The following is a 43,203-nucleotide window of genomic DNA, read 5'->3' on the forward strand; positions in this document are numbered from 1 at the left end:
CTCATCGGAAATGGTGCGTGGTCGGCCAGAGCGCGGTTCATCGTTCAACCCCAACAGCCCCAACTTAGAGAAACGCTGTCGCCATCGTGACACCACATCCTTACTGGTACCCAAGCGCTGAGCGATGTCATTTCCTGACTCGCCTGCGGCACAGGCGAGGATTATCTCCGCGCGCAATCGAGCGTCCTGAGCGCCTTTACGGAGCTTGATGCGGCGTAGCAGCTCTGACTTTTCAGTTTCGGAAAGGATAATGACGGTTGCTGGTCGACCCATGTCGATGCCCTTGGATAGTGAGCTTCTACAGAGCCTAGCTCAGATTTTCAGCGGTACTTCTGAAACACCACACTAGGTCTTTTCCTACAATATTTCGGGTATGCAATCGGATTGGATCCTGTTGCCCCTTCGGAGTGTTACGGATGCATCACTGGAAGCCTGAGCATCTTCATCATTTTGTCAGCGAGCGATCCCCACGGAAGCTGTTCGACATCGCTGTGCACCTGGTGCAGGACCTGGGCATGCAACACCTCGGGCTGAACATCCGCATCCAAATCGCCACCCAGTCGCCCCGGGTGTACCTCTACAGCAACTACCCCGCCGAGTGGATCGAGTGCTATCAGCGCGATGAGTTCTACAAGCAAGACCCTGCCGCACGCGTAAGCCATTGCCAGACCACGCCCGTGCTCTGGACTGACGAGCTGTACCGTGAAGCCCCGCACTTTCGCGAAGTAGCCTGCGAACATGGCCTGCGTCATGGCTGGACGCAGTCGCTGCACGACCTGCAACACAACGAGAGCCAGGTGAGCGTCGCCAGGCCGGCGGGCAGGATAGCGATTGACGAACTCTATGAAAAAGGCGGCAGCGTGCAGTGGCTGTGCCACACCCTGCACGCCGTACTGTGCGAGCACCACCTGAACGCCCTCTGCCCACCCCAGCCAAAAATGAGCGAACGGGAACTGGAAGTGCTGAAATGGTCGGCCGCCGGCAAGACCGCCGCTGACGTCGCCTGCATCCTGTCACTGTCGCAAAGCACGGTGAACTTCCACATCCGCAGCGTGATCACCAAGACCAATGCCGCCAACAAGGCCGGCGCCATCGCTATTGCCGCCCTGCGTGGGTGGATCTGACAGCCATTTCTGCGACCATCGGCAAAGCCCTGTAGAATTGCGCGGCAAAGCCCGTGGCGATCCGCAACGGGCAGATTCGTACCCGAGCCAGACGCCATGCCTTTGTTGACCACCCCCTACGCCGAACTCGACCTGATCCGCCAGCCGGACCAGGCCAACGACCCGCTGCAGGCCTTCGATGCCGCCGACGAGTACCTGCTCGCGCAACTGCATGAGCAGGCGCCTGACGCGAACTGCCGGGTACTGGTGCTCAATGACAGCTTCGGCGCCCTGGCCGCCAGCCTCGCCGGGCAGCTTGCGGTGGTCAGCAGCGGTGACTCGCACCTGGCGCACCTGGCCCTGGAAAAAAACCTCGCCCGCAACGGCAAGCCGTTCGACAGCGTTCCGTTCGTGCCGGCCAGTGAGCCGTGGCAGGGCCCGTTCGACCGGGTACTGGTGCGCGTGCCCAAGACCCTGGCCTTGCTCGAAGAACAACTCATCCGCCTGCAGGGCCACCTGGCGCCCGGCGCGCAGGTGATCGCCGGGGCGATGATCAAGCACTTGCCACGCGCGGCGGGTGACCTGATGGAAAAGTACATCGGCCCGGTACAGGCCTCGCTGGCGCAAAAAAAGGCCCGCCTGCTGACGGCCACCGTTGCCGAGCGCCCGACTGCGCGCTCGCCCTACCCTAGCCGCTATCAGCTCGAATCGCCGGCGCTGGAACTGGTCAACCACGCCAATGTGTTCTGCCGCGATGGCCTGGATATCGGCACCCGTGCGTTTCTCCCGCACCTGCCGCGCAACCTGGGCGCTGCCCGTGTCGCGGACCTGGGCTGCGGCAACGGCGTGTTGGCGATTGCCAGCGCCCTGGACAACCCTGAGGCCCATTACACGCTGGTCGACGAATCGTACATGGCGGTGCAATCGGCACGCGAAAACTGGCAGGCAGCGCTGGGCGAGCGCCCGGCACTGATGCTGGCGGCCGATGGCTTGGCGGGGGTGGAAAAACAATCGCTGGACGTGGTGCTGTGCAACCCGCCGTTCCACCAGCAGCAAGTGGTCGGCGACTTCCTGGCCTGGCGCATGTTCCAGCAGGCCCGCGAGGCATTGGTGGTGGGGGGTGCGCTGTACATCGTCGGTAACCGCCACCTGGGTTACCACAGCAAGCTGGCGCGGCTGTTCCGCGGGGTTGAACAAGTGGCAGCGACGCCGAAGTTCGTGATTCTCAAAGCCCGCAAGTAACAATCTGCGACTGCCTAAATCCAGGCATGCGCAACCCAGGTAGGAGCAGCCTTGTGCTGCGAAGAGGCCGGTGACAGCAGCGAAAATCTATGTGCTGCCACTGGCCTCTTCGCAGCACAAGGCTGCTCCTACAAGGAAGGGCTAAACCCTTTTGATCAATGGGTGGTGAGGCCAGCTGCCCCCATGAACAGGCGCATCACATAGGCCGCCACACCCAGGGCCGCCACACTCATTGCCCAGATCAGCACCAGCCAACCCAGGCGCTGCCACAGTGGCTTCTTCTCTTCCAAGCCATGCTTGCCGGTCATCATGCGCGCCTCCTAGTGATAGCCGTCTTCATGGGTCACCTTGCCGCGGAACACGTAGTAGCTCCAGAAGGTGTACCCCAGGATGAACGGCAGGATGAACAACGTACCCACAAGCATGAACCCTTGGCTCTGCGGCGGCGCTGCGGCATCCCAGATCGAGATCGACGGCGGGATGATGTTTGGCCACACACTGATGCCCAGGCCGCTGTAGCCAAGGAAGATCAGCACCAAAGTCAGCAGGAACGGCGTGTAGTTGGCATTGCGCGCGACCGCCTTGAGCAACCCGTAGAAGGTCACCAGCACCAGGATCGGCACCGGCATGAACCAGATCAGGTTAGGCATGCTGAACCAGCGGTCGGCGATTTGCGGGTAGGCGATCGGCGTCCACAGGCTGACGATACCGATCACCACCAGCAGCACCAGCGCCAGCGGCTTGGCCAGGTCATGCATCTGCAATTGCAGCGGCCCTTCGGTCTTCATGATCAGCCAGGTGCAGCCCAGCAGGGTGTAGGCGACGATCAGGCCCAACCCGCTGAACACGCTGAACGGGGTCAGCCAGTCGAGGGTGCCACCAGCATAGTGGCGGTCGACCACCTTGAAGCCCTCGATGAACGCGCCCAGCGCAACGCCCTGGAAGAAGGTCGCGATCAACGAACCCCAAATGAACGCCTTGTCCCAGATGTGCCGCTTGTCATCCTTGGCCTTGAAACGGAACTCGAAGGCCACGCCGCGGAAGATCAAGCCGATCAGCATGAGGATCAGCGGCAGGTACAAGGCCTCGAGCACCACCGAATAGGCCATCGGGAAGGCCCCGAACAGCCCGGCGCCGCCCAGCACCAGCCAGGTCTCGTTGCCGTCCCACACGGGGGCGACGGTGTTCATCATCACATCACGGTCACGCTCGCCCTTGACGAAGGGGAAGAGCATGCCGATGCCCAGGTCGAAACCATCCATCACCACGTACATCATGACGCCGAAGATGATGATCACGGCCCAGATCAGCGGAAGGTCGATACCCATGGCTCAGTTCCCCTTGCTCAGGCTGACGGTGTTGGCCTCATGGCCATCATCGGCGGCGGACAGCGGCCGCGCCGGCGTGCGTTTCTGGCCTGGGCCACCTGGGTTGGGTTCATCACCCTCGCCCGTCTTCGGCCCTTTGCGCACCAGGCGCATCATGTAGCCGAGGCCGGTGCCGAACAGGGCGAAGTACACCACCACGAACGCCACCAGGGTAAAGCCGAGCTGAACGTAGCTGTGGTTGGAGACCCCTTCAGAGGTGCGCATCAGGCCATACACCACCCACGGCTGGCGGCCGATTTCGGTGGTGAACCAGCCGGCCAGGATGGCGATCAGGCCGGAAGGCCCCATCCACAGGGTCAGGTACAGGAACGGCCTGGAGCTGTAGAGCGTGCCGCGCTTGCGCAGCCACAGGCTCCACAGGCCCACGAAGATCATCAGGAAGCCAAGCCCGACCATGACCCGGAACGACCAGAACACGATGGTCGAGTTGGGCCGGTCCGCTGCCGGGAATTCCTTCATCGCGGGCACTTGCTTGTCCAGGCTGTGGGTCAGGATCAGGCTGCCGAGGGCTGGGATCTCGACCTTGAAGCGCGTGGTCTCGGCTTTCATGTCGGGGATGCCGAACAGGATCAACGGGGTCGGTTCGCCCGGCACGTTCTCCCAATGGCCCTCGATGGCGGCAATTTTGACCGGCTGGTGCTTGAGCGTGTTGAGCCCGTGGAAGTCACCGATCACCGCTTGGATCGGCGCAACGATCAGCGCCATCCACATGGCCATCGACAGCATCTTGCGCACGGCCGGGTTGTCACGCCCGCGCAGCAAGTGCCAGGCCGCCGAGGCGCCAACGAAGAAGGCTGTGGCAACGAACGCGGCCGTGGCCATGTGCATCAGCCGGTAGGGGAACGAGGGGTTGAAGATCACCGCCAGCCAGTCCACCGGTACCACGCGGCCATCGATGATCTCGTGGCCTTGCGGGGTCTGCATCCAGCTGTTGGAGGCCAGGATCCAGAAGGTCGAGACCAGCGTGCCGAGCGCCACCATGACTGTGGCGAAGAAGTGCAGGCCGCGGCCGACACGGTTCCAGCCAAACAGCATGACGCCCAGGAAGCCTGCCTCGAGGAAGAACGCCGTCAGCACCTCATAGGTGAGCAAGGGGCCAGTGACGGCGCCGGCGAAATCGGAGAAGCGGCTCCAGTTGGTGCCGAACTGATAGGCCATGACCAGGCCAGAAACCACGCCCATGCCGAAGTTGACGGCGAAGATTTTCGACCAGAAGTGGTAGAGGTCACGGTAGACCTGGTTGTGGGTCCGCAGCCAAAGGCCTTCGAGGACCGCCAGATAGCTCGCCAAGCCAATGGTGATGGCCGGGAACAGGATGTGAAAGGACACGGTAAATGCAAACTGGATTCGGGCGAGATCTAGGGCCTCTAAACCGAACATAGTGCTTCCTCTTCAGATAATCCGGCGTTCGGGCTTGTGGCCCTGGCGCCTACTGCCCCCACGGTATCGAGTGCGGCGAGTTGGAATTGTTCTGTGCAATCGCAGGGATTCCGGCCCAAAGGCCACATCGTCGGCTGATCGTTGCATTTACAACGATTGATCCAGGTCAACGACTGACTGGAAGCATAGTCCTGAATGGCCAGGCGGGCCGTGTGGTTGATTGCCGCGTGACCCGTTGCCCCACCCTCTTTCATAAACCGTGAAAAAGTGCCGATTACGGCAAACAGTAACTGCTTGTTACAAACAGATGATAATCTGCCGCCCCCTCTACTGCGCCGAGGCCACAGGTTTCCGATGTCCGATTCCGCACCGCAGTTGTTGCGTCATCATCGCCCCTTCATCGCCTTCTGGCTGGCCCGTGTGTTCACCGCCAGCGGCTTCCAGATGCTCACCGTGGCCATCGGTTGGCACCTCTACCAGCTCACCGGCAATGTGCTCGACCTGGGCCTGGTCGGCCTGGTCGAATTCGCCCCGCGCGTGCTGTTCATGCTGCACACCGGGCATGTTGCCGACCGCTATGACCGGCGCAAGGTCGCCGCCCTGTGCCAGAGCCTGCAGGGGTTGATTGCCCTGGCGCTGGCGGTGGGCAGCGCCACCGACAACGTCAGCCGCGAGCTGATTTTCGCCCTGGCCTTCCTGCTGGGCGCGACACGTTCGTTCGAGATGCCGGCCACCCAAGCCCTGCTGCCCAACGTCGTGCCGCCGGGGTTGTTCCCCCGGGCAGTGGCAGCCTCGGCCTCGGCGACCCAGGCCGCCACCATCGTCGCCCCGGCGGTGGGCGGCTTGCTGTATGCCTTTGGCAGCATCTGGGTGTACGGGCCGACCGTAGGGCTGTACGCCATCGCCTGCGTGCTGACCTTGAGCCTGGACGCGCGCCAGCAAGTGGCCCAACGCGGCCGTGCCAGCCTGGAGTCGCTATTGGCCGGTATTCGCTTTATCCGCAGCCGGCCAGACATCCTCGGGGCCATTTCGCTCGACCTGTTCGCCGTGCTGCTGGGCGGCGCGACCGCGCTGTTGCCGGTGTTCGCCAAGGACATCCTGCTCACCGGCCCCTGGGGCCTGGGCCTGCTGCGCTCGGCACCGGCGGTGGGCGCGTTGCTGATGTCGCTGTGGCTGGCGCGCTTCCCGTTCGAGCGCAAGGTCGGGCGCACCATGTTCACAGCGGTGGGCGTATTTGGCGTGGCGACCATCGCGTTTGGCCTGTCGACGTCGTTCTGGTTCTCGCTGGCGGTGCTGGTGGTGCTGGGTGCGGCGGACATGATCAGCATGGTCATTCGCAGTTCGTTCGTGCAGCTGGAGACGCCAGATGAAATGCGCGGGCGGGTGAGTGCCGTCAACGGCTTGTTCATCGGTGCCTCGAACCAGCTCGGCGAGTTCGAATCGGGGGTCACGGCGCACTGGTTTGGCACAGTGCCGGCGGTGGTGCTCGGTGGCGTGGGCACGCTGGTGGTGACCGGGGTGTGGATAAAACTGTTCCCAACGTTGGCCAAACGCGATCGGTTGCACAGCGGCTGATCACCGGCCCAGGCCCTGCGCGTAGCCTTGTAGGAGCAGCCTTGTGCTGCGAAGAGGCCCTTACTGCCATAAAGAATCGTCTGTCAGACCGGCCTCTTCGCAGCACAAGGCTGCTCCTACACGGTTTTCAGCACAGGCGTTGAGGGTGGCGTGGGTTTGCAAAAATCCCATTCCCCAATGGCCATAGGCCCCCGCCATGCATGCTGGTATGATGCGCGGCTTTTTTCCGCCCCAGATAAAACCACGGCAACCGGTACGGTCTGTGCTTTGCTGATGGGGTCGATACAAATCACGGCGCCGGGGGCGCCTTGGGGAGCGGGCATGCTGGAAAGGCTGTTTCAACTAAAAGCACACAACACCAATGTGCGCACCGAGATTCTTGCGGGCGTCACCACCTTCCTGGCCATGGCCTACATCCTGTTCGTCAACCCGAGCATCCTCGGCGAGACCGGCATGGACAAAGGTGCGATCTTCGTCGCCACCTGCCTGGCCGCGGCCATCGGCTCGACGACCATGGGCCTGATCGCCAACTACCCGATCGCCCTGGCGCCGGGCATGGGCCTGAACGCCTTCTTCACCTACACCGTGGTCCTGCACATGGGCCACACCTGGCAGGTCGCGCTGGGCGCGGTGTTCCTGTCGGCGGTGATGTTCTTCCTGCTGTCGATCTTCCGCATTCGCGAATGGATCGTGAACAGCATCCCACTGCCGCTGCGCTCGGCCATTGCTGCCGGTATCGGCTTGTTCCTGGCACTGATTGCCCTGCATAACGCCGGCATCGTCGTCGATAACCCGGCCACCCTGGTAGGCCTGGGCGACCTCAAGCAGCCGGCGCCGATCCTCGCCACCCTGGGCTTCTTCCTGATCGTCGGCCTCGAATCGCTGAAGGTTCGCGGCGCGGTGCTGATCGGCATTCTGGCCGTGACCATCGCCGCGATCGCGATGGGCGTGACGCCGTTCGCCGGCGTCGTGTCCATACCGCCATCGCTGGCACCGACCTTCCTCCAGCTGGACATCGCCGGTGCCTTGGATGTGGGCCTGGTCAGCGTCATCTTCGCCTTCCTGTTCGTCGACCTGTTCGACAACTCCGGCACCCTGATCGGCGTGGCCAAACGCGCCGGCCTGATGGGCAAGGACGGCCACATGCCGAAGATGGGCCGCGCCCTGATCGCCGACAGCACCGCCGCCATGGCCGGCTCGCTGCTGGGCACCTCGACCACCACCAGCTACATCGAATCGGCTGCCGGCGTGAGCGCGGGCGGGCGCACCGGCCTGACCGCCATCGTGGTGGCCGTGCTGTTCCTGCTGGCGCTGTTCTTCGCACCGCTGGCCGGTAGCGTACCGGCCTTCGCCACGGCGCCAGCGCTGCTGTTCGTCGCCGTGCTGATGGCCTCGGGCCTGGCAGAAATAAACTGGGACGACGTCACCGAAGCCGCACCTGTGGTGGTAACCGCCCTGGCCATGCCGCTGACCTACTCGATCGCTAACGGCATCGCCTTCGGCTTCATTTCCTGGACCGCCGTCAAGCTGATCTCCGGTCGCCACCGCGACCTGAACCCGGCCCTGGTAATCCTTTCCATCCTGTTCGTCATCAAGCTGGGCTGGTTCAACGCATGAGTGCTGCTTTCGACCCCTCCTCCTACGCCACCCAGCTGGACGCCAAGGTTGCCCGGCTGCGCGAGCTGCTGGCGCCATTCGGCGCGCCAGAACCGGCTGTTTTCGATTCGCCGCGCGAGCACTATCGCCTGCGCGCCGAGTTCCGCCTGTGGCGCGAGGACGGCCAGCGCCACTACGCGATGTTCGCCCCGGGCGAGAAGCACAAGGCGATCCTGATCGACGACTTCCCCATCGCCAGCGAGCGCATCAACGACTTGATGCCGCGCCTGAAGGCGGCCTGGCAGGCCAGCGAGGCACTGAGCAATCGCCTGTTCCAGGTGGAGTTCCTCACCACACTGGCCGGCGATGCGATGGTCACGATGTGCTACCACCGCCCGCTGGACGAGGCCTGGGAAGTGGCCGCACGGCAGCTGGCCGACGAACTGGGGGTAAGCCTGATCGGCCGGTCCAAGGGCAAGCGCCTGGTGATCGGCCGTGATTACGCGGTAGAGAAACTGGACGTGGCGGGCCGTGTGTTCAGCTATCGCCAGCCGGAAGGCGCGTTCACCCAGCCTAACGGCGCGGTGAACCAGAAGATGCTGAGCTGGGCGTTCGACGCCATGGGCGAGCGCGAGGATGACCTGCTGGAGCTGTATTGCGGCAACGGCAACTTCACCCTGCCACTGGCCACCCGTGCGCGCCAAGTGCTGGCCACCGAGATCAGCAAGACCTCGGTCAATGCTGCGCTGAGCAACCTTGATGAGAACGGTGTGGATAACGTGCGCTTGGTGCGGCTGTCGGCTGAAGAGCTGACCCAGGCGCTGAATGACGTGCGCCCGTTCCGTCGGTTGGAAGGGATCGACCTGAAAAGTTACGCGTTCGGTACCGTGTTCGTCGACCCGCCGCGTGCGGGGATGGACCCGGATACCTGCGAGCTGACCCGGCGCTTCGAGCGGATTTTGTACATCTCGTGCAATCCGGAAACGCTGGCGGCGAACATCGAGCAGTTGCAGGACACACACCGCATCGAGCGTTGTGCGTTGTTTGACCAGTTCCCGTATACCCATCACATGGAAAGTGGGGTTTTGCTGGTTCGGCGTTGATTGTTAGACATTGGGGCTGCTTTGCAGCCCATCGCAGGCAAGCCAGCTCCTACAGGTACAGCGTCAACCTCTTGACTGGCGCTGTACCTGTAGGAGCTGGCTTGCCTGCGATGGGCCGCGAAGCGGCCCCCAATAACTCAGAAGTCGAAGAACACCGTCTCCCCTTCCCCCTGAATACGGATATCGAAACGGTACGCCGTTTTCCCATCCACTTCGCAACGCTTGGCAATCAACGTCTCACGGCGCTGCGGCTGCTCGATCAGGTTCAGCACCGGGCACTTGGCGTTGGCTTCGGCTTCATCATCAAAATACAAGCGCGTGTGCAGGTGGATGTTGATGCCACGGGCAAACAGGCTGATGTTGATGTGCGGCGCCATCGGCACGCCGGCCGCGTTCTTCACCACACCCGGCTTCACCGTTTGCACGGTCCACTCACCGGCATCGAAAGTGGTAGCGGTGCGGCCGAAGCTGTTGAAGGCGTTTTCCAGGTTGTATGCATCCTGGTACTGGCCGGCGGCATCGGCCTGCCACAGCTCCAGGAACGAATCGCGCACCAAGTGCCCGTTACCGTCATAGACCTGGCCGATCAACAGGATGTGTTCACCCGGCGCCTCTGGCTTGGCCAGGCGGTTCCAGATTTCCTGGTTGCGGGTCGGGTTGCCGGCCGCTTCCAGGGCCAGGCCGATATGCACGTAGGGGCCGGCAGTCTGCGAAGGGGTTTCCGGCAGCAGTTCGATTGGCATGGCGGGGTCCTCAGCAGTTTTCGAAGTGGGTCTTGCGCTGGCCGCGCAGCACGATGTCAAAGCGGTATGCCAGGCAGTCCATCGGGTTGGCGTTGCTCATGTCGAGCTTGGCGATCAACTGCTGCACGGCTTCTGGGTTGGCGATCGACTTGACGATCGGGCACATCGGGATCAGCGGGTCACCCTCGAAGTACAGCTGGGTGATCAGCTTGGTCGCAATCGATGGGCCGCTGATGCCGAAGTGGATGTGCGCCGGGCGCCAGTCGTTCGGGCCGTTGCGCCATGGGTACGGGCCCGGCTTGATGGTGCGGAAGCTGTAGTAGCCGTCGCGGTCGGTCAGGCAACGGCCGACGCCACCGAAGTTAGGGTCCAGCGGTGCCAGGTAGCGGTCGTTCTTGTGGCGGTAGCGGCCACCAGCGTTGGCCTGCCACATTTCCACCAGGGTATTGGGCACAGGCTTGCCGTATTGGTCGACCACGCGGCCGGCAACGATGATGCGCTCACCAATCGGCAGGCCACCGTTGTTGAAGTTCAGCAGCAGGTCATGGTCGTGGGCGCCGAAACCCAGGTGGGTGAAGTCCGGGCCGGTGGTTTCGCTGATCGACTGCGGGATGCTGACCAATGCCTGGCGCGGCGAGCGGGCAATGGAGGTCTTGTAGTCGGGGGTCAGGGCTTTAGGGTGCCAGTTGCGATCACGGATCACGAAGCGGCTGGTGTCCTGGGCGGGCATGCCGTTTTCCTCTCTTGGAATTATCTGGACGCCTTGCAGGGCAGGCGGACTTACAGTTTCAGATAAGCCGCGCGGGATGAATACTGAAATCAGCCCTCACATACATAACCATATGGTTATGGGTTAACACCTTTGTCTGACACCCTCCCCGTTGGTGAACTAATCTTTGTCTTCTTGTTTCACGCTCCGGAGAGCATTCATGGAATGGCGAAAAGGCCGACGCAGCGACAACGTGGTCGATGCCCGAGGTGAAGGTGGCGGTGGTGGCGGCATGCGCTTCGGCGGCGGCAAGGGCCTCGGGCTGGGGGCCATCCTGCTTATCGTGGGCATTGGCTGGCTGACCGGGCAAGACCCGCTGCAGATACTCGGCCAGCTCACCGGGCAGATGACCCAGCAGCAGCAGGCGCCCAGTGGCGCAGGCGGCAAGGCGCCGCCAGCCAATGACCAGCAGGCCGACTTCGTCGCCTCGGTGCTGGGTGACACGGAAGACACCTGGAAAGCGCTGTTCTCCCAGGCGGGCAAGCAGTACCGCGACCCCAAACTGGTGCTGTTCAGTGGCCAGGTCAACTCGGCCTGCGGCTTCGCTTCGGCAGCCGTCGGCCCGTTCTATTGCCCGGCCGACCAGCGGGTGTACCTGGACATGTCGTTCTTCCGCGAGATGGAAACCCGTTTCGCCGCCGCGGGTGACTTTGCCCAGGCCTACGTCATCGCCCACGAGATCGGCCACCACGTGCAGACCCTGCTCGGCGTGTCGGCCAAGGTCGATGCCGCCCGCCGCAATGGCCAGCGCATGGAAGGCGACAACGGCTTGCTGGTGCGCCAGGAGCTGCAGGCCGACTGCCTGGCAGGGGTGTGGGCCTACCAAGCGCAAAAACGCCTGAACTGGCTGGAGCCGGGTGACGTCGAGGAAGCGCTGAACGCGGCCAATGCCATCGGTGATGACCGCCTGCAGCAGAAAGGCCAGGGCCGCGTGGTGCCCGACTCCTTCACCCACGGCACCTCGGCGCAGCGTGTGCGCTGGTTCAAGGCGGGGTTTGCCGAGGGCGAAGTGAACAGCTGCGATACCTTCAGTGCCCGTAACCTCTGACACGCCTGGGGCTGCCTGGCAGCCCCAGCCTCACCCTAACGACAAGTTACAAATCTGCTGAAAAAGCGTTTCAGCTTCCCTGATCATTGCCGATAACCCCTGCACGAATCAGCGGGCATCCAGAACAACAACGCCTTGCGATCGACGATCAAGAGAGCGAAAACAACTTCTGGAGTGCGTGCATGAACAGCTGGTTTGCCAACATCAGCGTCAACCTCAAACTCGGCCTGGGCTTCGGCCTGGTGCTGATCCTCACCGGCCTGCTGGCCCTGACCGGCTGGACCAGCCTGGGCAGCCTGATCGACCGCAGCAACTGGATGAGCGATATCAGTCAGCTCAACAAGGACCTGACTGACCTGCGCATCGCGCGCCTGCAGTACATGATTGCCAATGGCGATGATGCGGCGGCGGCCAACACGCTGAACAAGCTCGATGCCTTCAGTAACCAGCAACAACGCCTGGTCAGCACGTTCAAGAGCCCGGACAACGTCAAGCTGCTGCACGAACTGGGGCAGACCATCAGCCAGTACAAGGTCTCGCTGGCCACCATGCGCACGGGCTACAACGCCACCCGAGCCGCGCGTGATGCCATGAATGCATCGGGCGCCAAGGCCGACCAGGCCATGGACGCCCTTAGCCAGGAAGTCATGGCACGCCCCGAAACCGACAGCGTGCGCCTGGCCCAGTACCAGCTGATCAGCAAGGCCCGCCAGCAACTGCTGCAGGTACGCATCGACGTGCGCGGCTACATGGCCGATAACAGCGCGACCAATGAACAGGCCGCCCTGCGCCAGCTCGAAGCGGCGCTGGCCGAGGCCGACAACCTCAAGCGCCGGCTGCCGGCCGCCGACGCGCGTCTGCAGCAGTTCGAACAGTCAGTGCTGGCCTACCGTGACGCCGTGCGCCAGTTCCGTGATGCGCTGGCCAGCATTACCAGCGCGCGCGCTGAAATGACTGCCCAAGGCGCCGACATCGTCAAGACCAGCGACGCGCTGTACAAAATCCAGCTGGAGCGCCGCGACATCGAGAGTGCGCAGGCCCGTAGCCTGCAGGCCATCGCGACCTTGCTAGCGTTGCTGGTCGGCGTACTGGCCGCGGTGCTCATTACCCGGCAGATCACCCGCCCGCTGCAGGAAACCTTGCAAGCGGTGGAGCGCATCGCTGGCGGCGACCTGACGCACGACCTGCGCGTCACCCGCCGTGATGAACTGGGCGTATTGCAACAGGGCATCGCCCGCATGGGCACCACCCTGCGCGAGCTGATCAGCGGCATCCGCGACGGCGTCACCCAGATCGCCAGCGCTGCCGAAGAGCTGTCGGCGGTCACCGAGCAAACCAGCGCGGGGGCCAACAGCCAGAAAGTCGAGACCGACCAAGTCGCCACTGCTATGCACGAAATGGCGGCCACGGTTCAGGAAGTGGCGCGCAACGCCGAGCAGGCCTCACATGCCGCCACCGGTGCCGACGACGAAGCCCGCGCGGGTGATCAGGTGGTCGGTGAGGCGATCAGCCAAATCGAACGCCTGGCCGAAGAAATGCACCGCTCCACCGAGGCCATGAACCTGCTGCAACAAGAAAGCCAGAAGATCGGCAGCGTGATGGACGTGATCAAGTCGGTAGCCGACCAGACCAACCTGCTGGCACTCAACGCCGCGATCGAAGCGGCCCGTGCCGGCGAGGCGGGCCGTGGCTTTGCCGTGGTCGCTGACGAGGTGCGTGGGTTGGCCCAGCGCACGCAGAAGTCCACCGAAGAGATCGAAGAGCTGATTGCCAGCCTGCAGCACGGCACCCAGCAAGTGGCGACGGCCATGCAGGGTAGCCGGACCCTGACCGACAGCAGTGTCGAACTGGCGCGCAAGGCCGGCGCCTCGCTGGAAAGCATCACCGGCACGGTGTCGAGCATTCAGTCGATGAACCAGCAGATTGCGGCGGCGGCGGAAGAGCAGAGCGCGGTGGCCGAAGAAATCAGCCGGAGCATTCTGAACGTGCGGGATGTGTCCGAGCAGACGGCAGCGGCCAATAACGAGACGGCGGCGTCCAGCGTTGAGCTGGCGCGGTTGGGCGGGCAGTTGCAGATGCTGGTGAGCCAGTTCCGCGTTTGATTCAACCACGGCGGGCGCACACTCCGTGCGCCAAACCCAGGTAGGAGCAGCCTTGTGCTGCGAAGAGGCCAGTGGCAGCACCGAAGATTTACTGGGCTGCCACTGGCCTCTTCGCAGCACAAGGCTGCTCCTACACAAGTGCGGTCGTTATTTGACGATCATCCCCACCCCACGCCCACGCGGATCGGACGCCGTTTCCAGCTTGTCCCCGTTCACCCGGATCGCCTGGATATCGCCCATCTCCCAGCCCTGGTCCTCCAGCACATACCCCATTTTCTTCAAGTCATCCGCCACCGCGCCGGTCAGCGGTGCATAGCTGTCGAAGTAGATAGTGTCTTTAGGCAGCAACTGATGGTGCACACGCTGCGCCGCTACCGCCTTTTCCAGCGGCATGTCGTAGTCGTACAGGTTGTTCATCACCTGGAAGATCGAGGTGAAGATGCGCGAGCCACCTGGCGTACCGATCACCAGCTCAACCTTGCCATCGCGGGTCATCAGGCTCGGGCTCATGGATGACAGCATGCGCTTGCCCGGCTCGATGGCGTTGGCATCCCCGCCCACCACACCAAAGGCATTAGCCGCACCCGGCTTGGCGCTGAAGTCGTCCATCTCGTCGTTGAGCAGGAAGCCGGCGCCCTTGACCACCACGCCACTGCCGTAGTCGAGGTTGAGGGTGTAGGTGTTGCTGACCGCGTTGCCCTGTTTGTCGACGATGGAGAAGTGCGTGGTCTGGTGCGGCTCCAGCCCCGGCTTGACGTCATCGGTGACCGAAATGGCCTTGGGGTTGACCTGCGCGGCGCGCTTGGCCAGGTAATCCTTGGCAATCAACTGATCGACCGGCACCTTGGTGAAGGCCGGGTCGCCCAGGTAGTCGGCACGGTCGGCAAACACGCGCTTCTCGATCTCGGCAAGCAGGTGAATGTACTGCGCCGAGTTGTGCGCCACGCCCTTGAAGTCTGCCGCGCGGTCTTCCTTGATGCCCAGCAACTGGGCCAGGGCGACGCCGCCGGAGCTTGGCGGCGGCGCGGTGTAGACCACATTACCGCGCCAGCTCAAGGCCATCGGCTCACGCCAGACCGCCTTGTAGTCCTTGAGGTCTTGCTTGGTGATCAGGCCTTTGTCAGCCTGCATCTGCGCCACCAGCAGGTCGGCGGTCTTGCCCTGGTAGAACTCGCTTACGCCCTTGTCGGCAATGCGCTCGAGGGTCTGGGCCATTTCTGGCTGTTTGAACAGTTCGCCGACCTTCATGTTGCCGAAGTAGTCGTTGAAGTTGGTCGCCGTCTTGAACAGGCCTTGGGCATCGTTGCGGTACTGGTACTGTTTTTCGGCAATCTTGAAACCGTTTTTGGCATAGCCGATGGCCGGCGTCAGCAGCTCGCTCCACGGCAACTTGCCGAACTTCTGGTGCGCCTCCCACAGGCCCATCACCGTGCCGGGTACACCCGCTGCCCGCACACCGACCAGGCTGAGGTTCTCGATCACCTCGCCTTTGTCGTCCAGGTACATGTTGCGGCTGGCTGCCTTGGGCGCCACTTCGCGGTAGTCGAGGAAGTAGGGCTTGCCGTCGACGAACAGGGTCATGAAACCACCGCCGCCGATGTTGCCGGCTTCTGGGTAGGTCACCGCCAGGGTGAATGCCGTGGCCACGGCGGCGTCCACGGCGTTGCCGCCTTTTTTCAGGATATCGGCAGCAACCTGTGCACCATATTGATCGGGCGCAGCCACCGCGCCACCTTCCAGGGCGGCTGCATAGGCCGAGGAACAGGTCAGGATCGCGGCTCCGAGGGCCATGGTCGGGAACAGGACAATACGCATGACACTTCCTTGGTGTTGTTTTTGTTGATCACTCAGTAAGGCCGAAGCGTGTCGACTGTGCAATCCAACGTAGGAAGTTTCGCCGCCTTTGGGCAGGATGTGTCGCGTTCAGGCAACTCAGCAGGCGTACATCGCCAGCTTGCGCTGGATAAAATCGAGGAAGCACTGGATGCGCAGCGCCAACTGAGTGTTGCGGTAGTACACCGCATGGATCGGCTGGCGATAGCCGTTGTTGGCGTCACCCAGCAGCACCTGCAGGCGGCCGCTGCGGATGTCTTCGTGGGTCATGAAATGCGACAGGCTGACGATGCCCTCCCCGGCCAGCGCCAGCTGCCGCAGGGTTTCGCCGCTGGAGGCGATCAGCGCGGGGCGGATCGCCCAGCGGTCGCCCTGGGCATGGCGCAAGGGCCAGTGGTTGAGCGACTCGGGCTGGCTGAAGCCGAGCAAGCAGTGGTTGGCCAAGTCTTCGACGCGCTGCGGGGTGCCGTGGCGTTCCAGGTAGGCGGGGCTGGCCAGCACCTGCACCGGGCTGCACCCCAGGTTGCGGGCGTGCAGGCTGGAGTCGGCCAGCTCGCCGATACGGATCGCCACATCGGTGCTCTGTTCGAGCAGGTCGATGATCAGGTCGTCGGTGTTGAGTTCCAGCTCGATGCCGGGATACTGGCGGCGGAACTCGCCGATCCAGGGCAGGATGGCGTGCAGCATGAACGGCGCGGCGGCGTTGATGCGCAGGCGCCCGGTAGCAGTCTGGTGGTTCATCGACAGGCGCTCTTCCATCGCGTCCATCTGTTCCAGGATCAGCCGCGAGCGCTCAAGAAAGAAGCGGCCTTCTTCGGTCAGGTCCATGCGCCGGGTGGTGCGGTTGACCAGGGTGGTGCCAAGCTTGGCCTCCAGGCGCGACAAGGTGCGGCTGACGGCTGACGGGGTCTGGCCCACCTGCTCGGCAGCAGCAGAGATCGAACCGCAGTCGATCACAGCGACGAATACCTGGAGTTCTTCGGATCGGGTTTTCACGCGCTTGGCCTTGGCTGGAGTGTGCCGTGATTCATAGCGGGTCGGTGGGGTCTGTGCAAGGGGGGCCGCTGCGCGGCCCAATCGCTGGCAAGCCAGCTCCCACAGGGTTCGCGTTGTCGTCGAACCCACTGTGGGAGCCGGCTTGCCGGCGATTGGGCTGCGCAGCAGCCCCTTTCACAGGCAACTTACACAGATTTGCCAAACACCTTGTCCAGGTGCGCTTCATACGCTGCCAACGCCGCTGGCACATCCGGGCGTTTCATCACATCCACCGCCAGGAAGGTGGGCAAGCCGGTCATGCCAAGGAACTGGTTAGCCTTGTGGAACGGGAAATACACGGCGTCCACACCCTTGCCCTCGAAGAAATCGCTGGGGTCGTCAAACGCCTGCTGCGGGGCGTTCCAGGTCAGTGACAACATGTACTGCTTGCCTTGAATCAGGCCACCGCTGCCGTACTTCTGCGAGGCATCCGAACGGGTACGGCCGTCGTTGGCGTACAGGCTGCCATGGCCTTCGGTGAAGACGTCATCGATGTACTTCTTCACCGTCCACGGTGCGCCCATCCACCAACCGGGCATCTGGTAGATCACCACGTCGGCCCAGAGAAACTTCTCGACCTCTTCCCGCACATCGTAGCCGCCATCGATGAAGGTCTGCCGCACGTCGAAACCGGCACGGTCCAGGTGCGCGAGGGCCGCTTCGTGCAGGGTCGCGTTAAGGCGGCCATCGGAGTGAGCGAACTGTTTACCACCGTTGAGCAGAAGGATGTTTTTCATGCTGGCCTCGATTTGGCGATGTCGATCCGAGGCCGTGCTGCCTGGATCGAGTCAAATTGGATGACCGGCAGATTAGAGACTCAGCGGCAGGGGAAACAGCGGCCATGAGTCAAAATACAATTGCCTTCAAATCACGAATGGCCAACCAATTATTGCCTTAGAATCGGTTCATCATTCACCAGCGAGTAGCGATCCATGAGCGAGCAGTACGCTTTTATCCTCAAAGCCAAGACCCGCCCGGAAATGGCCGAAGCCTTCGAAACCCTGTTCCGCGCCTATGTCGAACCCAGCCGCCAGGAACCGGGCTGCATCGAGTACCACATGCTGCGCGACAAGGCCGACCCGAGCCTGTTCGTGTTCTACGAAGTGTGGGCGGACAAAGCTGCACTGGATGTGCACTCGGCCCTGCCGCACATGGTCGCGTTCTTCGAAAAGCGCATGGACTACCTGGAGCGCGAGTTCGATATCCAGTTGATCGACATGCTCAGCCCCTCGTCTGCTAACCGTTGATCAGCAGATGGCCGCCGAGCATGGCCAAGCCAATGAAGAAGCAGCGTTTGAACAGCGCGGCACTGATGCGCTGACGCAACCACTGCCCCGCCAGCATGCCCACCAGTGCTGGCGCCAGCATCAGCAATGAAGCACCTAGCGCCTGGCCGCCCAAGGCATCTTGCCCAGCCAGGCCCAAGGCCAGCGCCAGGGTCGAGACCGTGAACGACAGGCCCAAGGCCTGGATCATCTCGTCGCGGTTCAGGCCAAGGCTTTGCAGGTACGGCACTGCCGGCATCACGAATACCCCGGTAGCGGCCGTGACTACGCCCGTCACCAACCCGCACAGCGGCCCCAGCCACCCTTCCCGCGCTTGCGCCACGCGCAACCCTGGGCCCATCAGCCCATACACCGCATACACCAGCAACGCGGCGCCCAGCGCATGCGCGGCCCACGCGCCACTGTTGATGCCCAGCCATGCGCTGCCAACCAGGGTGCCGACAAAGATCATCACCAGCATCGGCCCCAGGCGACGCAGCAGCACCCGCAGATGACCACCGGCAGCCAGCTGCCAGAGGTTGGTGAGTGTCGACGGCACGATGAGTAAAGCGGCAGCCTGCGCAGGCGGCATAGCCAGGCCCAGCAGGCCCATGGCGATGGTCGGCAAGCCGAGGCCGATGACGCCTTTGACGGTGCCGGCCAGCAGAAAGGTGATGACCACCAGCAGTGTCAGTGCCGGGCCAATGTGTTGATAGAACGCGATCAAGGTATTCATAGGGCCATGATGGCGTGCGCCAGGCTGGCTGAAAATCTGCCATATACTCAGCCTGACTATTGCCAGGACAGAGGCACATGCATTTCGACCTGATCGACCTCGCGCTTTTCCGGCACACCCTGGAATGCGGCAACATCACTGCCGGCGCCCGGCGCAGCCATCTGTCGCTGCCGGCTGCCAGTGCGCGCATCCGCGCGATGGAAGCGTCCCTGGGCACGCAATTGCTAGCGCGCAATCGCCGCGGCGTACAACCGACGCCTGCCGGGCAGGCGCTGTTGCAGCATGCCCGCCTGATCGCGCAGCAAGTGGAGCGCCTGCAATTCGACCTGGGCCAGTACGCCCAGGGGCTGCAGGGCCAGGTGCGGCTGTTGTGCAACACTGCGGCGCTGACCGAGTACCTGCCCGAATTGCTGGCCAGTTATCTGGCACAGAACCCCGGCATCAGTGTCGATGTCCAAGAGCTGCCAAGCTTGCACATCGTGCAGTCGATTACCCAAGGCATCGCCGACCTGGGGATCATTTCGACTGCGGCGCCCAGCGAGCATTTGCAGACCCTGCCCTTTCGCGATGACCCACTAGTGTTGGTGACCCCCCTTGCGCATCCGCTGGCGTTACACCCTGCGCCAAGCTTCATCGACAGCCTGGCCCATGGTCATGTCGGGCTGGGAGCAGACAGCGCATTGGCCTTGTACCTGGAGGAACAGGCCCTGCGTGAAGGCTTGCGGATGCGCGTACGGGTACGAGCCGATGGCTTCGATGGGGTGCTGCGCATGGTCGCGGGGGGCGCCGGGGTCGGCGTTGTGCCCTTGGCTTCGGTGCAACGCTGGCAAGGGCTGTTGCCGCTGCACTGGGGGGCGCTTCGCGAGGACTGGGCCAACCGCCAATTGATGGTTTGCGCGCGGGACTTTGCAGCGTTGCCAGGGTATGCGGCGGGTTTGGTCAAGCGCTTGGTTGGCGGAACAACACCCTTACACCCCGTTCAGATGTGAGCCATCTCTCACCAACCCGCTTGCGGCCACTGGGGCTCTTTGCCCACAATCACGCTGCACCACGAAAAGGAGTTCCAAGTGCCCTCGATCTACCAGCTCAAACCCCGCTTCCAGGCCTTGCTCCGGCCCGGCGTCAAGCGCCTCTACGACCGTGGCGTCACCGCCAACCAGGTCACCGTCGCCGCCGCCTTGGTCTCGGTCCTGCTGGGCCTGCTGCTGGCCGGGTTCAGCCACATCACCTGGCTGTTCATCCTGATCCCGCTGTGGATGTTGCTGCGCATGGCGCTCAACGCCGTGGACGGCATGCTTGCGCGGGAATTCGGCCAGCAATCCAGGCTCGGTGCCTACCTCAACGAACTGTGCGACGTGATCGCTGACGCCGCGCTGTACCTGCCTTTCGCCCTGCTGGCTGGCGTGTGGCCCAGCCTGGTGGTGCTGGTGGTGCTGAGTGCGACGTTTAGCGAATACGCCGGCGTCATGGGCCCGCTGGCAGGCGCCTCGCGCCGCTACGACGGGCCGATGGGCAAGAGCGACCGGGCATTCGCCTTTGGCGTACTGGGCACCGGCGTTGCGTTCGGCCTGCTCAACGCCACCTGGCTCAACGGCCTCTTGCTGGTCATCTTCGCGCTCTCGCTCTATACCCTCTACAACCGGGTTCGCCAAGGGCTGGTTGAAGCCCGCTGAGCCCATCGCCGCCGGACAAGGATTCTCGCCATGCGCCAAGCGCAATCGCTGCATTTCTCTACCCATGATGGTGTCGAGTTGCACTACCGTCATTGGCCCGCGACACGCAATGAACACCAGCCGCGCCGCGCCGTGGTGATGTTCCACCGTGGCCACGAACACGGCGGGCGCATGGCCCACCTGGCCGACGAACTGGACATGCCGGGCTACGATTTCTTCGCCTGGGATGCCCGCGGCCACGGCCAGTCGCCGGGCGCCCGCGGCGACAGCCCAGGGTTTGCCACCAGCGTGCGCGACGTGCAGACCTTCATCGAGCATCTGCAGACCGTGCACGGCATCGCCGAGCACGACATAGTGGTGCTGGCGCAAAGCGTCGGCGCCGTGCTGATCGCCACCTGGGCCCACGACTACGCGCCCAAGGTACGCTGCCTGGTGCTGGCCTCGCCGGCGTTCAAGGTCAAGCTGTACGTGCCCTTCGCACGGCCCGGCCTGAAGCTGCTCAAGGCCGTGCGCGGCAACTTCTTCGTCAACAGTTACGTCAAGCCGCGCCTGCTTACCCATGACCCCGAGCGGGTCATGTCGTACGTGGCCGACCCGCTGATCAGCCGGCCGATTTCGGTGACCATGCTACTGGGCCTGTACGAAGCCGCCGACCGTGTGGTGACTGACGCCCAGGCTATTCAGGTACCGACGCAGTTGCTGGTCTCTGGTGCAGACCTTGTGGTCGAGCGCAAACCGCAGGAGCGCTTTTTCGAGCGCCTGGGCAGTGCACGTAAAGAAATGCACATCCTCCCGGGCTTTTTCCATGACACCCTCGGTGAACGCGACCGCGCCCATGCGCTGAAGCGCATCGAGCGCTTCGTCGCACATTGCTTCGACAGCCCTGTTACCGCGCCTTCGCTGCTCGATGCCGACAAGGTCGGCGCCAGCTGCGCCGAAGCCGAAAGCCTGGCCGCGCCCTTGCCACGCAATTCGCCCCGCGACCTCTACTGGCGCGCCACCCGTGCAAGCCTGCGCCTGGGCAAAGGGCTGGCCGAGGGCGTGAAGCTGGGGTTTGACACCGGCTTCGACTCTGGCAGCACCCTCGACTACGTCTACCGCAACCAGCCGACGGGCAAAGGCAAGCTGGGCCGCATGGTCGACCAGAACTACCTCAACGCCATCGGCTGGCGCGGCATTCGTCAGCGCAAACTGCACGTCGAAGAACTGCTGCGCGAGGCCATTGCCCGCCTGCGCGCCGAGCAGCGGCCGGTGCATATCGTCGACATCGCCGCCGGCCACGGCCGTTACATCCTCGAAGCCTTGGAGGAACTCGAACAACGGCCGGACTCCATCCTGCTGCGCGACTACAGCGAGCTGAACGTGCAACAAGGCAGCGCATTGATCGCCGAAAAAGGCCTGGCCGAGATTGCCCGCTTCGTCCAAGGCGATGCCTTCGACCGCGCCAGCCTCGCGGCGCTGCAGCCTGGGCCTACGCTGGCCGTGGTGTCTGGCCTGTACGAACTGTTCCCCAGCAACGCGTTGGTGAGCAATTCCCTGGCCGGCCTTGCCGATGCCGTCGAAGCAGGCGGTTACCTGGTCTACACAGGCCAACCTTGGCACCCTCAACTGGAGATGATCGCGCGTGCCCTGACCAGCCATCGCGGCGGCGAGGCGTGGGTGATGCGCCGGCGCAGCCAGGCAGAGATGGACCAACTGGTAGAGGCGGCGGGCTTCCGCAAGCTGGCCCAGCGCATCGACGAATGGGGCATCTTCAGCGTCAGCCTGGCGCAACGGGTGCGTGAATGAACCCAACGCGTGAGCCCGGGCTGATTCGGCGGGGCGTGTTCTGGCTGTTGCTGCTGGGGCCGTTCTTCTTCCTCAGCTATGGGCTGGTGAACACCCACACCGCCAGCCGCAGTGATGTCGGCAGCCTGGTGTTCGGCTGGGAGCACGGCATGCCGCTGTGGCCCTGGACGATCATCCCGTACTGGTCGATCGACCTGCTGTACGGGTTGTCATTCCTGCTGCCACGCACGCGCCAGGAGATGGACCGGCATGCCCTGGCGCTGCTCACGGCACAGGTGATCAGCGTCAGTTGCTTCCTGCTCTGGCCGCTGCGGTTCACCTTCGAACGGCCAGAAATGGCTGGGCTGTTCGGCTGGCTGTTCGATGTGCTGATGGGCTTCGACAAGCCTTACAATCAGGCGCCTTCGCTGCACATCGCGTTGCTGGTGATCATCTGGACGATGTTCGCCCGGCACGTGCACCGCCAGCCCTGGCGCTGGGTGGTGCATGGCTGGATGGCGTTGATCGGCGTGTCGGTGCTGACCACCTGGCAGCATCACTTCATCGACGTGCCCACCGGCGCATTGGCAGGGTTTGTCTGCTTATGGCTATGGCCGTGGCAAGGTCGCCTGCCATGGCAGCAGGCCCGCCTTGCGCACGATGGCAAATGCCAGCGGCTGGCGCTGTGTTATGGCGTTGGGGCCTTGCTGTGCGCGGGGCTGGCGTACGCGGTGGGCGGTGCCGGGTTGTGGCTGTCATGGCCAGCCGTGGCGCTGTTGTGGGTGGCACTGAACTACGGCTTGTTCGGCGCGGGTGGTTTTCAGAAGGGCGCCGATGGGCGCTTGTCCAGCGCCGCGACCTGGCTGCTGCTGCCCTATCTGATCGGGGCGTGGATCAATTCCAGGGTATGGACACGGCGCCATCCGCAGGCGGATGAGGTGTGTGACGGGGTATCCTGGGGCGGATTCCTGGCCGTGGTGAGGGCGCGCAGTTCGCTGCCATCGTCGACCTTTGCGCCGAGCTGCCGTGCCGCACTGGGGCCGCTCTCACCGCTCAGAACTACCGCTCGCTTCCCACCCTGGACCTGATCGTGCCCGACAGCAACCTGTTGCACGAAGCTGCAAACGCTATCGAGCAGTTACGCCAGCAAGGCCCTCTGCTGGTCTGTTGCGCTCTGGGATATTCGCGCAGCGCCAGCGCCGTGGCGGCCTGGCTGGTACTCACGGGGCGCTGCGCCGATGCTGACCAAGCTGAACAGCGGATACGCAGCGCACGCGCTGGCGTGGTCTTGCACGCGGCCCATCGACAGGCCCTGCAACAACTTGGCGCACAGCGATGAACCTGCAACTGACTGCCAGCCTACTGGCCCGGGGCCCCCAGCTGGAGCGCCTGTCGGACGGCATCACGCTGCTCGCCCTGGGCGTTGGCCTGGCGCCCTTGCTGGGCGCCGCGCTGCCGCCACTGGGCAGCCTGCTGTGCGCGCTGCTGCTGGCGCTCGGCGTGCTGCACAAGTACTGGGCCATCCGCGTGGCCCTGGACGCCGAACTGTTCGCCCACCTTGGCGCCAGCCAAGACCTACCTGCAGACACGCAAGCGCTGGACCGTGCCTTGTTCGACCTCAACCTGAAACCGCACGCCAAGGATAGCCGCGACTGGCCCGCTCGCAGCCAAGCCGCATTAGCCCTGCTGCGCCGCCAAGCCATGTGCCTGGGCCTACAACTGTTGCTGGCCTTGGCTACCCTGCTGACACTGCCCTTTACCGGATGACCACCGCCCCATGCTTGCGACCTTGACCGCTTTCGTCATCACTTCGGCCGCCCGGCTGATCACTGGCGCCCGTGCGTTATGGCTCGGCTGCACACCGCAGCCGGTGCAACGCCTGTACTTCGCCAACCACAGCAGCCACGGCGACTTCGTGCTGCTCTGGGCCTCGCTGCCAGAACCTTTGCGCAGGCGCACCCGCCCGGTGGCCGGGGCCGACTACTGGGCGAAGCCCGGTATTCGCGACTTTCTCATCCGCAAGGTGTTCAACGGCGTCTTGATCGACCGCCAGCGCGCAGAAGGCCAAGGCAGCCCCCTGCAGCCGATTCTTGAGGCCGTGGCCCAGGGCGATTCGTTAATCTTCTTCCCGGAAGGCACCCGCAACCTGGGCGACGAGCCGCTCATGCCATTCAGAAGCGGCCTTTACCATTTGGCTGCGGCCAACCCCGACGTCGAGCTGGTGCCGGTGTGGATCGCCAACCTCAACCGGGTCATGCCCAAGGGCCGCGCCCTGCCATTGCCGCTGCTGTGCACGCTGAGCTTTGGCGAACCTCTCCACCTGCTGGCTGATGAAAACAAGCAGGCCTTTCTCGAGCGGGCCAGCCAGGCCCTGCTGAACCTGGCGCCGAAGGATGCCTGACATGGACGACAATACCCTTTCGCTGTTCGCCGGCATCGGCGCCCTGCTGCTGCTCGCCAGCGTGATCGGCCGCCTGCTCAAGTGGCGTGCCGGCCCCGCGCCGCATGCGGTGATCGACAACCTCAACGCCCGCATCAACGCCTGGTGGGTGATGGTGCTGGTGATCGGCATCGCCTTCCTGTTCGGCAAGTACGGCGTGATCGTGCTGTTCTACGGCGTGTCGTTCTATGCGCTGCGCGAGTTCATGACCCTCACCCCCACCCGGCGCAGCGACTACCCGGCGTTGGTGGCGGCGTTCTATGTGGCGCTGCCGGTGCAGTACGTGCTGATCGCCATGGACTGGTATGGCTTGTTCAGTATTTTCATCCCGGTTTATCTGTTTTTGCTGCTGCCGATCCTTGCCAGTTTCGGCGGCGACACCACGCGCTTTCTCGAGCGCGCATCAAAGGTGCAATGGGGGCTGATGATCGCGGTGTATTGCGTGTCTTCGGTGCCCGCGCTGATGACCCTCGACATCCCCGGGTTCGAGGGCCGCAACCTGCTGCTGATCGCCTGGCTGATCCTCGTGGTGCAAATCAGCGACGTGCTGCAATACGTGTGCGGCAAGCTGTTCGGCAAACGCAAGGTGGCGCCCAACCTATCTCCCTCGAAAACCCTCGAAGGCCTCGTCGGTGGCGTGGCACTGGCCACACTGATCGGCGCCCTGCTGTGCTGGATTACCCCGTTCAACTTCTGGCAGGCGGCACTGATGGCCCTGACCGTGAACGCCATGGGCTTCTTCGGCGGGCTGGTCATGTCGGCGATCAAGCGTGACCGCGGGGTGAAAGACTGGGGGCACATGATCGAAGGCCACGGCGGCATGCTCGACCGGATGGACTCGGTGTGCTTTGCGGCGCCGGTGTTTTTCCACTTTGTGCGGTATTGGTGGGCTTGAGAAAGATGCGCCTCTTAGCAGGTAAACCTGCCCCCACAGGTGCAACGCCAATCCCTGTGGGAGCGGGTTTACCCGCGAAGAGGCCGGCCCAACCGACACATAGCTCAGCCTTCTAACCCCTGCGCCGCATCATCCAGCAATGCTTTGGCCATACCACTCAGGTAGTGCGCCGCCCACATCAAGCTGCCCCCGCCCTGCTCCGCCAGGGCCGACTCCAGTGTCAGAGCTGCCGCTGATCCACATAGCGCAGTCAGGCACCTGGACGTCGAGCCCAGGCAACTGCGGCGCGGCCAATGGCCTTATGGTGTCGAGTCATTCAGCCAGTCACCAGGAGTTGTGCCATGTCCGATTTCATCACCGTCCTGCGCGAAACCTGCCCGACGCCGGTCGTGGACGCCACCAAGTGGAAGCGCATCGGCGGCGATCCGCACACCGTCAACCTGAACGCCTACCTGTCGGCCGACGGCAGCAAGATCATGGGTACCTGGATCTGCACCCCGGGCAAGTTCGAGGTCAACTATGACAAGTGGGAGTTCTGCCACTTCCTCGACGGCTACTGCATCATCACCCCGGAAGGCGAAGAGCCGAAGCACCTGAAGGCCGGTGATGTATTCGTGATCGAACCTGGTATGAAAGGCACCTGGGAAGTGGTCGAAACCGTGCGCAAGTACTTCGTGTTCGCCTGATTCCTTAGGCTGCAAATCCCCCTGTAGGAGCAGCCTTGCGCTGCGAAAGGGCCAAACCAGGCATAGCAATTGTGTTGCCTTGGCTGGCCTCTTCGCAGCACAAGGCTGCTCCTACAAGAGGCATTCAAGCCTGCACGTTCAGGGCAAAAAAAATCGCGGAGCAGGTGCCCTTCCCTCTGGTGCGCAGTTACAGAGGGAAGGCCGCCTGGCCCGCGATGAAGTACACCTCGCTCGTCAATCCTGCTTGCGGTACCCCTCGACGATGGCCGAGAAGTCTTTACCACCCTCCCCGCGCAGGCTCATTGCCTGATACAGCTGCTGTGCCACGGCACCCAAAATCACCGGTTGGTGCGCCTGGCGTGCAGCTTCGGTAGCCAGCCCCAAGTCCTTGAGCATCAATTCGGCGCCAAAGCCGCCGGTGTAACCGCGTGAGGCCGGTGCGGTCTCGATGATGCCAGGCCACGGGTTGTATGTGTCCGAACTCCAGCAACGCCCGGTCGAGCTGTTGATGATGCCGGCCAGCACCTTGGTGTCGATGCCCAGTGCGTTACCCAGGGCCATGGCCTCTGACACGCCGATCATCGAGATGCCCAGCAGCAGGTTGTTGCAGATCTTGGCAATCTGCCCTGTGCCGACCTCACCACAGTGCACGATGTTGCGGCCCATCTGCTCCAGCACCGGTTTGAGCGTGGCAAACAGCTCGGCACTGGCACCGACCATGAAGGTCAGGGTGCCGGCCGCCGCGCCGCCCGTACCACCGGACACCGGCGCATCGCCCATGTCGACGCCCTTGGCCGCTGCGGCCTTGGACACCTCGCGGGCGGTCTGCGGGTCGATGGTGCTGCAGTCCACGGTCGGCGTGCCGGGGCGTATGCCCGCCAGCACGCCATCATCGTTCAGGTAGACGCTGCGCACATGGGCTGCGGCCGGCAGCATGGTGATCACCAGCTCACTGTTGGCCGCCGCTTCCTTGGGCGATGGGCTGACCTGCCCGCCCAGTTCGGCGAGCTCGGCCAGCACGGTCTTGTTCAGGTCAAACAGGTTCAGCTGATGCCCGGCCTTGATCAGGTTGCGGGCCATGGGCGCGCCCATGTTACCCAGGCCGATGAATGCGATACGCATGGCGAACTCCTTAGCGCAGGCTGATGGTGGTGTTCACACCGTCATTGACGCTGTCGTCATCGAACCAGCGGGCGGTGACGGTCTTGGTCTGAGTGTAGAACTGCACCACTTGCTTGCCGTAAGGGCCGAGATCACCCAGCTTGGAGCCGCGCGAGCCGGTGAAGCTGAAGAACGGTACCGGTACCGGGATCGGGATGTTGATGCCGACCTGGCCGATGTCAATCTCGCTCTGGAACTTGCGTGCAGCCGCACCGCTCTGGGTGAACAGGCCGGTGCCGTTGCCGAACGGGTTGCTGTTGACCAGGGCGATGGCTTCATCGAGGGTGTCGACTTCCAAGGTCACCAGCACCGGGCCGAAGATTTCCTGGGTGTAGACCTGCATGTGGGTTTTCACCCCAGAGAACAGGGTCGGGCCAACGAAGTTGCCTTGCTCATAGCCCGGCACCGTGACTTCGCGGCCATCGAGTTCGAGCGTGGCGCCTTCCTTGATGCCGCTTTCGATCAAGCCCAGTACCCGCTCCTTGGCCCGCTTGGACACCACCGGCCCGACATCGGTGCCCGGCTCGGAGCCGGCATTGACCTTGAGCTTGCTCGCGGCCTCTTTGATGTCCGGCAGCCACTCGCGGGCCTTGCCCACCAGCACCGCCACGGAGGTTGCCATGCAGCGCTGGCCGGCGGCGCCAAAGGCCGCGCCGACCAAGGCGTTGACGGTTTGGGTGCGGTTAGCGTCAGGCAGCACCACGGCGTGGTTCTTCGCGCCCATCATCGACTGCACGCGCTTGCCGTGCTGGCTGCCCAGGTTGTAGACGTGGGTGCCGACTTCGGTAGAGCCGACGAACGAGATCGCCTTGATGTCTTGATGGGTGCAGATCGCATCCACTACCTGCTTGCCGCCATGCACCACGTTGAGCACACCGGCCGGCACGCCGGCTTCCAGCGCCAGCTCCACCAGCATCATGGTCGACAGCGGGTCCTGCTCGGAAGGCTTGAGCACGAAGGTGTTGCCGCAGACGATGGCCATGGGGAACATCCACAGCGGGATCATGGCCGGGAAGTTGAACGGGGTGATGCCCGCGCACACGCCGATCGGCTGGCGCAGGGTGTAGGTGTCGACGCCGCCGGCAACGTTCTCGGCGAACTCGCCCATCTGCAGGGTGCCGATCGAAGCGGCGTGCTCGACCACTTCCAGGCCGCGGAAGATGTCGCCTTCGGCATCGGCGAGGGTTTTGCCCTGCTCGGCGCTGAGGGTTTGGGCGATGCGTTTGGTGTGTTCGCGGATCAGCGCCTGCAGCTTGAGCATGATGCGCATGCGCACGCCGATTGGGGTGTCACGCCAGGTCTTGAAGGCGCGATGGGCAGCGGCCACGGCAGCGTCGACTTCCTCGACGGTGGCGAACGGCACCCGCGCCAACACCTCTTGGGTGGCCGGGTTGACGATGTCGCGCCATTCGGTGGTCTTGGATTCGACCCATTGGCCATCGATCAGCAGCTTGACCTGCGCGACCTTGGTCTGGTCGGGGGATTGAGGTGCGTTCATCTGGGTTCTCCTTGGAATTATTGTCGGGTCGAGATCGCCAGCGCCGTGCAAACGCGAGGTGGCGTCCTGGGGCTTTTTTCGAGTATAGATGTGCAAACATCCAACAAGAACGCACAAAAAAACCGGATCATCATGCAAAAAGACCTCACATCCCTGAGCGCGCTCAACTGGGACGACCTGAAGTTCTTCCTCGAAGTGGCCCGCACCCGCAAAGCCAGTAGCGCCGCCAAGCGCCTGAGCGTCGACTACACCACGGTGTCACGGCGCATCACCTCGCTGGAGGGTGCGCTGGGCACGTTGTTGTTCGAAAAATCCCGGACCAACGGCTTCGTCCTGACCGCCGAAGGCCAGCGCCTGCTGGGCTATGCCGAGTCGATCGAAAGCACGTTGCACATGGCGTGCGAGCAGGTTTCGGGGTCGGGCGTGGCATTGTCGGGGCATGTGCGCATGGGCTGCACCGAAGGCTTTGGCAGCTTCTTCGTCACGCCGCAACTCAGCCACTTCGTCGATGCATATCCGGCCATTTCGGTGGATATCTTGCCGTTGCCGCACTTCATCAGCCTGTCCAAGCGCGAGGCGGATATCGTCATCGCCCTGGAACGCCCTGAACACGGCCCCTATGTGTGCTGCAAGCTGTGCGACTACCGGCTGCGGCTGTACGCAACCCAGACATACCTGGATAACCACGCGCCGATTCGGCAGGTCGGGGACTTGGCGAAGCACCCGTTCATTAGTTATGTGGATGACCTGGCGTTCAGTTCGGAGCTGTTGTACCTGGCCAACCTGATTCCCAATGCCAATGCACATTTGCGCAGTACCAGCGTGATTGCCCAGTACACCGCAGCATTGCAGGGGCGCGGGCTGGCGATCTTGCCGTGTTTTCTGGCGGCGCAGGACCCGCGGCTGGTAACGGTGTTACCGGCGGAGATCGAGGTGACGCGGCAGTTCTGGATGTATTGCCGGGAGGACTTGAGGAAGCTGAAGCGGATAACCCTGTTGTGGGATTACATTCGCGAGGTGACCGAGGCGAATGCGCCGTTGTTGATGGGCGAGACGCGCGAAATGCGATTTGCCCAGGGCTGACGCCGCCCTCAGCCACAGCCCCTTACAGGTAGGCGCTGGATTGTCGTGGCGACGAACCGCTGCGATGGGCCGCAACGCGGCCCCAGGCTATTCCAAGCTATTGAAGATTCTTGCCCATACCACGCTCTATATCATCAATCAGCGCCTTCGCCATCTCACTAAGGATTCGCGCTGCACTTCCAGCCACACGGTCATTATCCATTTCTGCTTCAGTGGTCAGGTGACGGATGCAGCCGAGCAACACTGACAGCTGAGAAAAAGCATGGTTGAAGGGTACGTTCGGCTGCATGCGAAACAAATCGAACGTTTCAACACCCGCTGTCGAAGAGTCGCTTGGAGAATTGTTCATCTCTGCCCTCCCTGACCAGCGCTGCGGGCACTTTTGTGATCGTTCAGGGCGTTGATCATTCGGCACAACAGGCGGATGTTCATGCCCATCGCATCGCGCATAAGGCTTGGGCCGCTATCGATCAGCACACTGGTGGTCTGTTCCACTGTCAGGGTCAATGCACGGATCAGCAGGTCGCATTCCTCGAGACCAGGAGGATCCTGGAGCGAAAGGAGGGGCGGATCTAACAGAAGGAGGGTTGATGCAGGTGGATCGGGGACGAGCTTTTTCATGATGTAGCTCCCTTTAACGAACCAGGAACTGCCGCCCTCTTCGTCTCAAGGATTTGGGTGGCAGTCGTGCGCGGTTTGAGACCCGGGACACATGAATACCGGCCAGGCCGAAGCCTGCCCGCGCACGACCGCCATGAAGCGGTGCCAACACATGTAGTCCGGGGGTCTCAAGCCCGGTCGCCTTGATCGGCGACTTAGGGACGTTATCCCAGGGGAGGTTTCCCGCCTATGTGGCAACTTCTGACTGGGGCGTAGGATAGTTCGCTACATGCTTGAACCTGAAGCAATTGGTTTCATGTTCGGAAATGTCTTACAGCTGAAGGGCCTAGGCGAGGGCTGCGCCCTCGATCGCAGGCAGGCCAGCGCCTAACCTGGGTTGGGTGGGTCTGTTCAGTAGGACGCCACGATGATCGATACGCGTCGATTTTCGGTGCGCCCGGCGCTGCTGCGGTTGTCCGCCACCGGCTGGGTGCTGCCCAGGCCGCGGGTCTGAATGTTCTGCGCGGGCATGCCGACGCCGATCAGCGTTCTGGCCACGCTCTGTGCGCGGCGCTCGGACAATTGCTGGTTATAGGTGGCCCTGCCCGACGCATCCGCGTGGCCATCCACCCGCACGCGTTGGAGACCTACGCCCAGCAGCGCTTTGCCAATTCGCTCGACGATCGCCTGGCTCTGGCCATTGAGGCTGTCCAGGTCACTGCCAAACAGTACCTTGCCGGACAGGTCAAACGCCCAACCTTCATCAGTCGGGGCAAAACCTTCACGCTTGAGCACAGCGATTTGCTCAGCAGTCAGCCCCTTGGGTGTGGTCTGGCAACCGGTAAGTGCCAGCATGGCGAGCAGCAACGCCCAAAGGGGAAAACGCAAACGATGAATCACGGGTTCAACTCCTGTTCTTGATTTCGGTGGCGGACCGTTCCGTCTGCGCCACTTGCCAATGGCCACGGTGCTTACGCTTGGCCTGGTACATTGCCGCATCGGCGGCGTCGAGAAGGCTGGCAGGGTCAGTGCCATCCTCGGGGTAAAAGGCGATGCCGACACTCAGCGAGGTGGCAATGCTGCTGCCACTGTCCAGCTGTACCGGCAGTTTCATGCTGGCGACGATTTTCTCGGCGATGAGTTCGGCGTCTGAGCGCGACTGCAGCGGTGTCAGCAACACCGCGAACTCGTCGCCGCCCAGGCGCGCCACCAGGTCATGCTCACGCAGTTGGGCGCGAATGCGGTCGGCCACGCTGATCAGCACTTCATCGCCCACGGCATGGCCGAGGCTGTCGTTGATCTGCTTGAAGTGGTCACTGTCGAGGAACAGCAGCGCCAGATGATCCTGCTGCCGCGCAGCGTTGCGCAGGCTGCGGCTAAGGCGGCCTTCGAAAAAGGCGCGGTTGGGCAGGCCGGTCAGGCTGTCGTGGCTGGCCTGGTGAGCGAGGGTCTGGTTTTCGCTCTGCAGGTGGCTGTGCCACACCTCAAGTTCATCGAGCAAGGCGTTGAAGTCGTTACTCAGCTCGTTGAGCTCGGCGATCGGGGCTTCTGGCACGCGGCGGTCGAAACGACGTTCACGGCGGGCTGCATGGGCAACGCTGGCCAGGGCGCGCAATGGGCGAACGATGTCGCCGAGCAGGCGCCGCGACAAATACAGGGCGATGACGGCGCTGAGTACCATGCACAACAGGATCCCGCCCAACCCGCCGAGCAGGAACAACAACAGGCTACGGCCTTGGCCAATCAGTTCGATATGCCCGACCTTCTGCTGCTGGTGAATGATCGGCAGGTTGACCGGCTCGTCCAGCAGCGCGGTGGCGACCTGGCTTTCCAGGTGCGCGAGCATGCCGCTGTCATTGCGTTGCCAGTGGGCCAGTTGCTCGCCTTCATTGTTAAAGACCTTGGCGTCGGCCACCTCTTCGGTACTGGCAATCAGTGCCAGCGCCTCACTGGCCGCAACGCTGTCGTCGAACACCACGGCGGCTTCGACGGTGTAGGTGATCGAGCGGGCGATCAAGTGCAGGTTGTGGTTGGCATAGACTTGCAGGGCAAGCACGCCCAGCACGGTCAACGAAATACCGACCAGGCCCACGGCGAGCAGGGCGACACTGAGGTGCCCACGGCCGAGCACCGAACGCAGGGTCGGGCGAATACGCCTGTTGGTCGTTTTCATGGCTGCACACCTCGGCGCCGCGACAATTGCAGCACGCTGGGGTGGATGCGTACGCCGGAACGAGCCACGGAATCGAGGTTCACTTCAAAGGCCACCTGCTGATCGCTGACCCGCAGGCAGAACAGGCTGCCGACCGTACACGGGTCGTCGGCCTCGCTGATGCTCAGCACCGGATGACCGCTGACACGCTGGAACAAGCGGTCGCGCTGGCCCTGATCGAGTTTACCGATGTAGATGGCATCACAGGCCTGGGCAACCTGCGCATCGTCCGCCAGCAGCCGACGCACCTGCAGCGGCCGCCCGGACTCCTGCACGTGGCCCTTGATCAAGTCGTCTGCGTATTCGGTGGGGCCGATCAGGCACAGGCGCAGGGGCGTAGGCTCGACGGGCCAGCGGGCGTAACTGAAGATCCCCAACACCACCTGGGTGACAGCCTTGGCACGTTGCTGGGCCTGCACAGCGGTTGCTGAGGTTTCCGCCCAGGCAGGGCCTGCCAGTAGTAACAGGACCGCCAGCAACAGCGAAAGCGTACAGCGCGTCACTCGCCTTCCGGCCACGGTCATGTGGGAAATCTCTCGAAGTCCTTTCAGATGTTGGCGCAACGATAGCACATGGCCGCCAATCGTACCTGGCGGCCAGTATCAGACCTGTTCGAGCATCAGGCCGGAAATGCGCCGCACCTTGCGCGACACCGCCTCCTCAAAGATGCCCTGCCGTGGTTCGATCAGGCTGAAGCAATGCTTGGCGCGGGTGATGCCGGTGTACACAAGCTCCTTGGTCAGCACCGGGTTAAGGGCGTCCGGCAGCACCAGGGCGGTATGGCTGAACTCCGAGCCCTGGGACTTGTGCACCGTCATGGCGAACACGGTTTCCACTTCGTTGAGCCGGCTTGGCAAGACGAAACGTACCCCACCGTTGCCGTCGTTACGCGGGAAGGCAACCCGCAACAGGGGCTCGCCCCGCTCGTCGGGCAGGCGCAAGGCGATGCCGATGTCGCCGTTCATCAGGCCCAGGCCATAATCGTTACGGGTCACCAGCACCGGCCGGCCCTCATACCAAGGCTGCTGAGCGTCGATCAGCCCGGCGTTGTGCAGCACCCGCGCCACCCGTTCGTTAAGACCCTCGACACCCCATGCGCCCCTGCGTACCGCGCAGAGCAGCTGGAAGTCCTCGAAACTGTGCAGCACCTTGCTTGCCCATTGTTCCCAGAGCGGGTCATCGAACGCGGAAGCCGGAGCCGGCCGATAGCGGCCCAGGGTCCGCAGGTAGCTGCGATAGCCTTGAGGCCCTTCTGCGCCGCGGTTGAGGCCGTCGAGCAGCAGACGGTCGAAGGCTCGATCATGTTCGTTCTTCAGCGCCAGGCCATTGACATCCGGCGGTGGCATCGCGAGCAGATTGCGCGCCGCATGGGATTCCTGACGGTTGACCAGCCGCGCCAACTGACCAATCCCGCTGCCTTCGCCGAAGCGCCGGGAGAACCGCAGCATCACCACCTGCTGGGCCAGCGGATTGCGCTGCGCATCACCGGCTTTGAGACCACTGCCTTCCAGCGACTGGCCACCAATCTGCTCTAGCCACGCCTGGGTCGCGGGTGAGTAACAGCCGTCTTCGGCATCCCGGCACAGGTCGCCCAATACCGCCCCCGCCTCGACCGAAGCCAACTGGTCTTTATCACCCAGCAGGATCAGCCGTGCGCGGGGTGGCAGGGCGTCGAGGAGGTTGGCCATCATCTCCAGGTCGATCATCGAGGCTTCGTCGACCACCAGCACGTCCAATGGCAATGGGTTGCCCGTGTGATGACGGAAATGCCGCGACCCGGGGCGGCTGCCCAGCAGCCGGTGCACGGTGCTGACCTCGGTGGGGATCTGCCCGCGCACGGCTGCGCTGACTTGCAGGCGCTCGACCTGCTGGCCAATGGATTCGGTCAAGCGCGCAGCGGCCTTGCCGGTCGGCGCGGCCAGGCGAATACGCAGAGGCCTGCCCTGCTCCACCGCCGGGGCCTGCAGCAAGGCCAGCAGGCGCACCACCGTGGTGGTCTTGCCGGTGCCAGGGCCGCCGGTAATGATGCTGAAGCCGGCGCGGGTCGCCAGGGCGCACGCCAGCTTTTGCCAATCAACCTGACCGGCCAGGGCACCCGCGTCGAACAGCTGTGCCAGGCGCGCCGGCAAGTCAGCCGGTGCGGCTTCATCCTGGCTCAAGCGCTGGCGCAAGTTCTGGTCGATGCGCCGTTCGTAGTTCCAATAGCGGCGCAGGTACAGGCGCTCGCCGCTGAGCACCAGCGGCCGTGCCTGCTGGCCTGGCGTGTCGCCCGCGGCCACCAGTGGGCTGGCAGCGATGCGCTGGCGCCAGGCCAGAAGGTCCAGGTTTGCAAGCAGTTGCGAAGGCAGCAGCAAGGGGCCGATCAAGGCGTCGCCTTCTGGCGGCAGCGACAGCGCAAAGTCCGGTTCGGCCAGGGTTTGCTGCAAGTCCAGGCAGACATGGCCGTGGCCCAGCTGATGGCTCGCCAGGGCAGCCGCCAGCAATAGCAAGGGGTCGCTGCCCGGGGCACGCTCTTCGAGAAACGACACGAACGCGCGGTCGAGGGCTCGCAGCCAGCCACGCTCGACCCAACGGTCCAGCAGTTGCAGCAGGTCAGCGCTGACACGCTGCGGCGCCAGGGCCAGCAGGTGTTCGGCGTGCAGCGGCGTGGGCAGCAGGTCGGTGAGGGTTCGGCTCATGGTGCGGCTCCGGCAAACAGGTCCTGCTGTGCGGGTGCATGCTCGCCACGGAACAGCGCATCGAGGGCTTCGATCAGTGCCCGCGGCGGCTTGACGAAGTACACACCATGACCGCTGCTGTTGGCACCGCGCAGGAAGATGAACAGGGCGCCGCCGACATGGCGGTCGTAATCGTAGTCAGGCAGGCGGGCGCGCAGTTGGCGGTGCAGGGCCAGCAGGTAGAGCACGTACTGCAAGTCGTAACGATGCTCGAGGATGGCCTTTTCCATGGCCTGGCTGTCGTAGGACTGGATGTCCGGGCCCAGCCAGTTGGATTTGTAATCGGCCACGTAATAGCGCCCGTCCAGCTCGAAGGCCAGGTCGATGAAGCCCTTGAACATGCCGTTGAGCAGCGTCGGCTGTGCCGCCGGCCGCGCCTGGCCTGGGTGCGTATAACGCGCCACCAGTTGATCGAGCTGTTCGGCGTCGACCTGATGGCTGGCGAACCAGAATTCCATTTCGATCTGGTAGTGACGCAGGTCCGCCAGGGTGAGGCTTACGTCGTGGGCCAGTACAGGCAGCGGTTCGTTCAGCAACTGGCGCAGCCACGGCGTCAGCGTCGGGATCCAGCCGGTCCAGTCACGGCGGTTGCAGCGCTGCCCGACTGTGCGCTCGATCAGCTCGGGGTTGCCGCTGACCTCCGCGAAGCCTTCTCGGCCGGCCCATTCCAGCAGGCCATGCAGGAAGGTGCCGGGGTTTGGCCCGCGTGGGAAGCGGTGGATATCCCCCCCTTCAGCCGGCACCTCGCGCAGCAGTTGCGCATCGAGGACTTCGTCATCCAGCAGCTGCTGAGCCTGTGAGCTGTCGGCACCGAGGGTCTGGTCACCGACGCGCAAGGCACTATAGGACGCAATCCACCAGTGCTCGGCGGCCGCTCGCCGGGGCTTGCGCGCAGGCAGCAGCTCACGTTCGGCATGTGGCGTGCGGTACAGCTGCTCGTCGGCCAGCGGCAGCGGCGGGCACTCAATGTACGGGCAGCTTGATGCCAACGCCTGCAGCCAGTCCGCCAATTGCCCGGACCCGGTCAACGCAAGGCCACCGCCAAGCAGGTAACCGAGGGCTGAGCGGTGCAGTTGCGAGCTCTTCTGGTTGCCGCGCTTGAGGTCGGCGACGCCAAGCCAGCAGGCATGCTGGGCGCGGGTCAGGGCCACGTAGAGCAGACGCAGGTCTTCGGCCAGGCGCTCGTCGTCGGCGCGGGCGATCTGTTCCTGGTCAGGGGTTAACGTCAGGTGCGCGTTGCCTTGGCTGTCATGCCAGGCCAAGGGCAGACGGGTACCGTCCACGGGCTTGCTGGTGCAGATGAACGGCAAGTAGACCAAGGGGTATTCGAGGCCCTTGGACTTGTGGATGGTCACCACTTTGACCAGTTGCTCATCGCTCTCCAGCCGCAGGATCTGTTCTTCACCGGCCTGACCGGAGCTGGCCAGGTGTTCGGCCAGGTGACGAATCAACGCTTGCTCGCCATCAAGCTCGCCCGCCGCCTGTTGCAGCAGCTCGGCCAGGTGCAGCAGGTTGGTTAGCACACGCTCGCCGTCACTGCGGGCGATGAGCGTGCGCGGCAACTGGAAGTCGTGCAGCAGGTGGCGCAGCATCGGCAACACACCTTGGCGCTGCCAGGTATCGCGATAGCGCCGAAAACGCATGACCCAGTCTTCCCACACCCGTTCGTCCTGGTTCAGCTTGTCCAGCGCCGCCAGTGACAGGTTGAGCGTAAGGCTGGCCAGCGCGGCCTTGAGCAGGCGCTCCGAATCCGGCTCGGCGCAGGCCTTGAGCCAGGCCAGCAGGTCATGCGCCTCTTGGGCGGCGAACACCGAGTCCTTGTCGGACAGGTACACGCTGCGCACCTCACGCGCGGCCAGTTCGGCACGGATCATCTGTGCCTCGTGGCCGTCGCGCACGAGAATGGCGATATCCGAAGGCAGGCAGGGGCGCAGTTCACCTTCGCCGTTGCGGAAACCCGCCGTACCCTGCTGCCCACCGTTGAGCAAGGCGACGATATGGCTGGCGCAGCTGGCAGCTAGGTGCTGGCGGTAAACGCTGCTCGATACCGGCTCTTCGCTCTGCAGGTGCCAGCATTGCAGGGCTGCGCTTGGCTGGCCGTCCACCAGCAGGTGCTCGCTACGCCCTTTGGCGCGGACCTCGATGAAGGGCAACGGGTTGTCTTGCGCTTCACGGAACAGAAACGCCCCTCGCCCCTGGCTTCGGGCCTCGGCCTGGAGAAACACCTGGTTGACCGCCGCGACCATGGCCTGGCTCGAACGGTAGTTGGTGTCCAGGCTGTGCAGGCGCCCGGTGGTAGCGCGCCGCGCGGCGAGGTAGGTGTAGATGTCGGCACCGCGGAAGGCATAGATCGCCTGCTTGGGGTCGCCAATCATGAACAGCCCGGTTTCAGGGCGGTTCTCGCTGATCTGGTAGATCCGCTCGAAAATCCCGTACTGGACCGGGTCGGTGTCCTGAAATTCGTCGATCAGCGCTACCGGGAACTGCTCACGAATCAACCCGGCCAGGCGCTCGCCGGCCTCACTGGCCAAGGCATGTTGCAGCCGTAGCAGCATGTCGTCGAAGCCCATCTCGGCGCGGCGGCGCTTTTCCACTTCGAAGCGCGCCGACACCCAGCCAGCAGCGTGTTCAAGCAACTGCGCATCCGGGCTGGCGAGGGCCTGCAACTGTTGCTGCAACGTTTGCATGGCGTGGAGCCCGGGGTGATCGGGTGGCTCCCCAGACTTCCACGCCTCGGCCATGCCCGCTGGCGTCAGGCGGGTGAAGCCGGTGCCAAGATCGAGCTCGACGGCCTGCTCGTCGCCGGCCCAGGCGCACAGCTTGTCGAACCAGGGTTCAAAATAGCGTGCCTGCATCTTGCGCCCGTCGGCCTGCTTGGCGGCCACGGCATCGCGGCAGATCTGCCGCAGTTCCTCGGCCCATTGTGCCCAGGGCGCCTTGAGCGCAGCCAACTGCTCGGTACGTTGCCCAAGCGCGGTTTGAATCAACGCTTCGGGCGCTTGCCCGTCCTGCTGTGCCCGTACCCGGCCGAACAGCGGGCGAATCCGCGGCAACAGCGCGTCGGGGCTGCCCCAATGCCCACGCACCCAGGCCAGGGCCTCACCTTGCATGCCATAGCAGAACCGGCGCCAGTAATCGCGCATGACCTGGCCCAGCAAATCGCTGTGATCGGTCTCGAGTGTCTGGGTGAACAGGCTGCCGCTGTCGAACGCGTGCTCGCGAAGCATGCGCTGACACCAACCGTGGATGGTCGACACTGCGGCTTCGTCCATCCATTGCACGGCGATTTCCAGGCGGCTGGCACAACGTGGCCAAGCCTCTTGCGGGTAATCGTCGCGCAACTGGTGCAGCAGTGGGTCGGCAGCGTCAAGCTCGCCACGGAAGAACCGCGCCGCCTCGGCCAAGCGGGCGCGGATACGTTCGCGCAGCTCTTTGGTGGCGGCGTCGGTAAAGGTCACCACCAGAATCTGCGGGGGCAGCAGTTCACGGCCGAAGGCCTGTTCGCCCCCGTGCCCGAGGATGAGCCGCAGGTACAGCGCCGAGATGGTAAAGGTTTTGCCGGTACCGGCACTCGCTTCGATCAGCTGGCTGCCGTGCAGGGGGAAACTCAGTGCCAGGGGACGGTCCTGGGTCATGCGCCACTCTCCGGGTTGCCCAGGGCCTGCCAGGGTGCGTTGAACAAGGGGCGGTACAGGGATTCGCACCAACCTTCAAAGGTTTCGTCGGCGGTGAGCGCGGCGAAGTCACGGAACTGCCGCGCCAGGGCGATGCTCTCGCTGCGCTCGCCAAAACTGTTGCGCTCATCGCCTTCATAGGCGCGAGCAGCCGCGGCCAGCGCTTTGTCGGCATCGTCTTGGGCCAGCCAGGCGAAGGCCGTTTTGGCCGCCACCGGCAGCGGCGCATTCATGGTGGCCTGGCGTGCAACCAACAGGTCGCCGAGCAATTGCGCCGCCTGGTCTTGCGGTAAAGGTGCCAGGAGCAAGGTCAGGTCACTGGCCACCAGCGCACTGTTCAGCGGATAACCCGCAGCGCAGGCAGCCAGGTGCATGACCCAGGGTGCGATCAACCGGTGCCATTTATAGTTGTTGCGCCCGGCACTGATGGTGTTCGGGACGGTGGTGATGCTTAGCAGGCTTTGATCATCAGCCTGGTACACCCGGCCTAGCCAGCCTTCCAGCCGGTGCGTGCCCTGTTCGTAATGCACAGGCAATGCGCCTTCGACCAGGTGTGGCCAACGCTGCAACAACTGACGATGGCGTTGCAGCAGGTCAGGCAGCGGCTGAATCAGATCGGCCTGCAACAGTGCGCCAAAACCGGCAAGCGGCAACACGCCACACGCTTGCAGGCGGCGTGCCTGCACCTGCAAGGCCTGCTCGGCATTCGCCGGGTCGGCCAGCGCGGCATTCAATAGGGTTTCACTGGCGCTGTAGCGTTGCAGGGTGTCGAGGACGAACGGCTCTTCATCCGGCGTCGGCGCCTCCAGGGCCTCGAAGAACACCTTCAGGCGCTGGCTGAAGAAGTGCCGCACCGGGTGGCGAAGAAAATCGTTCAGCTGCGTCAGGCTCAGTGCTTCGTCGTCGACGTAAGGAGGCAAAGCCGGCTCGACCTGCGTGGCGTCCTGCCCTTGCCGATGCAGCAGCTGCCATTCATGGGCGAAGCTGAACAACGGGCTGCCCTTCTGGAAGTAGCGCGGGCTGAACGGTTGCAGCGGGTGCTCCTGGGTCAAGGCGTGCAGCAAGCGCTCATCCGGCCCTTGGATTGGCCCGTCCTCTGCACCGGCCAACCGCCAGCCGGCAGCCACATGATCACGCAACTGGCCGATCAGCACCGAGGCGGGGCGCTCGCTGTTGTCGCGGATGCTGCGCCCGACCCAACTGACATAAAGCTGATCCCGTGCCGACAGCAGCGCTTCAAGCAACAGGTAACGGTCATCTTCACGGCGCGAGCGATCACCGGGGCGGTAGTCGCTGGCCATCAGGTCGAAGTCCAGCGGCTGCTGGGCGCGGGGGTAGTCGCCATCGTTCATGCCCAGCAGGCAGACCACGCGGAACGGGATGGCGCGCATGGGCATGAGGGTGCAGAAGTTCACCGAACCCGCCAGAAAACGCTGGGACAGCTTGCCTTGGTCAAGCCCCGACAACCACGCTTCGCGGACCACCGTCAGCGGTAGCGCGTCTTGCAGGCCGACGGTTTCGCACACTTCCAGCCAGGCGTCGCGCAGGTCCTGCAACTGCATCAGCAGAAACTCGTCGTGCTCACCCTCAGCCAGGAAAAACACCTGCAGCAAGGCATTCAAGCGCTCGCCCCACTCGGTGACGGTCGCCGGCTGTGCCAGTGCCTGGCAGGCCACCTCAAGGGCGTCCAGCAGGGCTACCAAGGGGCCGATCAGTGCCGCATCGAGGCCACCGATTTCGTCATAGGGTTCAATGCCATCACACCCCTCACCCACACCTACGGCATAACCCAACAACATGCGCCGCAGGCCGAAACGCCAGCTGTTCTGTTCCAGACCTTCAGGCAAGCCGAGGCTGGCCCGTTGCTCGGCGTTCAGGCCCCAGCGGATACCGGCACCTTCGATCCAGCGATGAAGCGTGGGCAAATCGCTTTCACGGATACCGAAGCGGGCCCGTACTGCCGGCACGTCCAGCAGGTCGAGCACTTCACTGACCGCAAAGCGGCTGTCTGGCAGCTTGAGCAGGTGCTCCAGGGCAATCAGCAAGGGCTCGCGACCGCGCTGGCCTTGGTCGGTGAGGGTGAACGGGATGTAGCGTGGGTCGTTGCGCTGCAATTGGCCGAACACGGCGCGGATATGCGGTGCATAAGTGTCGATTGCCGGCAGCATCACGATCACATCGCGCGGGCGCAGCGTAGGGTCGGCGCTGAAGCGGGCCAGTAACTGGTCGTGGAGAATTTCCACCTCGCGTTGCGGGCTGTGCGCGATATGGAAGCGCATCGAACGGTCCTGCGCGAGGTCGACTTGCGGCCAGCGTTCGCGGGTTTCGGCAAGTGGGCGCAGTTCGAGGATGTCATCCTGCAGTTGGTTGAGCAGCGTGGTCGGCGAAGCTTCGCTGAACAGGTCGATGCGCCCTTCGCTGAATACGCCGCGGTAGCTGCCGGGGTCGTCATAGCTGTCGAGCAGGTTGATGTAATCACGGCCCTGCTTGCCCCAGGCGGCCAGCAGCGGATGGGCATGCTGGTGTAGCGATTGGTCATCCAGCAGAAGCGGCATGCCTTGCTTGCGTTGTTGACGTTTGTACTGATGCCGCAGCAGGTCTTTGTCGGCGACGATATCGGCCCAGTGATGGCGACACGGGTTGTGAACGCAAAGCAGTACCTGGCTGAACCGGGCAAGCCCCGCCAAAGCCTCCAATGCTTGCGCTGGCAGGGAGGAGATACCGAACACGATCACGCGCGATGGCAGGCCGACAGGTGCCTGCTCCAGGCTGTTGATACGCTCGATGAACCGTTGATGCACACCTGCACGGCTTTGCGCCATGCCCTGCTCGCCGACATCGTCCAGCAGCGCCCGCCACAATTCGGCCTGCCAGCGATTGCCAGGGGGCAAAGGTTTACGCTCGCCACGGGCGGTATTAAGGATGTGCTCGCCGGCAGCCCAGTCCTTGAGCCAATCGGCTCGGTAGACTTGGTACTGGTCGAACAGGTCGGCCAGGCGCTCGGCAAGCTGGTAACGCTTGCGCAGGTCGCTATCGTCGATGAGAAAACGGCGCAGGGGCTCGAAATGCGGGCGCTCGATCAACGCCGGAAGCAAGCGCATGAGGCGCCAGGTCAACGGTGCTTTGTCGAGCAGGGAAACTTCGGGGATCTCATCGCGGCCCAGCACTCGCCGGTAAAGCTGCCACATGAAGCTACCAGGTAGCTGCACATCGATCGCGGCGGCAATACCACAGCCGCCTAGGTCCCCTTCTTCAGGGTCTTCAGCCAGCGCCAGTTTTAGCCACTGGGCGATGCCGTTGCTCTGCACCAGGGCGATTTCGTTTTCCAGTGGCGCTAACGGGTAACGGCGCATCCAGCTCACCACCAAGCTGCGCAAATCGTCGAGGCGGTTGCCATGTACGATCATGAAGCCGGGATGGAGGGCGGTGGTGTTGACCATTGAGCATTCCCTGGAAGCGGTGGGTTCTGATGCGGAACCATATCACGGGGCATGCCCGGGGTTATGGCGGGCATGGCGACAAATCTTTTCCAGCCCAAAAGACAAAACCCCTACCTGCTCGCGCAGATAGGGGTTTTGCGAAATGAATCTTGACGATGACCTACTCTCACATGGGGAAACCCCACACTACCATCGGCGATGCATCGTTTCACTACTGAGTTCGGGATGGGATCAGGTGGTTCCAATACTCTATGGTCGTCAAGAAATTCTGTAGCCAGAATGTCCAGATGGACAGCCCAGCGAATTCGGATATGCGATTTTGTGGTTACGAACTTTCGGGTCTTTCGTCTTCACCACCGCAATTCGCGCTAGCAAATTGCTTGGGTGTTATATGGTCAAGCCTCACGGGCAATTAGTATTGGTTAGCTCAACGCCTCAC

The 43,203-nt window shown here is 63.4% G+C and carries 37 protein-coding genes, 1 rRNA gene and 2 pseudogenes; 18 read left to right on the forward strand and 22 right to left on the reverse strand.

What is annotated here, in order from left to right:
* The coding region (locus tag D886_RS27960) for a helix-turn-helix domain-containing protein (RefSeq protein ID WP_155951419.1) at positions 1-273 on the reverse strand (273 nt) is incomplete at its 3' end.
* 143 nt (positions 274-416) lie between these two features.
* Between D886_RS27960 and D886_RS0119065 the strand changes: the two genes are divergently transcribed.
* Positions 417-1,124: an autoinducer binding domain-containing protein gene (locus D886_RS0119065; protein WP_027595432.1), complete on the forward strand. Its 708-nt coding sequence runs from the start codon at positions 417-419 to the stop codon at positions 1,122-1,124.
* Between the two features lie 96 nt (positions 1,125-1,220).
* Positions 1,221-2,345: a methyltransferase gene (locus D886_RS0119070; protein WP_027595433.1), complete on the forward strand. Its 1,125-nt coding sequence runs from the start codon at positions 1,221-1,223 to the stop codon at positions 2,343-2,345.
* A gap of 155 nt (positions 2,346-2,500) precedes the next feature.
* Here the strand turns inward: D886_RS0119070 and D886_RS27115 are convergent, their stop codons facing one another.
* From D886_RS27115 to D886_RS0119085, 3 genes are read right to left on the reverse strand one after another with little or no spacing between them, the layout of a single operon-like run.
* The gene (locus D886_RS27115; RefSeq protein ID WP_081717522.1) at positions 2,501-2,656 is read right to left on the reverse strand and encodes a DUF2474 domain-containing protein; all 156 of its coding nucleotides are present in this window, start codon (positions 2,654-2,656) and stop codon (positions 2,501-2,503) included.
* 9 nt (positions 2,657-2,665) lie between these two features.
* Positions 2,666-3,673, reverse strand: coding sequence for a cytochrome d ubiquinol oxidase subunit II (gene cydB / locus D886_RS0119080; protein WP_027595434.1), 1,008 nt, complete (start codon positions 3,671-3,673; stop codon positions 2,666-2,668).
* A 3-nt stretch (positions 3,674-3,676) separates the two neighbouring features.
* The gene (locus tag D886_RS0119085) at positions 3,677-5,113 is read right to left on the reverse strand and encodes a cytochrome ubiquinol oxidase subunit I (protein ID WP_027595435.1); all 1,437 of its coding nucleotides are present in this window, start codon (positions 5,111-5,113) and stop codon (positions 3,677-3,679) included.
* Between the two features lie 354 nt (positions 5,114-5,467).
* Between D886_RS0119085 and D886_RS0119090 the strand changes: the two genes are divergently transcribed.
* The 3 genes from D886_RS0119090 (at position 5,468) to trmA (ending at position 9,387) form a co-directional block, all read left to right on the forward strand.
* On the forward strand, positions 5,468-6,688 hold the full coding sequence (locus tag D886_RS0119090) for an MFS transporter (RefSeq protein WP_027595436.1): 1,221 nt from the start codon (positions 5,468-5,470) through the stop codon (positions 6,686-6,688).
* A 321-nt stretch (positions 6,689-7,009) separates the two neighbouring features.
* Positions 7,010-8,305 carry an NCS2 family permease gene (locus D886_RS0119095; protein WP_027595437.1) on the forward strand — a complete coding sequence of 432 codons (1,296 nt, stop codon included), beginning with the start codon at positions 7,010-7,012 and terminating at the stop codon, positions 8,303-8,305.
* A complete protein-coding gene (trmA, locus tag D886_RS0119100; RefSeq protein WP_027595438.1) occupies positions 8,302-9,387 on the forward strand; it encodes a tRNA (uridine(54)-C5)-methyltransferase TrmA in 1,086 nt (361 codons plus the stop codon). The genes D886_RS0119095 and trmA overlap by 4 nt, the downstream gene beginning before the upstream one ends.
* Positions 9,388-9,524: 137 nt before the next feature.
* Here the strand turns inward: trmA and pcaG are convergent, their stop codons facing one another.
* Entirely contained in the window at positions 9,525-10,130 is a 606-nt protein-coding gene (pcaG, locus tag D886_RS0119105) for a protocatechuate 3,4-dioxygenase subunit alpha (RefSeq protein WP_027595439.1), read from the reverse strand.
* 10 nt (positions 10,131-10,140) lie between these two features.
* Entirely contained in the window at positions 10,141-10,860 is a 720-nt protein-coding gene (gene pcaH / locus D886_RS0119110) for a protocatechuate 3,4-dioxygenase subunit beta (RefSeq protein ID WP_027595440.1), read from the reverse strand.
* Positions 10,861-11,059: 199 nt separating this feature from the next.
* On the opposite strand from pcaH, the gene D886_RS0119115 reads away from it, so the two are divergent.
* From D886_RS0119115 to D886_RS28915, 3 genes and pseudogenes are all read left to right on the forward strand, one after another.
* Entirely contained in the window at positions 11,060-11,947 is an 888-nt protein-coding gene (locus D886_RS0119115) for a neutral zinc metallopeptidase (protein ID WP_027595441.1), read from the forward strand.
* 317 nt (positions 11,948-12,264) lie between these two features.
* Positions 12,265-13,194, forward strand: a pseudogene (locus D886_RS28910) (methyl-accepting chemotaxis protein); the annotation flags it as partial.
* The gene (locus D886_RS28915; protein WP_371098230.1) at positions 13,186-14,049 is read left to right on the forward strand and encodes a methyl-accepting chemotaxis protein; all 864 of its coding nucleotides are present in this window, start codon (positions 13,186-13,188) and stop codon (positions 14,047-14,049) included. The pseudogene D886_RS28910 and the gene D886_RS28915, both read left to right, overlap by 9 nt.
* Positions 14,050-14,196: 147 nt before the next feature.
* Here the strand turns inward: D886_RS28915 and ggt are convergent, their stop codons facing one another.
* The 3 genes from ggt to D886_RS0119135 form a co-directional block, all read right to left on the reverse strand.
* Complete coding sequence (ggt, locus tag D886_RS0119125; RefSeq protein WP_027595443.1) at positions 14,197-15,864, reverse strand: gamma-glutamyltransferase; 1,668 nt, start codon at positions 15,862-15,864, stop codon at positions 14,197-14,199.
* Between the two features lie 117 nt (positions 15,865-15,981).
* Complete coding sequence (locus tag D886_RS0119130) at positions 15,982-16,878, reverse strand: LysR family transcriptional regulator (protein WP_027595444.1); 897 nt, start codon at positions 16,876-16,878, stop codon at positions 15,982-15,984.
* A 185-nt stretch (positions 16,879-17,063) separates the two neighbouring features.
* Positions 17,064-17,654, reverse strand: a complete 591-nt coding sequence (locus D886_RS0119135; RefSeq protein WP_027595445.1) for an NAD(P)H-dependent oxidoreductase — start codon at positions 17,652-17,654, stop codon at positions 17,064-17,066.
* Between the two features lie 195 nt (positions 17,655-17,849).
* On the opposite strand from D886_RS0119135, the gene D886_RS0119140 reads away from it, so the two are divergent.
* Positions 17,850-18,164 (forward strand): putative quinol monooxygenase, encoded by a 315-nt coding sequence (locus D886_RS0119140; RefSeq protein ID WP_027595446.1) that lies wholly within the window; start codon positions 17,850-17,852, stop codon positions 18,162-18,164.
* Here the strand turns inward: D886_RS0119140 and D886_RS0119145 are convergent.
* Complete coding sequence (locus D886_RS0119145) at positions 18,154-18,918, reverse strand: sulfite exporter TauE/SafE family protein (protein WP_027595447.1); 765 nt, start codon at positions 18,916-18,918, stop codon at positions 18,154-18,156. The two genes, D886_RS0119140 and D886_RS0119145, sit on opposite strands and share 11 nt — an antisense overlap.
* Positions 18,919-18,995: 77 nt before the next feature.
* Here D886_RS0119145 and D886_RS0119150 point away from each other — a divergent pair, with 77 nt between their 5' ends.
* From D886_RS0119150 to D886_RS0119180, 7 genes and pseudogenes are all read left to right on the forward strand, one after another.
* The gene (locus tag D886_RS0119150) at positions 18,996-19,907 is read left to right on the forward strand and encodes a LysR substrate-binding domain-containing protein (RefSeq protein WP_027595448.1); all 912 of its coding nucleotides are present in this window, start codon (positions 18,996-18,998) and stop codon (positions 19,905-19,907) included.
* Positions 19,908-19,985: 78 nt separating this feature from the next.
* Positions 19,986-20,591 (forward strand): CDP-alcohol phosphatidyltransferase family protein, encoded by a 606-nt coding sequence (locus D886_RS0119155; protein WP_027595449.1) that lies wholly within the window; start codon positions 19,986-19,988, stop codon positions 20,589-20,591.
* A gap of 30 nt (positions 20,592-20,621) precedes the next feature.
* On the forward strand, positions 20,622-22,379 hold the full coding sequence (locus D886_RS0119160; protein WP_027595450.1) for a bifunctional alpha/beta hydrolase/class I SAM-dependent methyltransferase: 1,758 nt from the start codon (positions 20,622-20,624) through the stop codon (positions 22,377-22,379).
* Positions 22,376-23,697, forward strand: a pseudogene (locus D886_RS27120) (phosphatase PAP2/dual specificity phosphatase family protein). The gene D886_RS0119160 and the pseudogene D886_RS27120 overlap by 4 nt, the downstream one beginning before the upstream one ends.
* Positions 23,694-24,125 (forward strand): hypothetical protein, encoded by a 432-nt coding sequence (locus D886_RS0119170; RefSeq protein WP_027595451.1) that lies wholly within the window; start codon positions 23,694-23,696, stop codon positions 24,123-24,125. Before D886_RS27120 ends, D886_RS0119170 begins: the two are co-directional and overlap by 4 nt.
* A 10-nt stretch (positions 24,126-24,135) precedes the next feature.
* Complete coding sequence (locus D886_RS0119175) at positions 24,136-24,759, forward strand: lysophospholipid acyltransferase family protein (protein WP_027595452.1); 624 nt, start codon at positions 24,136-24,138, stop codon at positions 24,757-24,759.
* Position 24,760: 1 nt separating this feature from the next.
* The gene (locus tag D886_RS0119180; RefSeq protein WP_027595453.1) at positions 24,761-25,693 is read left to right on the forward strand and encodes a phosphatidate cytidylyltransferase; all 933 of its coding nucleotides are present in this window, start codon (positions 24,761-24,763) and stop codon (positions 25,691-25,693) included.
* A 104-nt stretch (positions 25,694-25,797) separates the two neighbouring features.
* Here D886_RS0119180 and D886_RS28920 read toward each other — a convergent pair whose 3' ends face one another.
* Positions 25,798-25,968: a DUF3077 domain-containing protein gene (locus tag D886_RS28920; RefSeq protein ID WP_081717523.1), complete on the reverse strand. Its 171-nt coding sequence runs from the start codon at positions 25,966-25,968 to the stop codon at positions 25,798-25,800.
* 66 nt (positions 25,969-26,034) lie between these two features.
* Here D886_RS28920 and D886_RS0119185 point away from each other — a divergent pair, with 66 nt between their 5' ends.
* Positions 26,035-26,379 (forward strand): cupin domain-containing protein, encoded by a 345-nt coding sequence (locus D886_RS0119185; protein WP_003251579.1) that lies wholly within the window; start codon positions 26,035-26,037, stop codon positions 26,377-26,379.
* A gap of 234 nt (positions 26,380-26,613) precedes the next feature.
* Here D886_RS0119185 and mmsB read toward each other — a convergent pair whose 3' ends face one another.
* Entirely contained in the window at positions 26,614-27,501 is an 888-nt protein-coding gene (mmsB, locus tag D886_RS0119190) for a 3-hydroxyisobutyrate dehydrogenase (RefSeq protein WP_027595454.1), read from the reverse strand.
* A 10-nt stretch (positions 27,502-27,511) separates the two neighbouring features.
* Positions 27,512-29,038, reverse strand: coding sequence for a CoA-acylating methylmalonate-semialdehyde dehydrogenase (locus tag D886_RS0119195; protein WP_027595455.1), 1,527 nt, complete (start codon positions 29,036-29,038; stop codon positions 27,512-27,514).
* Between the two features lie 132 nt (positions 29,039-29,170).
* On the opposite strand from D886_RS0119195, the gene D886_RS0119200 reads away from it, so the two are divergent.
* Positions 29,171-30,121, forward strand: coding sequence for a LysR family transcriptional regulator (locus D886_RS0119200; protein WP_027595456.1), 951 nt, complete (start codon positions 29,171-29,173; stop codon positions 30,119-30,121).
* Positions 30,122-30,218: 97 nt separating this feature from the next.
* Here the strand turns inward: D886_RS0119200 and D886_RS0119205 are convergent, their stop codons facing one another.
* The 9 genes from D886_RS0119205 to rrf all read right to left on the reverse strand — a co-directional run bounded on the left by D886_RS0119205 (position 30,219) and on the right by rrf (position 43,027).
* On the reverse strand, positions 30,219-30,470 hold the full coding sequence (locus tag D886_RS0119205; RefSeq protein ID WP_027595457.1) for a DUF3077 domain-containing protein: 252 nt from the start codon (positions 30,468-30,470) through the stop codon (positions 30,219-30,221).
* Positions 30,467-30,742: a hypothetical protein gene (locus tag D886_RS0119210; protein ID WP_027595458.1), complete on the reverse strand. Its 276-nt coding sequence runs from the start codon at positions 30,740-30,742 to the stop codon at positions 30,467-30,469. The genes D886_RS0119205 and D886_RS0119210 overlap by 4 nt, the downstream gene beginning before the upstream one ends.
* 390 nt (positions 30,743-31,132) lie before the next feature.
* Complete coding sequence (locus D886_RS0119220; protein WP_027595459.1) at positions 31,133-31,621, reverse strand: OmpA family protein; 489 nt, start codon at positions 31,619-31,621, stop codon at positions 31,133-31,135.
* 4 nt (positions 31,622-31,625) lie between these two features.
* Complete coding sequence (locus tag D886_RS0119225; RefSeq protein WP_027595460.1) at positions 31,626-32,894, reverse strand: diguanylate cyclase domain-containing protein; 1,269 nt, start codon at positions 32,892-32,894, stop codon at positions 31,626-31,628.
* On the reverse strand, positions 32,891-33,457 hold the full coding sequence (locus tag D886_RS0119230; RefSeq protein ID WP_027595461.1) for a YfiR family protein: 567 nt from the start codon (positions 33,455-33,457) through the stop codon (positions 32,891-32,893). Before D886_RS0119230 ends, D886_RS0119225 begins: the two co-directional genes overlap by 4 nt.
* Before the next feature lie 78 nt (positions 33,458-33,535).
* On the reverse strand, positions 33,536-35,611 hold the full coding sequence (recD, locus tag D886_RS0119235; RefSeq protein ID WP_027595462.1) for an exodeoxyribonuclease V subunit alpha: 2,076 nt from the start codon (positions 35,609-35,611) through the stop codon (positions 33,536-33,538).
* On the reverse strand, positions 35,608-39,285 hold the full coding sequence (gene recB, locus D886_RS0119240; RefSeq protein ID WP_027595463.1) for an exodeoxyribonuclease V subunit beta: 3,678 nt from the start codon (positions 39,283-39,285) through the stop codon (positions 35,608-35,610). The genes recD and recB overlap by 4 nt, the downstream gene beginning before the upstream one ends.
* Positions 39,282-42,764 (reverse strand): exodeoxyribonuclease V subunit gamma, encoded by a 3,483-nt coding sequence (gene recC, locus D886_RS0119245; RefSeq protein ID WP_027595464.1) that lies wholly within the window; start codon positions 42,762-42,764, stop codon positions 39,282-39,284. The genes recB and recC overlap by 4 nt, the downstream gene beginning before the upstream one ends.
* 147 nt (positions 42,765-42,911) lie before the next feature.
* A 5S ribosomal RNA gene (rrf, locus tag D886_RS0119250) occupies positions 42,912-43,027 on the reverse strand.
* Positions 43,028-43,203: the final 176 nt, after the last annotated feature.

This window comes from Pseudomonas sp. LAIL14HWK12:I7, assembly GCF_000483465.1.
Classification (GTDB): Bacteria; Pseudomonadota; Gammaproteobacteria; order Pseudomonadales; family Pseudomonadaceae; genus Aquipseudomonas; species Aquipseudomonas kermanshahensis.

Coding starts and splice junctions, on each gene's coding strand:
- D886_RS0119225 (WP_027595460.1), bottom strand. CDS start 32,894: ATGAAAACGACCAACAGGCGTATTCGCCCGACCCTGCGTTCGGTGCTC.
- D886_RS0119095 (WP_027595437.1), top strand. CDS start 7,010: ATGCTGGAAAGGCTGTTTCAACTAAAAGCACACAACACCAATGTGCGC.
- ggt (WP_027595443.1), bottom strand. CDS start 15,864: ATGCGTATTGTCCTGTTCCCGACCATGGCCCTCGGAGCCGCGATCCTG.
- D886_RS0119140 (WP_027595446.1), top strand. CDS start 17,850: ATGAGCGAGCAGTACGCTTTTATCCTCAAAGCCAAGACCCGCCCGGAA.
- D886_RS0119115 (WP_027595441.1), top strand. CDS start 11,060: ATGGAATGGCGAAAAGGCCGACGCAGCGACAACGTGGTCGATGCCCGA.
- D886_RS0119090 (WP_027595436.1), top strand. CDS start 5,468: ATGTCCGATTCCGCACCGCAGTTGTTGCGTCATCATCGCCCCTTCATC.
- D886_RS0119205 (WP_027595457.1), bottom strand. CDS start 30,470: ATGAACAATTCTCCAAGCGACTCTTCGACAGCGGGTGTTGAAACGTTC.
- pcaG (WP_027595439.1), bottom strand. CDS start 10,130: ATGCCAATCGAACTGCTGCCGGAAACCCCTTCGCAGACTGCCGGCCCC.
- D886_RS0119065 (WP_027595432.1), top strand. CDS start 417: ATGCATCACTGGAAGCCTGAGCATCTTCATCATTTTGTCAGCGAGCGA.
- D886_RS0119180 (WP_027595453.1), top strand. CDS start 24,761: ATGGACGACAATACCCTTTCGCTGTTCGCCGGCATCGGCGCCCTGCTG.
- pcaH (WP_027595440.1), bottom strand. CDS start 10,860: ATGCCCGCCCAGGACACCAGCCGCTTCGTGATCCGTGATCGCAACTGG.
- D886_RS0119070 (WP_027595433.1), top strand. CDS start 1,221: ATGCCTTTGTTGACCACCCCCTACGCCGAACTCGACCTGATCCGCCAG.
- D886_RS27115 (WP_081717522.1), bottom strand. CDS start 2,656: ATGATGACCGGCAAGCATGGCTTGGAAGAGAAGAAGCCACTGTGGCAG.
- D886_RS0119200 (WP_027595456.1), top strand. CDS start 29,171: ATGCAAAAAGACCTCACATCCCTGAGCGCGCTCAACTGGGACGACCTG.
- recD (WP_027595462.1), bottom strand. CDS start 35,611: ATGAGCCGAACCCTCACCGACCTGCTGCCCACGCCGCTGCACGCCGAA.
- D886_RS0119175 (WP_027595452.1), top strand. CDS start 24,136: ATGCTTGCGACCTTGACCGCTTTCGTCATCACTTCGGCCGCCCGGCTG.
- D886_RS0119145 (WP_027595447.1), bottom strand. CDS start 18,918: ATGAATACCTTGATCGCGTTCTATCAACACATTGGCCCGGCACTGACA.
- D886_RS0119085 (WP_027595435.1), bottom strand. CDS start 5,113: ATGTTCGGTTTAGAGGCCCTAGATCTCGCCCGAATCCAGTTTGCATTT.
- D886_RS0119150 (WP_027595448.1), top strand. CDS start 18,996: ATGCATTTCGACCTGATCGACCTCGCGCTTTTCCGGCACACCCTGGAA.
- trmA (WP_027595438.1), top strand. CDS start 8,302: ATGAGTGCTGCTTTCGACCCCTCCTCCTACGCCACCCAGCTGGACGCC.
- D886_RS0119135 (WP_027595445.1), bottom strand. CDS start 17,654: ATGAAAAACATCCTTCTGCTCAACGGTGGTAAACAGTTCGCTCACTCC.
- mmsB (WP_027595454.1), bottom strand. CDS start 27,501: ATGCGTATCGCATTCATCGGCCTGGGTAACATGGGCGCGCCCATGGCC.
- recC (WP_027595464.1), bottom strand. CDS start 42,764: ATGGTCAACACCACCGCCCTCCATCCCGGCTTCATGATCGTACATGGC.
- D886_RS0119160 (WP_027595450.1), top strand. CDS start 20,622: ATGCGCCAAGCGCAATCGCTGCATTTCTCTACCCATGATGGTGTCGAG.
- D886_RS28915 (WP_371098230.1), top strand. CDS start 13,186: ATGGGCACCACCCTGCGCGAGCTGATCAGCGGCATCCGCGACGGCGTC.
- D886_RS0119195 (WP_027595455.1), bottom strand. CDS start 29,038: ATGAACGCACCTCAATCCCCCGACCAGACCAAGGTCGCGCAGGTCAAG.
- cydB (WP_027595434.1), bottom strand. CDS start 3,673: ATGGGTATCGACCTTCCGCTGATCTGGGCCGTGATCATCATCTTCGGC.
- D886_RS0119210 (WP_027595458.1), bottom strand. CDS start 30,742: ATGAAAAAGCTCGTCCCCGATCCACCTGCATCAACCCTCCTTCTGTTA.
- D886_RS0119230 (WP_027595461.1), bottom strand. CDS start 33,457: ATGACCGTGGCCGGAAGGCGAGTGACGCGCTGTACGCTTTCGCTGTTG.
- D886_RS0119170 (WP_027595451.1), top strand. CDS start 23,694: ATGAACCTGCAACTGACTGCCAGCCTACTGGCCCGGGGCCCCCAGCTG.
- D886_RS0119185 (WP_003251579.1), top strand. CDS start 26,035: ATGTCCGATTTCATCACCGTCCTGCGCGAAACCTGCCCGACGCCGGTC.
- recB (WP_027595463.1), bottom strand. CDS start 39,285: ATGACCCAGGACCGTCCCCTGGCACTGAGTTTCCCCCTGCACGGCAGC.